49 protein-coding genes (2 of these 49 only partly in view) are annotated in these 56,670 nt (G+C 71.0%); 17 read left to right on the forward strand and 32 right to left on the reverse strand.

The window, feature by feature from the left end; translation table 11 throughout:
• Positions 1-103, forward strand: partial view of an RrF2 family transcriptional regulator gene (locus ACFVVO_RS29740; RefSeq protein WP_390058970.1) — the 3' portion only. The gene continues 353 nt to the left of window position 1, outside the view; 103 of the gene's 456 nt are visible here — the last part of the coding sequence; its start codon lies off the left edge, out of view; the stop codon is at positions 101-103.
• Between the two features lie 110 nt (positions 104-213).
• Here ACFVVO_RS29740 and ACFVVO_RS29745 read toward each other — a convergent pair whose 3' ends face one another.
• Positions 214-1,401 carry a globin domain-containing protein gene (locus tag ACFVVO_RS29745; RefSeq protein WP_390058972.1) on the reverse strand — a complete coding sequence of 396 codons (1,188 nt, stop codon included), beginning with the start codon at positions 1,399-1,401 and terminating at the stop codon, positions 214-216.
• 337 nt (positions 1,402-1,738) lie between these two features.
• Between ACFVVO_RS29745 and glnA (ACFVVO_RS29750) the strand changes: the two genes are divergently transcribed.
• Positions 1,739-3,100 (forward strand): type I glutamate--ammonia ligase, encoded by a 1,362-nt coding sequence (glnA, locus tag ACFVVO_RS29750; protein WP_390058973.1) that lies wholly within the window; start codon positions 1,739-1,741, stop codon positions 3,098-3,100.
• 79 nt (positions 3,101-3,179) lie between these two features.
• Here glnA (ACFVVO_RS29750) and ACFVVO_RS29755 read toward each other — a convergent pair whose 3' ends face one another.
• The gene (locus ACFVVO_RS29755; protein WP_390058974.1) at positions 3,180-3,788 is read right to left on the reverse strand and encodes a hypothetical protein; all 609 of its coding nucleotides are present in this window, start codon (positions 3,786-3,788) and stop codon (positions 3,180-3,182) included.
• Between the two features lie 170 nt (positions 3,789-3,958).
• On the opposite strand from ACFVVO_RS29755, the gene ACFVVO_RS29760 reads away from it, so the two are divergent.
• Positions 3,959-4,762, forward strand: coding sequence for a maleylpyruvate isomerase family mycothiol-dependent enzyme (locus tag ACFVVO_RS29760; RefSeq protein WP_390058976.1), 804 nt, complete (start codon positions 3,959-3,961; stop codon positions 4,760-4,762).
• A 46-nt stretch (positions 4,763-4,808) separates the two neighbouring features.
• On the opposite strand, the gene ACFVVO_RS29765 is transcribed toward ACFVVO_RS29760, so the two are convergent.
• The 4 genes from ACFVVO_RS29765 to ACFVVO_RS29780 form a co-directional block, all read right to left on the reverse strand.
• Positions 4,809-5,237 (reverse strand): hypothetical protein, encoded by a 429-nt coding sequence (locus tag ACFVVO_RS29765; protein WP_390058978.1) that lies wholly within the window; start codon positions 5,235-5,237, stop codon positions 4,809-4,811.
• 118 nt (positions 5,238-5,355) lie between these two features.
• Positions 5,356-6,336: a DUF2637 domain-containing protein gene (locus ACFVVO_RS29770; protein ID WP_390058979.1), complete on the reverse strand. Its 981-nt coding sequence runs from the start codon at positions 6,334-6,336 to the stop codon at positions 5,356-5,358.
• 196 nt (positions 6,337-6,532) lie between these two features.
• On the reverse strand, positions 6,533-7,663 hold the full coding sequence (locus ACFVVO_RS29775; RefSeq protein ID WP_390058981.1) for a TolB family protein: 1,131 nt from the start codon (positions 7,661-7,663) through the stop codon (positions 6,533-6,535).
• A 168-nt stretch (positions 7,664-7,831) separates the two neighbouring features.
• On the reverse strand, positions 7,832-8,719 hold the full coding sequence (locus tag ACFVVO_RS29780; RefSeq protein WP_390058983.1) for an alkaline phosphatase family protein: 888 nt from the start codon (positions 8,717-8,719) through the stop codon (positions 7,832-7,834).
• Between the two features lie 225 nt (positions 8,720-8,944).
• Here ACFVVO_RS29780 and ACFVVO_RS29785 point away from each other — a divergent pair, with 225 nt between their 5' ends.
• A complete protein-coding gene (locus ACFVVO_RS29785; RefSeq protein WP_390058984.1) occupies positions 8,945-11,947 on the forward strand; it encodes a bifunctional [glutamine synthetase] adenylyltransferase/[glutamine synthetase]-adenylyl-L-tyrosine phosphorylase in 3,003 nt (1,000 codons plus the stop codon).
• On the opposite strand, the gene ACFVVO_RS29790 is transcribed toward ACFVVO_RS29785, so the two are convergent.
• Both ACFVVO_RS29790 and ACFVVO_RS29795 read right to left on the reverse strand, forming a co-directional pair.
• Positions 11,929-12,789: a phosphatase PAP2 family protein gene (locus tag ACFVVO_RS29790; RefSeq protein ID WP_390058985.1), complete on the reverse strand. Its 861-nt coding sequence runs from the start codon at positions 12,787-12,789 to the stop codon at positions 11,929-11,931. The genes ACFVVO_RS29785 and ACFVVO_RS29790 overlap by 19 nt on opposite strands.
• A gap of 316 nt (positions 12,790-13,105) precedes the next feature.
• Positions 13,106-14,140, reverse strand: coding sequence for a LacI family DNA-binding transcriptional regulator (locus ACFVVO_RS29795; RefSeq protein ID WP_390058986.1), 1,035 nt, complete (start codon positions 14,138-14,140; stop codon positions 13,106-13,108).
• A gap of 448 nt (positions 14,141-14,588) precedes the next feature.
• Here ACFVVO_RS29795 and ACFVVO_RS29800 point away from each other — a divergent pair, with 448 nt between their 5' ends.
• The 6 genes from ACFVVO_RS29800 to ACFVVO_RS29825 all read left to right on the forward strand — a co-directional run bounded on the left by ACFVVO_RS29800 (position 14,589) and on the right by ACFVVO_RS29825 (position 22,985).
• Positions 14,589-15,860 carry an extracellular solute-binding protein gene (locus ACFVVO_RS29800; protein WP_390058987.1) on the forward strand — a complete coding sequence of 424 codons (1,272 nt, stop codon included), beginning with the start codon at positions 14,589-14,591 and terminating at the stop codon, positions 15,858-15,860.
• Positions 15,861-15,959: 99 nt separating this feature from the next.
• On the forward strand, positions 15,960-16,964 hold the full coding sequence (locus ACFVVO_RS29805; RefSeq protein ID WP_390058988.1) for a carbohydrate ABC transporter permease: 1,005 nt from the start codon (positions 15,960-15,962) through the stop codon (positions 16,962-16,964).
• Positions 16,965-16,977: 13 nt separating this feature from the next.
• A complete protein-coding gene (locus tag ACFVVO_RS29810; protein ID WP_390058990.1) occupies positions 16,978-17,886 on the forward strand; it encodes a sugar ABC transporter permease in 909 nt (302 codons plus the stop codon).
• A gap of 193 nt (positions 17,887-18,079) precedes the next feature.
• The gene (locus tag ACFVVO_RS29815) at positions 18,080-19,816 is read left to right on the forward strand and encodes a glycoside hydrolase family 13 protein (RefSeq protein WP_390058991.1); all 1,737 of its coding nucleotides are present in this window, start codon (positions 18,080-18,082) and stop codon (positions 19,814-19,816) included.
• A 154-nt stretch (positions 19,817-19,970) separates the two neighbouring features.
• Positions 19,971-21,344, forward strand: coding sequence for an alpha-amylase family protein (locus ACFVVO_RS29820; RefSeq protein ID WP_390058993.1), 1,374 nt, complete (start codon positions 19,971-19,973; stop codon positions 21,342-21,344).
• A 186-nt stretch (positions 21,345-21,530) separates the two neighbouring features.
• The gene (locus ACFVVO_RS29825; protein ID WP_390058994.1) at positions 21,531-22,985 is read left to right on the forward strand and encodes a hypothetical protein; all 1,455 of its coding nucleotides are present in this window, start codon (positions 21,531-21,533) and stop codon (positions 22,983-22,985) included.
• Here ACFVVO_RS29825 and ACFVVO_RS29830 read toward each other — a convergent pair.
• Positions 22,960-24,387, reverse strand: a complete 1,428-nt coding sequence (locus tag ACFVVO_RS29830) for a hypothetical protein (RefSeq protein ID WP_390058996.1) — start codon at positions 24,385-24,387, stop codon at positions 22,960-22,962. The genes ACFVVO_RS29825 and ACFVVO_RS29830 overlap by 26 nt on opposite strands.
• Before the next feature lie 489 nt (positions 24,388-24,876).
• On the opposite strand from ACFVVO_RS29830, the gene pulA reads away from it, so the two are divergent.
• Positions 24,877-30,279, forward strand: coding sequence for a pullulanase-type alpha-1,6-glucosidase (gene pulA / locus ACFVVO_RS29835; RefSeq protein ID WP_390058997.1), 5,403 nt, complete (start codon positions 24,877-24,879; stop codon positions 30,277-30,279).
• 32 nt (positions 30,280-30,311) lie between these two features.
• Positions 30,312-30,674: a 5-carboxymethyl-2-hydroxymuconate Delta-isomerase gene (locus ACFVVO_RS29840; RefSeq protein ID WP_390058998.1), complete on the forward strand. Its 363-nt coding sequence runs from the start codon at positions 30,312-30,314 to the stop codon at positions 30,672-30,674.
• Between the two features lie 4 nt (positions 30,675-30,678).
• On the opposite strand, the gene ACFVVO_RS29845 is transcribed toward ACFVVO_RS29840, so the two are convergent.
• The 5 genes from ACFVVO_RS29845 to ACFVVO_RS29865 all read right to left on the reverse strand — a co-directional run bounded on the left by ACFVVO_RS29845 (position 30,679) and on the right by ACFVVO_RS29865 (position 35,962).
• The gene (locus ACFVVO_RS29845; RefSeq protein WP_390058999.1) at positions 30,679-31,395 is read right to left on the reverse strand and encodes a TetR/AcrR family transcriptional regulator; all 717 of its coding nucleotides are present in this window, start codon (positions 31,393-31,395) and stop codon (positions 30,679-30,681) included.
• Positions 31,396-31,431: 36 nt separating this feature from the next.
• Positions 31,432-32,481: a PDR/VanB family oxidoreductase gene (locus tag ACFVVO_RS29850; RefSeq protein WP_390059000.1), complete on the reverse strand. Its 1,050-nt coding sequence runs from the start codon at positions 32,479-32,481 to the stop codon at positions 31,432-31,434.
• Positions 32,481-33,377, reverse strand: coding sequence for a metal-dependent hydrolase (locus tag ACFVVO_RS29855; RefSeq protein ID WP_390059001.1), 897 nt, complete (start codon positions 33,375-33,377; stop codon positions 32,481-32,483). Before ACFVVO_RS29855 ends, ACFVVO_RS29850 begins: the two co-directional genes overlap by 1 nt.
• 91 nt (positions 33,378-33,468) lie before the next feature.
• Positions 33,469-35,382 carry a hypothetical protein gene (locus ACFVVO_RS29860; RefSeq protein WP_390059002.1) on the reverse strand — a complete coding sequence of 638 codons (1,914 nt, stop codon included), beginning with the start codon at positions 35,380-35,382 and terminating at the stop codon, positions 33,469-33,471.
• 61 nt (positions 35,383-35,443) lie between these two features.
• Positions 35,444-35,962, reverse strand: coding sequence for a tetratricopeptide repeat protein (locus tag ACFVVO_RS29865; protein ID WP_390059107.1), 519 nt, complete (start codon positions 35,960-35,962; stop codon positions 35,444-35,446).
• 165 nt (positions 35,963-36,127) lie between these two features.
• On the opposite strand from ACFVVO_RS29865, the gene ACFVVO_RS29870 reads away from it, so the two are divergent.
• On the forward strand, positions 36,128-36,520 hold the full coding sequence (locus tag ACFVVO_RS29870) for a hypothetical protein (protein WP_390059004.1): 393 nt from the start codon (positions 36,128-36,130) through the stop codon (positions 36,518-36,520).
• An 80-nt stretch (positions 36,521-36,600) separates the two neighbouring features.
• Here ACFVVO_RS29870 and ACFVVO_RS29875 read toward each other — a convergent pair whose 3' ends face one another.
• The 8 genes from ACFVVO_RS29875 to ACFVVO_RS29910 form a co-directional block, all read right to left on the reverse strand.
• Complete coding sequence (locus ACFVVO_RS29875; RefSeq protein WP_390059005.1) at positions 36,601-38,175, reverse strand: DUF1996 domain-containing protein; 1,575 nt, start codon at positions 38,173-38,175, stop codon at positions 36,601-36,603.
• A 175-nt stretch (positions 38,176-38,350) separates the two neighbouring features.
• On the reverse strand, positions 38,351-39,004 hold the full coding sequence (locus tag ACFVVO_RS29880) for a response regulator (RefSeq protein ID WP_390059006.1): 654 nt from the start codon (positions 39,002-39,004) through the stop codon (positions 38,351-38,353).
• Positions 38,989-40,260, reverse strand: coding sequence for a sensor histidine kinase (locus tag ACFVVO_RS29885; protein ID WP_390059007.1), 1,272 nt, complete (start codon positions 40,258-40,260; stop codon positions 38,989-38,991). The genes ACFVVO_RS29880 and ACFVVO_RS29885 overlap by 16 nt, the downstream gene beginning before the upstream one ends.
• Before the next feature lie 52 nt (positions 40,261-40,312).
• Positions 40,313-41,338 (reverse strand): NAD-dependent epimerase/dehydratase family protein, encoded by a 1,026-nt coding sequence (locus ACFVVO_RS29890; RefSeq protein ID WP_390059009.1) that lies wholly within the window; start codon positions 41,336-41,338, stop codon positions 40,313-40,315.
• A gap of 67 nt (positions 41,339-41,405) precedes the next feature.
• Positions 41,406-41,990 carry a winged helix-turn-helix domain-containing protein gene (locus tag ACFVVO_RS29895; protein WP_390059011.1) on the reverse strand — a complete coding sequence of 195 codons (585 nt, stop codon included), beginning with the start codon at positions 41,988-41,990 and terminating at the stop codon, positions 41,406-41,408.
• Between the two features lie 395 nt (positions 41,991-42,385).
• Positions 42,386-43,417: a glutamine synthetase gene (gene glnII, locus ACFVVO_RS29900; RefSeq protein WP_390059012.1), complete on the reverse strand. Its 1,032-nt coding sequence runs from the start codon at positions 43,415-43,417 to the stop codon at positions 42,386-42,388.
• A 352-nt stretch (positions 43,418-43,769) separates the two neighbouring features.
• Positions 43,770-44,513 carry a hypothetical protein gene (locus ACFVVO_RS29905; RefSeq protein ID WP_390059014.1) on the reverse strand — a complete coding sequence of 248 codons (744 nt, stop codon included), beginning with the start codon at positions 44,511-44,513 and terminating at the stop codon, positions 43,770-43,772.
• A gap of 120 nt (positions 44,514-44,633) precedes the next feature.
• Entirely contained in the window at positions 44,634-45,002 is a 369-nt protein-coding gene (locus tag ACFVVO_RS29910; protein ID WP_390059016.1) for an arsenate reductase family protein, read from the reverse strand.
• A gap of 259 nt (positions 45,003-45,261) precedes the next feature.
• Between ACFVVO_RS29910 and ACFVVO_RS29915 the strand changes: the two genes are divergently transcribed.
• The gene (locus ACFVVO_RS29915; protein ID WP_390059018.1) at positions 45,262-45,567 is read left to right on the forward strand and encodes a hypothetical protein; all 306 of its coding nucleotides are present in this window, start codon (positions 45,262-45,264) and stop codon (positions 45,565-45,567) included.
• Positions 45,568-45,808: 241 nt separating this feature from the next.
• On the opposite strand, the gene ACFVVO_RS29920 is transcribed toward ACFVVO_RS29915, so the two are convergent.
• A complete protein-coding gene (locus tag ACFVVO_RS29920; protein WP_390059109.1) occupies positions 45,809-46,990 on the reverse strand; it encodes a winged helix DNA-binding domain-containing protein in 1,182 nt (393 codons plus the stop codon).
• An 80-nt stretch (positions 46,991-47,070) separates the two neighbouring features.
• A complete protein-coding gene (locus ACFVVO_RS29925; RefSeq protein ID WP_390059019.1) occupies positions 47,071-48,729 on the reverse strand; it encodes an alpha/beta fold hydrolase in 1,659 nt (552 codons plus the stop codon).
• A gap of 130 nt (positions 48,730-48,859) precedes the next feature.
• On the opposite strand from ACFVVO_RS29925, the gene ACFVVO_RS29930 reads away from it, so the two are divergent.
• Entirely contained in the window at positions 48,860-49,132 is a 273-nt protein-coding gene (locus ACFVVO_RS29930; RefSeq protein WP_390059021.1) for a hypothetical protein, read from the forward strand.
• A gap of 19 nt (positions 49,133-49,151) precedes the next feature.
• Here the strand turns inward: ACFVVO_RS29930 and ACFVVO_RS29935 are convergent, their stop codons facing one another.
• The 3 genes from ACFVVO_RS29935 to ACFVVO_RS29945 form a co-directional block, all read right to left on the reverse strand.
• Complete coding sequence (locus tag ACFVVO_RS29935) at positions 49,152-49,736, reverse strand: hypothetical protein (RefSeq protein ID WP_390059022.1); 585 nt, start codon at positions 49,734-49,736, stop codon at positions 49,152-49,154.
• Between the two features lie 2 nt (positions 49,737-49,738).
• Positions 49,739-50,659 (reverse strand): zinc metalloprotease HtpX, encoded by a 921-nt coding sequence (gene htpX / locus ACFVVO_RS29940; RefSeq protein WP_390059023.1) that lies wholly within the window; start codon positions 50,657-50,659, stop codon positions 49,739-49,741.
• Positions 50,660-50,761: 102 nt separating this feature from the next.
• Complete coding sequence (locus tag ACFVVO_RS29945) at positions 50,762-51,019, reverse strand: hypothetical protein (protein WP_390059025.1); 258 nt, start codon at positions 51,017-51,019, stop codon at positions 50,762-50,764.
• 272 nt (positions 51,020-51,291) lie between these two features.
• On the opposite strand from ACFVVO_RS29945, the gene ACFVVO_RS29950 reads away from it, so the two are divergent.
• Positions 51,292-51,546: a hypothetical protein gene (locus ACFVVO_RS29950; RefSeq protein WP_390059026.1), complete on the forward strand. Its 255-nt coding sequence runs from the start codon at positions 51,292-51,294 to the stop codon at positions 51,544-51,546.
• Between the two features lie 93 nt (positions 51,547-51,639).
• Here the strand turns inward: ACFVVO_RS29950 and glnA (ACFVVO_RS29955) are convergent, their stop codons facing one another.
• Complete coding sequence (glnA, locus tag ACFVVO_RS29955) at positions 51,640-53,049, reverse strand: type I glutamate--ammonia ligase (RefSeq protein ID WP_390059028.1); 1,410 nt, start codon at positions 53,047-53,049, stop codon at positions 51,640-51,642.
• A 209-nt stretch (positions 53,050-53,258) separates the two neighbouring features.
• Here glnA (ACFVVO_RS29955) and ACFVVO_RS29960 point away from each other — a divergent pair, with 209 nt between their 5' ends.
• Positions 53,259-53,726, forward strand: coding sequence for an RDD family protein (locus tag ACFVVO_RS29960; RefSeq protein ID WP_390059029.1), 468 nt, complete (start codon positions 53,259-53,261; stop codon positions 53,724-53,726).
• Between the two features lie 156 nt (positions 53,727-53,882).
• On the opposite strand, the gene ACFVVO_RS29965 is transcribed toward ACFVVO_RS29960, so the two are convergent.
• From ACFVVO_RS29965 to lipB, 4 genes are all read right to left on the reverse strand, one after another.
• Positions 53,883-54,584, reverse strand: a complete 702-nt coding sequence (locus ACFVVO_RS29965) for a DUF4191 domain-containing protein (protein WP_390059031.1) — start codon at positions 54,582-54,584, stop codon at positions 53,883-53,885.
• 61 nt (positions 54,585-54,645) lie between these two features.
• Positions 54,646-54,843 (reverse strand): hypothetical protein, encoded by a 198-nt coding sequence (locus ACFVVO_RS29970; RefSeq protein WP_390059032.1) that lies wholly within the window; start codon positions 54,841-54,843, stop codon positions 54,646-54,648.
• 228 nt (positions 54,844-55,071) lie between these two features.
• Positions 55,072-56,037 carry a lipoyl synthase gene (lipA, locus tag ACFVVO_RS29975; RefSeq protein WP_390059034.1) on the reverse strand — a complete coding sequence of 322 codons (966 nt, stop codon included), beginning with the start codon at positions 56,035-56,037 and terminating at the stop codon, positions 55,072-55,074.
• A 107-nt stretch (positions 56,038-56,144) separates the two neighbouring features.
• A protein-coding gene (lipB, locus tag ACFVVO_RS29980) for a lipoyl(octanoyl) transferase LipB (RefSeq protein ID WP_390059035.1) crosses the window boundary here: on the reverse strand, positions 56,145-56,670 show its 3' portion. Its footprint extends 296 nt past the window's final position; only the last 526 of its 822 coding nucleotides appear in the window; its start codon lies off the right edge, out of view — the gene reads right to left on this strand; its stop codon occupies positions 56,145-56,147.

Raw genomic sequence — 56,670 nt, forward strand, 5'->3', positions numbered from 1 at the left:
GGCGTTCTACGCGGCGCTGGACCCGGTGACGGTGCAGGACATCGTCGTGAGCCCGACGGCTCCGCTGCTGCTGGAGATCGTCCGGGCACCGCAGCCCCGGTAGGGAAGCGCGCCGCGGCCCCGGCAGGGGAGCGGGCGACGTACCCGGTGACACGGAAGGGCGCCCCGCGGGCCCGGTGAGGTCCCGCGGGGCGCCCTTCGCGCTCGTCCGGGTCAGGCGGCCTTGGCGAGCCAGAGGTCCGGGCCGAACACCTCGTAGTGGATGTCGGCGGGGGCCACGCCCTTCTCGATGAGCTGGGCGCGCACCGCGCGCATGAAGGGCAGCGGACCGCAGAGGTAGGCGTGCGTGCCGGCCGGGACGTCGACGTCCGTCAGGTCGACCAGGCCGGACCGCCCGGCACCCTCGGCATCCTGCTCGTAGAAGAAGACCGGCTCGGCGTCGGGCAGCTTCGCCGTGTACGCCTCGTGGTCGGTGCGCAGGGCGTGCGCGGCGGGGGAGCGGTCGGCGTGCACCACGGTCACCGGGGCCTGGTGACCGGTGAGGGCGAGCTGCTCCAGCATGGCGATCATCGGGGTGACGCCGATGCCGGCCGAGGCGAGCAGCAGCGGCGCCTCGGTGTCCTCCAGGACCAGGTCGCCGTAGGGGGCGGAGAGCTGCAGGACGTCACCCTCGCGCACGTGGGCGTGCAGGTGGTTGGAGACCTCGCCGTCGGGCGCGGTGCCGTCGCCGGCCACCCGCTTGACGGCGAACTGCCGCTCCGGCGAGCCGGGGGCCGCGGTCAGGCTGTACTGGCGGATCTGCCGGGCGCCGTCCGCGAGGGTGACGCCGACCGAGACGTACTGGCCGGCGCGGTAGCCGGGCACCGGGCCGTCGTCCACCGGGCGGAGCTTGAAGCCGGCCACGTCGGCGGTCTCGTCGATCCGCTCGACGACCTTCCACTCGCGCCAGCCCTGCTGCTCGCTCTGCTCGTACAGCCGCTTCTCGATGGCGATGAGGGCGTTGGCCATCAGCCAGTAGACGTCGGTCCAGGCGGCGGCGACCTCGGGGGTGACCGCGTCGCCGAGGATCTCGGCGATGGCGGCGAACAGGTGCTCGTGGACGATCGGGTACTGCTCGGGGACGATGCCCAGCGAGGCGTGCTTGTGGGCGATGCGCTCGAGCATCGCGTCGGGCCGCTGCTCGGGGTTGTTCACCAGGTACGTGGCGAAGGCCGCGATGGAGCCGGCCAGGGCCTGCTTCTGGATGCCGGCGGCCTGGTTGCCGCGGTTGAACAGATCCCGCAGCAGTTCGGGGTGGGCCTCGAACAGCCGGGCGTAGAAACGCTCGGTGATCTCGCCGATGGCCGCGCCGACGGCGGGCAGGGTGGCACGGACGGTGGCTGCTGACTGCTCGGACAGCATCAGGACTCCTCGATGGGCTCGATCGCTTCGACTCGCTCGATCGCTCGACTGATCAAAACGGTAGAGAAACTTGCATCTGAGATGCAAATTTAAGAGGGGTGGTATCGGTCACGCCCGAAGCGGACCGGCCATTACGGATGCCGCCCCGGACAGGCAAGATGGGCGGCAGAGCGGTACACCTGCCGTATGTGAGGCGTTCAGGCCGAGGACGCCCGGGTGATCAAGGTCCGCAACGCGCGTGAAACGGTGTTGTGGTGTGATGCTCAGGTGCCCGACCGCCTGCCCCCGCGATGTGGGAACCCGGGCGGCCTGACCAGCAAGGATGGGGAAGCGGAAGATGGACAAGCAGCAGGAGTTCGTGCTCCGGACGTTGGAGGAGCGCGACATCCGGTTCGTACGCCTGTGGTTCACGGACGTGCTGGGCTTCCTCAAGTCCGTGGCCGTGGCTCCGGCCGAGCTGGAGCAGGCCTTCGACGAGGGCATCGGCTTCGACGGCTCCGCCATCGAGGGCTTCGCCCGGGTCTACGAGTCCGACATGATCGCCAAGCCGGACCCGTCCACCTTCCAGGTCCTGCCCTGGCGCGCCGAGGCCCCCGGCACCGCCCGCATGTTCTGCGACATCCTGATGCCCGACGGCTCCCCGTCCTTCGCCGACCCGCGCTACGTCCTCAAGCGCGCCCTGGCCAAGACCTCCGACCTGGGCTTCACCTTCTACACCCACCCCGAGATCGAGTTCTATCTGCTCAAGGACAAGCCCGTCGACGGCTCCCGCCCGACCCCGGCCGACAACTCGGGCTACTTCGACCACACCCCGCAGAACGTGGGCATGGACTTCCGCCGGCAGGCGATCACCATGCTGGAGTCGATGGGCATCTCGGTGGAGTTCTCCCACCACGAGGGCGCCCCCGGCCAGCAGGAGATCGACCTGCGCTACGCCGACGCCCTCTCCACGGCGGACAACATCATGACGTTCCGCCTGGTCATGAAGCAGGTGGCGCTGGAGCAGGGGGTGCAGGCGACCTTCATGCCGAAGCCGTTCTCGGAGTTCCCCGGCTCCGGCATGCACACCCACCTGTCCCTCTTCGAGGGCGACCGCAACGCGTTCTACGAGTCGGGCGCCGAGTACCAGCTCTCCAAGGTCGGCCGCTCCTTCATCGCGGGTCTGCTCAGGCACGCGGCGGAGATCTCCGCGGTAACCAACCAGTGGGTGAACTCCTACAAGCGCATCTGGGGCGGCTCCGAGCGCACGGCGGGCGCCGGCGGCGAGGCCCCCTCCTACATCTGCTGGGGCCACAACAACCGCTCCGCCCTGGTCCGCGTGCCCATGTACAAGCCCGGCAAGACCGGCTCCGCGCGCGTGGAGGTCCGCTCCCTGGACTCCGGCACCAACCCGTACCTGGCGTACGCCGTCCTCCTGGCGGCGGGCCTGAAGGGCATCGAGGAGGGCTACGAGCTTCCCCCCGGCGCCGAGGACGACGTCTGGGCCCTGTCCAACGCCGAACGCCGCGCGATGGGCATCGAACCCCTCCCGCAGAACCTCGGCGAGGCCCTGGCCCTCATGGAGAGCAGCGACCTGGTCGCCGAGACCCTCGGCGAGCACGTCTTCGACTTCTTCCTCCGCAACAAGAAGTCGGAGTGGGAGGAGTACCGCAGCGAGGTCACGGCCTTCGAACTGCGGAAGAACCTGCCGGTGCTGTAGGGGGCGGGTCACCGCCGATTCGTGGGGCCGATGGTTTTCGACCGTCGGCCCCGCGGCTTACGCGCACCCCTCGAACAGGTCACCACTTTGTCCGATGGTGCCGGGCCCATGAATTCATCAGGCTCGTCATCTCGGACCGGGACAGGCCCATGCGGTGTGCGACCTCCATTCGCTCTTCCCATCTGTGTATCGATCGCAGGGCCACATACCGAAAGCCGGTGCAGAATCCGGTGAAGATGATGAGGAGCATGGCGCCCCACAGGTCCAGCCAGGCGATGTCACGGGCGGGGTCGCCGCCCTTTCCGGCCGACCAGCTGATGGTGGCGCACAGCAGGACCGACGAGGCGGTGACGATGAACGCCCACATGACGTAAAGGAAGTTGAGCATCCTGTTGAGGTGAGTGCGATGCATCTTGTAGATCCGCACTCCACTCCGCACCGCAACCCTTCGCGGTGCTGGGATCGCGACCCCTGTCCTGTGCGCCACGGCACTCTCGCGAATCTCGTCCGCGAACATGAGGCGTAACTTCTGCTTCTCCGAGGCCGAGGTTCGTTGTGTCTTTGCGGCCTCGACTGCGCTCACCAGCAGGATGGCGCCGAACAGGGAACACAGGATCGCGGCGTAATCCTGGGTCATGCGGAGCTCGTGCGGGTCACTGGTAATCAAATGAACGATTCGACTGAACATCGACTCACCCTCCCCTGAGCGCGCCGTGGAGAGCGTATCCTTCCAGCCGAGTCCTGGTCCGCTCGTGGGACGAATCCTCCATCGCCGCGGCTGCCCCGGGCGGGGGCGGACGCTCATGCCGGCCGGGAAATCGCTGTCCCGGCCCCGCGGCCCGGTGATAGACAGCCGCAGTGGAAAACAATCTGGAGTTCTCCGGTCTGCTGCGGCTGATCGACGAGCGGTCGGCCGCCTTCCGTGCCGCGGTCGCCTCCGCGCCCAGCCTCGATGTGCGGGTGCCCACCTGCCCTGACTGGACGCTGTTCGATCTGGTCGAGCACCTGGGCGGGGGAGACCGCTTCTGGGCCGCCGTCGTCGGCGCGGGTCCCGCCGACGCTCCCCCGGCCGAGGCCGTCGCCGCGCGCGCCGCCGTCGCCTCCGGCGCCGTCGTGGCCGCGCCCCGCGAGCGCGAGGCCCTGTCGGCCTGGCTGGCCGAGTCGACGGAGCTGCTGCTGAGCGCGCTGCGCGAGGCGGGCCCGGACCGCGGCTGCTGGACGTGGTGGGGTACGTCGCAGTCGCCGCGGAACTCCGGTTGCGTCGCCCGGCACCGGGTCCAGGAGACCGCGGTGCACACCTACGACGTCCAGCTCACCCTGGGCTCCCCGCAGCCGCTGCCGGACGAGGTGGCACTCGACGGTGTCGAGGAGTTCCTGTCCACCTGCTGCGCGACGACCAGCGCCTGGCCGCACAAGCCCACTGCCTTCGACTTCCACGTCACCGAGGGCCCCTCCTGGCGCCTCACGGTCGACGGCGACGGCGCACGGTTCACGCGCCTGCCCGCCACCGGCGCGGGCCCGGAGCCGGCCGGCGTCTCCGTCCGGGGCACGGCCGGCGAGTTGGTCCTCTTCTTCTACGACCGTGTCCCGGCGGACTCCGTGCGGATCGACGGAGACGCCGGACTCATCGACCTGCTCCGCGCCTGGGAACCGGAGGACTAGGGAAACTCCCGTACTCCCGTGGCCGGTCCGGCGGACCCGCCGCCGGTCAGCAGTTGACGGGCGGGTGGCCGGAGGCGACTCGGCAGAAGTCCGCCCCGGGCCCGCCGTCGACCGTGCCGGCGTTCGGGCCCACGAAGAGGGAGTCGCCGCCGTCGCCGCCGAGGATTCTGCCGCTCGCCGTGGTACCGGAGTTGGCCGTGATGGAGTCGGCACCGCCGCCACCGTCGACGGTGCCGGCGACGACGCCGTTGATGGCGATGTAGTCGCTCCCGCCCAAGCCGTTGACGCTGTCGCCCGGGGCGAGGGCGCCGCAGCTGATGTAGTCGGAGCCGGCGGTACCGCTGACGGTCGTGCCGGACACGGGAAGGCCGTTGACCGTGCACGACGTCAGGGCTTGTGCGGGCGTCGCGGTCAGGGCGAGGGGAGCGGCCACGAGGGCGGCGGCGCAGAGCGTGCGCATCACGTGTCTGATCATGTAATGAATGGGTTCACGGTGACCGCATGATCGCAATCCAGCACCGTCGGTGACGCCACCGTCCGGGGTGGTCCACCGCCCGGACGGGCCACCGGGGGTCGGTGGCCCGTCGTGCGGGTCACCTGCCCCGGGCCCCCTGTGCGGGACGCTGCCGGTGGCGGGAGATGCGCTGGCGCGGTGGCCGGGTCAGGGTGACCTGCCGGACCAACTGCTGGAAGCAGGTCAGGGCGGCGAGGGCCGGCAGGACGGCCGCGGCCACCCCGGTGAAGGACCTCTCGGCCTCGGCCACGCAGAGCGTCATCGCGACGGAGGAGAACAGCAGCACCACGCACCAGGAGTGCAGGGCGCGCCGCCGGTGCAGCGCGGTCCGCAGGATGGAGAGCGAGGCCACCATCCAGGGGCCGTAGACGAGCAGCGGCCACCAGTGCAGCGGGCCGCTCCGGGTCTTGGCCGCGATGTGCTGCAGCGGGGTGTAGGCGGCCAGGCCGCCGAAGACGCTCACCATGGCCACGATGACGGCGGCGAGCGCCGCGATCAGGAAGCTGACCGTCTGCAGCCACGTGATGCGCAGTTTCCGCGTCCGTACCTTCCGGTGCCCGGCGGGATGGTGCCGGATGGGTGGCAGTTCGCTGGTGATCCGCGCCAGATTCTCCAGCGGGTCGCCGGTGCCGTGCTCGGCGCCGTACGCCGGGTCGGTGCCGTACGACGGTTCGGCGCCGTGCGACGGCTCAGCCCCGTACGCGGCCCCGTTCCCGTACGACGGCTCGGCACCGGTCCCGTACGACGGCTCGGTCCCGTACGCCGGCTCGCCCACGTACGCGGCCCCGGTCCCGTACGACGGCTCGGTCCCGTACGCGGCCCCGGTGCCGTACGACGGCTCGCCCACGTACGCGGCCCCGGTGCCGTACGACGGCTCGGCGACGCCGTATACCGGCTCGGTGCCGTACGGCTGCCCGCTGCGCGGTGGCGGCACGGCGGCCGTCTGCTGTGTCGCCTGCGCGCTCGCGGCGCCCTGCAGCAGATAGGTGAGTTCCTCGACCGGGTCCCAGCTCTCCTCCAGGGGTGCCGTCGAATAAAAATCCGCGTATTCGTTGTTCACGGAAAAGATTCGCCCCCGTCAGCCGGCCGTGTGGCAGCCGGACCGTCCCTGGTCGTTCCGGCGCCGGCCGAGGTCCCCCTGGGCCGCTTCGAGCACCCTCAAGCGCCTTGCGTTCGTCATATTCCGCTAACGCCACCGAACTCCTCCGGATGCGCGGCATTCGAGTGAGTCTGGACCGGGTAAAGCGCGGTCGACGTCATTTGTGATGAAGAGTCGAATACTCCGTTAAAAAGTCGTTCAACCTGGAAACGCGGGGGACAGGCCCGCCGCCAGCAGGCGCCAGCAGGCGCCAGCAGGCGCCAGCAGGCGCCAGCAGGCGCCAGCAGGCGCCAGCAGGCGCCAGCAGGCGCCGGGAGGTGCCGGTCCCGTCCGCCGGGACCGCGTAGAGGTCGGCCCCGTAGTCGCCCGGCAGCGCGTACACCACCGTGTGGTCGTCCCGCCACAGCGCCTGGTCGTCCACGCTCCGGGTCTCCGCCAGCGGGGTCTCGCGCATCGTGCGCAGGTCCAGGACGTACAGGCGCCAGGGGGCGTCCTCGGGCAGGCCCCTGACCCGCTTCTTGTAGGCGACGCGGGTGCCGTCGGGGGAGAGGGACGGGCACTCCACGTCGGTGTGCAGGGTGGTGACCGTGCGGGCGCGGAGGTCGCCGCGCACCAGGTAGGTGCTGCCCCCGGTCGCCAGCGTCGCGTAGAACGTGCGGTCGTCGGCGGCGAACGTCACGCCCCAGAAGTTCACGTCGGCCGCCCGGTAGGGGCGCCCGTCCTTGACGATCCAGAAGGACTCCAGAGTCGGGATCAGCCTGCCGGTACGGGTGTCGACGATCGCCGCCCGGGTGGAGAAGTCGGTGCCCGCGTACGAGTCGCCGCCCACGAACGCCGTCCAGGCGGCGAAGTGCCCGGTGGGGGAGACCCGGGCCCGGGAGGGGATGCCGGGGACGTCGTAGCGCGCCCGTTCCCTCAGGCGCGTGTCCAGGATCAGCGCGCGGTAGGTGTCCGAGACGGGGCCGTGCACGGCCTGCAGGCAGACCCCGGTGCCGGCGGCGGCGTGGAAGCGCAGGCACTTGACGCCCGAGGCGGTGCGCGGCCCGGACGGGTCGGCGGCCGGGACCGTGGTCAGCTCGTCGCGGTGCGGGCCCCACGCCATGTTGCGGAACACCATCCGGCCGTGCCCGGTCAGCGTCACCGGGCCCGGTGTGACCGCGGGGCCGCCGGCCTGCGGGCGGTCGCGGCGGTCCGCGCGCGCCGACGCGTGCAGCACGGACGCCAGGGCGACCGCCGCCAGCACCGCGACGGCCGTGAGCAGGATCAGGATGCGGGTGCGTGCGGTCATGCGGTCGCGGTGCCTTCCGGTGTGCCCGGGACACCGGGTGGGTGCCCGGGACGCGGGGTGAGGGAGACCGCCGCGCACCCGGCCGGCGCCACCGTCGCCCCGGCCACGGGCCGGACGGCGCCTTGCGCGGACGCCGGCGTACCGGCGCGGCTGTCCGCTCCGTACACGTCAGGACGCCCAGACGCCGGTGATGTCCTTGGCGGAGGCCGCGTTGCCCGCGTGCGTGCTCAGGCCCTGGGTGTCCTCCAGGGTGCGCAGCAGGTCGTAGTGGTTGTAGGTGGTGGAGGACGAGGCCCCCGGGGTGACCGGCTGTCCGTACAGGACCGTCGGGATGCGGTTGCCGCTGAGCCGGTTGTCCTCGTCGAAGGTGACGACGAGCAGGCTGTTGTGGGTCCTGGCCCAAGTCGCGTACGCGCCCAGGTTGTTCTGCAGCCAGGTGTCACCCGTCGACACCGAGCAGTCGTGCATGTCGCTGCACAGGTTCGGGATCACGAAGGAGAGCTGGGGCAGTGCCGAGTAGTCCGCCGGGAACTGCGCGAAGGTCTTGGCGCTCGACGTCGGCACGTTGCCGAAGCCGAACCACGGGTTGTGCTTGCGCGCGTACTTGCCGCTGCTGCACGTGGTCGAACCCTGGCTGGGCAGCGTCTCGTTGAAGCTGGCCCAGCTACGGCCGGCGGCGATCATCTCCGAGGCCAGGTTCGGCGCGGACGAGAACCCCGGGGTGTAGCAGCTGTCGTCCGTGATGCCCTGCGTCGAACCGGAGAACAGGGCGAAGTAGTTGGGCTGGCTCGGGTGGGTCTCGCCGTACGCCTGGCTCAGGTTGGCGCCGCCGGACTTGAGCGAGTTGATGTACGGGGCGCTGGAGGAGCCGATGACCTGGCTGTAGGCGTGGTTCTCGAAGACCACGACGACCACGTGGTCCGGGCTCGGCACGGCGCCCGCGGCATGCGCGGACTCACCGCCGAGCCCGGTCCACAGACCGATCGCGGCCGCGGCGAGAGCGGTCACCGAGGCCACGAGCGTACGAGCACGGCGGTACACGGGACTGCCGGACACATCAACCTCCGGGAGGGGGTGCGGGGCTGGCGGTGCGGACAGAGCATGCGCACGTCAATCTCCCCGTGGCCCACGGGCCCGAACCCCGCGGATGAAGAGCGGGTGAACTGCTGGGTGCCGCCCTCGCTCACGCGGGTGCCCCGCCGCCGGCATCAGGCGGTCCCGGCCCCACTGCGGTTAGGCTCGGCGCAGGACGAGGTGGACGGATCGCAGGGGAGGCCGGGCATGACGCCGGGGCGCAGGAGCAGTACCTTCACGCGGCTGCTGCGGCACGGCTTCACCGATCCGTCCGACGCCGAGCGCCTCCTGGACAGCGTCGAGCTGGCACCGGTGCGCGACGACCCGGTGCTGCTGGAGGCCCTCGGCGCCACCGCCGACCCCGACCTCGCCCTGCACGGACTGGTCCGGCTGCTCGAGGCGCAGCCCGCCCCGACCGCCCGCCGCGAGCTGCTGGACACCCTGACCGCGGCCAAGCCGCTGCGCGACCGCCTGCTCGGCGTGCTCGGCGCCTCCGCCGCCCTCGCCGACCACCTCGCCCGGCACGCCGGCGACTGGCAGGCCCTGGTCACCTACGAGCCCCGGGACCTGCACCCCGGAGTGGAGGAGTTCGAGCGGGGCCTCGCGGAGGCCACCGACGCCGTCTCCCTCCGGGTGGCCTACCGCCGCTGTCTGCTCTCCATCGCCGCCCGGGACGTCTGCGGCACCATCGACGTCGCCGACACCGCCGCCGAACTGGCCGACCTCGCCACCGCCACGTTGCGCGCCGCACTGTCCCAGGCCCGGGAGGCCGCCCCGGAGGACGCCGCCGTCTGCCGCCTCGCGGTGATCGCGATGGGCAAGTGCGGCGGCCACGAGCTGAACTACGTCTCCGACGTGGACGTGATCTTCGTGGCCGAGGCGGCCGACGGCGCGGACGAGGACAAGGCGCTCAGGTCCGCCACCAAGCTCGCCTCGCACATGATGCGGATCTGCTCGGAGACCACCGTCGAGGGCTCCATCTGGCCCGTCGACGCCAACCTCCGTCCCGAGGGCCGCAACGGCCCCCTGGTGCGCACCCTCAGCAGCCACCTCGCCTACTACCAGCGCTGGGCCAAGACCTGGGAGTTCCAGGCCCTGCTCAAGGGCCGCCCGGTCGCCGGTGACGCCGAGCTGGGGAAGGCCTACGCCGACGCCCTCGGCCCCCTGGTCTGGCAGGCCGCCGAGCGGGAGAACTTCGTCGCCGACGTGCAGCGGATGCGCCGCCGGGTCATCGAGAACATCCCCGCCGCCGAGCTCGACCGCCAGCTCAAGCTCGGCCCGGGCGGGCTGCGGGACGTCGAGTTCGCCGTACAGCTCCTGCAGCTCGTGCACGGCCGCACCGACGCCACCCTGCGCAGCGGCACCACCCTGGACGCGCTGCGGGCCCTCGCGGCCGGCGGCTACGTGGGCCGCGAGGACGCCGCCCGCCTCGACGAGGCCTACCGCTTCCTGCGCTCCATGGAGCACCGCATCCAGCTCTACCGGCTGCGCCGCACCCACCTCGTCCCCGAGGCGGAGGCCGACCTGCGCCGCCTCGGCCGCTCACTGGGCCTGCGCACCGACCCGGTGACCGGCCTGCAGCGCGAGTGGAAGCGGCACGCCGGTGTCGTACGGCGGCTGCACGAGAAGCTCTTCTACCGCCCGCTGCTCGACGCGGTCGCCCAGCTCGCGCCCGGCGAGGCACGGCTCAGTGCCGAGGCGGCCCGCGAGCGCCTGGTCGCCCTCGGCTACGCCGACCCGGCCGCCGCCCTGCGCCACCTGGAGGCCCTCGCCTCCGGAGTGACCCGCAAGGCGGCCATCCAGCGCACCCTGCTGCCCGTCCTGCTCGGCTGGTTCGCCGACTCCGCCGACCCGGACGCCGGCCTGCTCAACTTCCGCAAGGTCTCCGACGCGCTCGGCAAGACCCCCTGGTACCTGCGGCTCCTGCGGGACGAGGGCGCGGCCGCCGAGAACCTGGCCCGCGTCCTGTCCGCGGGCCGCCTCGCCCCCGACCTGCTGATGCGCGCCCCCGAGGCGGTGGCGCTGCTCGGCGACGGCGACCGTGGCGGCGGCCTGGAGCCCCGCGAGCGCGGCCAGCTCGAGCAGGAGGTCCTCGCCGCCGTGCGCCGCGCGGAGAACGCCGCCCAGGGCGTCACCGCGGCCCGTGGCGTCCGCCGCCGCGAGCTGTTCCGCACGGCCGCCGCGGACATCGTCGGCTCCTACGGCACCGAGACCAGCGCCGCCGAGGCCGACCAGGGCGCTCTGGTGGACCGGGTCGGCGCCGCGGTCTCCGACCTGACCGCCGCCACCCTGGCCGGCACCCTGCGCGCGGTGGTCCGCGAGGGCTGGGGCGACACCCTGCCCACCCGGTTCGCGATCATCGCCATGGGCCGCTTCGGCGGGAACGAGCTGGGCTACGGCTCCGACGCCGACGTGCTGTTCGTGCACGAACCGCGGGACGGCGTCGCCGAGCAGGAGGCCACGGCGGCCGCCAACAAGGTCGTCGCCGAGATGCGCCGGCTGCTGCAGCTCCCCAGCGCCGACCCGCCGCTGCTCATCGACGCCGGTCTGCGTCCCGAGGGCAAGTCCGGGCCGCTGGTGCGCACCCTGAAGTCGTACGAGGCCTACTACCGCCGCTGGTCCCTGGTCTGGGAGTCGCAGGCGCTGCTGCGGGCCGAGCCGGTCGCCGGGGACGACGATCTGGGCGGCCGCTTCACCGAGCTGATCGACCCGCTGCGCTACCCGCACGCGGGGCTCGGGGAGGACGCGGTCCGGGAGATCCGCCGGCTCAAGGCCCGCATGGAGTCCGAGCGGCTCCCGCGTGGCGCCGACCCCAAGCTGCACACCAAGCTCGGCCCCGGCGGACTGTCCGACGTCGAGTGGACCGTGCAACTGCTCCAGCTCCGGTACGGCGCGCGCGAGCCAGGTCTGCGCACCACCCGCACCCGCGCCGCTCTGGCCGCCGCCCAGGAGGCCGGCCTGCTCTCCGCCGAGGACGCGGCCGTACTGGACGAGGCGTGGGTGCTGGCCACCCGGGTGCGCAACGCGGTCATGCTGGTCCGCGGCCGGGCCGGCGACACCTTCCCCACCGAGCCGCGCGATCTGGCCGCCGTCGGCCGCTACCTCGGCTACGGCTCAGGGCACGCCGGGGACATGCTGGACGCGTACCGCCGAACCGCCCGCAGGGCGCGCACGGTCGTGGAGCAGCAGTTCTACGCGGACGGTGCCTGAGCCCGCGCCGCGGCCCGCGACGGCACCAGCCTCGGCAGCTCGTACGGCAGGCTGCCGTACCAGAGCCGGGCCACCGTGAAGCCGAAGGCCAGGCAGACGGCCCCGCCCACCGCGTCCAGCCAGAAGTGGTTGGCGGTGGCGACGATCACCAGCAGGGTCGCCACCGGGTACACCAGTCCCAGCACCCGCACCCACGGCACCGACGCCAGCGCGAAGACCGTCAGACCGCACCACAGCGACCAGCCGATGTGCATCGACGGCATCGCCGCGTACTGGTTCGACATGTGCTTCAGGTCGCCCGAGGCCATCGAACCCCAGGTGTGGTGCACCATCACCGTGTCGACGAAGCGGCCGCCGTTCATCAGCCGGGGCGGGGCCAGCGGGAACAGGTAGTAGCCGGCCAGGGCCGCACCCGTGGTCGCGAACAGCGACAGCCGGGTCGCCGCGTAGCGCCCGGGATGCCAGCGGTAGAGCCACACCAGCACCCCGATGGTGATCACGAAGTGCAGCGTGGCGTAGTAGTAGTTCATCCCGACGATCAGCCAAGTCACCGTGTTGACGGCGTGGTTGACGGACTGCTCGACGGCGATGCCCGCCTGGTGCTCGGCCCGCCAGACCCAGTCGGCGTTGCGCAGCGCCTTCGCCCGCTGTTCCGGGACCGCGTTGCGGATCATGGAGTACGTCCAGTAACTCACCGCGATCAGCAGGATCTCGAACCACAGCCGGGGCCGGCGCGGGCTGCGCGGACGGTGCCGACGACCCTGTCTGTCCTCGCCCGTGACGGCCCGCGGAACGGCCACCTCCTCGCGACCTTCCGAATCTGTCACGGTCGAGTCACTCATAGTCACAGAGTCTGCCAGAAAAGACTTCTCCGACAGATCATCCCAAGCCCGGTTCCCGGCCGCACGTCCTGGGGTCTTTCATCCGGGTCGGGCCGGGTCGGGGAGCGGGGTCCGGTGTGGGGGCACCTCCCACGCCTTTCGGACAGTGGGGGAGCCTCGCGAGGCGGAGGAGGGCGCCATGGCGACCGACGAGAACGCGGCGAGGCGCGGCACCGGTGCCCGCGAGCCCGGCATGATCCAGACGAAAGACCCCGAGGGTACGCGCGAGGCTCCAGTCCGCGGTCCCGGCCCGGCCGTCACGCGTGCTCGCACCGGCTCAGCCGCGGGCGCGGTCTCCCGGGGCGGAGGCGGTCGAACCGCGCACCACCAGCTCGGGCATGAACACGAACTCGCTGTGCGGCGCGGGCGTGCCGCCGATGTCCTCCAGCAGCGTGCGCACGGCCGCCTGCCCCATCGCCGGGACCGGCTTGCGGACCGTGGTCAGCGGCGGGTCGGTGAACGCGATCAGCGGGGAGTCGTCGAAGCCCACCACCGAGATGTCCCGCGGCACCTCGAGGCCGAGCTGCCGGGCGGCCCGTATCGCGCCGAGCGCCATCATGTCGCTCGCGCAGACCACTGCCGTGCAGTCCCGCCCGATCAGCGCGGCCGCGGCCGCCTGGCCGCCCTCCAGGGTGTACAGCGAGTGCTGGATCAGCTCGGTCTCCACCGTCTGCGCGGCGAGCCCCAGCTGCTCCTGCACCGCCCGCACGAAGCCCTCGATCTTGCGCTGCACCGGTACGAACCGCTTGGGGCCGAGCGCCAGCCCGATCCGGGTGTGGCCCAGCGACGCCAGGTGCGTCACCGCCAGCGACATCGCGGCCCGGTCGTCCGGCGAGATGAACGGCGCCTGCACCTTCGGCGAGAACCCGTCCACCAGCACGAACGGGACGCCCTGCGCCCGCAGCCGCTCGTAGCGCTGCATGTCGGCGGTGGTGTCCGCGTGCAGCCCCGAGACGTAGATGATCCCCGCGACCCCGCGGTCCACCAGCATCTCGGTCAGCTCGTCCTCCGTCGACCCGCCCGGGGTCTGGGTGGCGAGCACCGGGGTGTAGCCCTGCCGGGTCAGCGCCTGGCCGATGACCTGGGCCAGGGCCGGGAATATCGGGTTCTCCAGCTCTGGGGTGATCAGCCCCACGAGCCCCTCGCTGCGCTGCCGCAACCGCACCGGACGCTCGTAGCCGAGCACGTCCAGCGCGGCCAGCACGGACTGGCGGGTGGTGGCCGCGACGCCCGGCTTGCCGTTGAGAACGCGGCTGACGGTCGCTTCGCTCACCCCCGCCTGCGCAGCGATATCCGCAAGCCGTGTGGTCACGGCACCGGACTGTACCGGCCGGACCCCGCCTTGCACACCGACGGGACGCCGTGCGCGGGCGGCTGAACGACCTGCCGTGGGTTGCTGCCTCATCGCGCTCCTCGTCCTTCGCGGTCCCTTGTGAGGTCCTTGTCGAGCCGGTGTCCGCTCGCAAGGGGATGATTCCGGCGACGGAGGCGGATGGCAAGGCCTTGCAGAGTCTTGCACAAGTGTCCGTCAACCCGTGTACCGGCGGCGGATCAGGGTTTCGGTGGGATCTACCGCAGGTCACGGCGAGGTAACCCTCGGGTTCTCTTGCACTTTTTTTCTGCAAGGTCTTTCGCGGCGCTTACAACGCTGTTACGTTCCTGGTCGCCCGGCCGCCGCAACGGCGCAGTCGGCAAGACAGCGGGGCCGGTGGACGGGACCGCCCCTGCATCACACGGGCTTTAACCCTCAAGGAGAACTCATGCGGCGTGGCATAGCGGCCTCCGCGCTGGTGGCGTCCCTCGCCCTGGCGGCGACGGCGTGCGGCGGTGGCGACAGCGACAGCAAGTCGGACGGCCCGGTCACCATCACCTGGTGGGACACCTCCAACGCCACCAACGAGGCACCGACGTACAAGGCCTTGGTCCAGCAGTTCGAGGCCGCCAACAAGGACGTCAAGGTCAAGTACGTCAACGTGCCCTTCGACCAGGCGCAGAACAAGTTCGACACCGCGGCCGGCTCCAAGGGTGCCCCGGACCTGCTGCGCTCCGAGGTCGGCTGGACCCCGGCCTTCGCCAAGAAGAGCTACTTCCTGCCGCTGGACGGCACCGAGGCCCTCGCCGACCAGGCCAAGTTCGAGCCGAACCTGATCAAGCAGGCCCAGTTCGAGGGCAAGACCTACGGCGTGCCGCTGGTCACCGACACCCTCGCCCTGGTCTACAACAAGGCCCTGTTCAAGAAGGCCGGCATCACCGAGGCTCCCAAGACCTGGGACGAGCTGAAGTCCGACGCCGCGAAGGTCCAGGCCAAGGCGGGCGTGCCCGGCTACTGGGGCTCCACCCAGGCCTACTACGCCCAGTCCTTCCTGTACGGCGAGGGCACCGACACCGTCGACGCCGCCGCCAAGAAGATCACCGTGAACTCGGCCACCGCCAAGAAGGCCTACGGCACCTGGCTGAGCCTGTTCTCCGGCAAGGGTCTGCACAAGGCCGACACCACCGCCGACGCCTACGCCCACATCCAGGACGCGTTCGTCAACGGCAAGGTCGCCGCGATCATCCAGGGCCCCTGGGAGATCACGAACTTCTACAAGGGCAGCGCTTTCAAGGACAAGTCCAACCTCGGCATCGCCACCGTCCCGGCCGGCTCGGCCGGCAAGGCGGGCGCCCCGACCGGCGGCCACAACCTCTCGGTCTACGCCGGCTCCGACAAGGCCCACCAGGCCGCGGCGCTGAAGTTCGTGAAGTTCATGACCTCGGCGAAGTCCCAGGAGACCATCGCCCTGAAGAACTCCACCCTGCCGACCCGCGGCGACGCCTACACCGCCCAGGTCAAGGCCGACCCCGGCATCGCCGGCTACCAGGGCGTCCTCTCCGCCGCCCAGCCCCGCCCGGCGCTGCCCGAGTACAGCTCCCTGTGGGGTCCGCTGGACACCGAGCTGCCCAAGATCGCGGGTGGCAAGGAGTCGCTGGACAAGGGCCTGAGCAACGCCGAGCTGGCCGTCGCCAAGCTGGTGCCCGACTTCAGCAAGTGAGCCCGGGTGGCCGCCGGATCCTCTCCCGGAAGGGGGAAGGATCCGGTGGCCACCGCCCTGTGCCCGGCCCAACCCTGATCCTCCAGAAGGTGTCGAACCATGACAGTCGCCATCGACCGCGCGACCGGCAAGCGCCGCGGTGACCGCGCGCCTCGGCCCGGGCTGGGCCGGCGCTTCAAGGACAGCTACCAGAAACACTGGTACGCCTACGTGATGATCGCCCCGGTGGCGGTCGTACTGGGCGCGCTGGTGATCTACCCGCTGGTGTACGGCCTGTACCTGACGCTCACCGACGCCAACAGCCTCAACACCGCCCGCACCATCGGCGTCAACCACATCGACGCCACCTACAAGTTCATCGGGCTCGACAACTACAAGGACATCCTGTTCGGCCCGACGGCGTACGACCGCTTCTGGTCGCACTTCATCTGGACGATCGCCTGGACCGCCCTCTGCGTCGCACTGCACTACTGCATCGGCCTCGGCCTCGCCCTGCTGCTCAACCAGAAGCTGCGCGGCCGCACCTTCTACCGGCTGATCCTGATCCTGCCGTGGGCCGTGCCCACCTTCGTCACCGTCTTCGGCTGGCGCTTCATGCTCGCCGACGGAGGGATCATCAACTCGGCGCTGAACGCGCTGCACCTGCCGGCGCCGCTGTGGCTGGAGGACACCTTCTGGCAGCGGTTCGCCGCCGTCATGGTCAACACCTGGTGCGGTGTGCCCTTCATGATGGTCTCCCTGCTCGGCGGCCTGCAGTCCATCGACGCCTCGCTCTACGAGGCGGCCGAGATGGACGGCGCGAACGCCTGGCAGCGCTTCCGGTTCGTCACCCTGCCCGGGCTGAGGTCCGTCAGCTCCACCGTCGTCCTGCTGGGCATCATCTGGACGTTCAACCAGTTCGCGGTCATCTTCCTGCTGTTCGGGAACACCGCGCCGGACGCGCAGATCCTCGTCACCTGGTCCTACTACCTGGGCTTCGGACAGCAGCCGCGTGACTTCGCGCAGTCGGCCGCCTACGGCATCCTGCTGCTGGCCATCCTGATCGTCTTCACCTCGTTCTACCGCCGCTGGCTGAACCGCAACGAGCAGCAGCTCGCGATCTGAGGCAGGAGTCCCCATGACCACGACCACCGTCGAGACCTCCGCCCCGGTCACCGAGCAGCGCCCGGCGCAGGGTGCCCGCAAGGACCGCCGCCGCGGCGCGAACGGCCGTCTCGCCAAGTTCGCCTCCCACGGCGTCCTCATCGTCGCGAGCCTGATCGCGCTCTTCCCGATCGCCTGGCTGATCTTCCTCTCCCTCGGCCCGGACAAGGACGACTACCTGCACCCGGGCGGCATCTGGCACAAGATGGCGTTCAGCAACTACTCGTTCGTCCTGCTGCACACCGGCTTCTTCGACTGGATGAAGAGCTCGCTGATCGTCTCGCTGGGCACCACCGTCATCGGTGTCTTCGTCGCCGCCACCACCGGCTACGCCGTGTCCCGGATGCGCTTCCCCGGCTACAAGAAGTTCATGTGGGTGCTGCTGGTCACCCAGATGTTCCCGATCGCCGTGCTCATCGTGCCGATGTACCAGATCCTGTCGGACCTGCAGCTCATCGACAGCTACCTGGGCCTGATCCTGGTCTACTGCTCGACCGCGGTGCCCTACAGCGCCTGGCTGCTCAAGGGCTACTTCGACACGATCCCGTTCGAGATCGACGAGGCGGGACGGGTCGACGGCCTCACCCCGTTCGGCACCTTCTTCCGGCTGATCCTGCCGCTCGCCAAGCCGGGCCTCGCGGTCGCCGCCTTCTACAACTTCATCACCGCGTTCGGTGAGGTGGCCTTCGCCTCGACGTTCATGCTCGACGACAGCAAGTACACCTTCGCCGTCGGTCTGCAGAGCTTCGTCAGCGAGCACGACGCGCAGCGCAACCTGATGGCGGCCACCGCCGTGCTGGTCGCGATACCCGTGTCCGCGTTCTTCTACCTCGTGCAGAAGAACCTCGTCACCGGCCTCACCGCCGGCGGCACCAAGGGCTGACGCCCGCCGGAAGGAAGCTCCCGCGCGCCGCAGTGCGCGCGGGTAGGCGGCCGCGGTGTCCATCCGACCCCGCCGGCACCGCGGCCGCCTCGCAAGCACCGGTCCCCGCCGCCGCACACACGCCCATCACTGACCCCTGGCCCCCCACCCGGCCCCGCCCGGGCGGGGGGACCCCCACCGCATCAAGGACGCCATGAGCCAGCAGAATTCTGCAGCCCCGGCCACCGACTCCGCCGTCGCCACTGTCGCCGCCAGCCGTGACTGGTGGCGGGACGCGGTCATCTACCAGGTCTACCCGCGCAGCTTCGCCGACAGCAACGGCGACGGCATGGGCGACCTGGAGGGCGTGCGCTCCCGCCTCCCGTACCTGCGCGACCTCGGTGTCGACGCCGTGTGGCTCAGCCCCTTCTACGCCTCCCCGCAGGCGGACGCCGGCTACGACGTCGCGGACTACCGTGCCGTCGATCCCATGTTCGGCAACCTGCTCGACGCCGACGCCCTGATCCGCGACGCCCACGGGCTGGGTCTGCGGGTCATCGTCGACCTGGTCCCCAACCACTCCTCCGACCAGCACGAGTGGTTCAAGCGCGCCCTCGCCGAGGGCCCCGGCTCCCCGCTGCGCGAGCGTTACCACTTCCGCGCCGGCAAGGGGACGGACGGCGAACTGCCGCCCAACGACTGGGAGTCCATCTTCGGCGGCCCGGCGTGGACCCGGGTGACCGAGCCGGACGGCACCCCCGGCGAGTGGTACCTCCACCTGTTCGCCCCCGAGCAGCCCGACTTCAACTGGGAGCACCCGGCCGTCGGCGACGAGTTCCGCTCCATCCTGCGCTTCTGGCTGGACGTGGGCGTGGACGGCTTCCGCATCGACGTGGCCCACGGCCTGGTGAAGGCCGACGGCCTGCCCGACCTCGGCTCGCACGAGCAGCTCAAGCTGCTGGGCAACGATGTCATGCCGTTCTTCGACCAGGACGGCGTGCACGAGATCTACCGCCAGTGGCGCACGGTCCTCGACGAGTACGCCGATGCAATGGGGCCCGAAGGGCCTTCCGCAGAAGGGCGGGGGCGGGAGACGGGTGGGCGTATCTTCGTCGCCGAGGCGTGGACCCCGACCGTCGAGCGCACCGCCAACTACGTCCGCCCGGACGAGCTGCACCAGGCCTTCAACTTCCAGTACCTGGGCACCGAGTGGGACGCGGCGGAGCTGCGCACGGTCATCGACCGCACCCTGGAGTCGATGCGCCCGGTCGGCGCCCCGGCCACCTGGGTCCTGTCCAACCACGACGTCACCCGGCACGCCACCCGCTTCGCCAACCCGCCCGGCCTCGGCACCCAGCTCCGCACCGCCGGCGACCGCGACCTCGGCCTGCGCCGGGCCCGCGCGGCCTCCCTGCTGATGCTCGCCCTGCCCGGCTCGGCGTACATCTACCAGGGCGAGGAACTGGGCCTGCCGGACGTGGTGGACCTGCCCGACGAGGTGCGCCAGGACCCCGCGTACTTCCGGGGCGCCGGCCAGGACGGCTTCCGCGACGGCTGCCGGGTGCCGATCCCGTGGACCCGCGAGGGCTCCTCGTACGGCTTCGGCGACGGCGGTAGCTGGCTGCCGCAGCCGGCGAGCTGGGCCGAGCTGAGCGTGGAGGCGCAGACCGGCGTGCCCGGTTCGACGCTGGAGCTGTACCGCTCCGCGCTCGGGCTGCGCCGCTCCCAGCCCGGTCTGGGCGCGGGCGAGGCGGTGGAGTGGCTGCGGGCGCCGGAGGGCGTGGTGGCCTTCCGGCGCGGCGAGTTCGTGTGCGTCGCCAACACCACCGGCGAGTCGGTGACCATGCCGGCGTACGGCCGCGTCCTGCTCGCCAGCGGTGAGGTGACCGAGGCCGGCGGCGAGGCGAAGGTGCCGGCGGACACCACCGTCTGGTGGACCGCGGCGGACTGACGCCCCCTCTGAAATTTCTTGCATCAACTTCACACCGGCCCGCTGCCTTTCAGGCAGCGGGCCTTTAACATCTGCGTCACCGCAAGTTTGCTGAAACATTTCAGCAAGCGCCTTCGGCGGTACCCCACACCCTTCGATGAAGAAGGAACCCCACATGGCACGCAGAACCCTCTCCGGAGCGGTCGCCCTCACGGCCGCTGCTCTTGTCATGGCCCCGACGATCGTGCAGGCCTCCCCGCCCGGCACGAAGGACGTCACCGCGGTGCTCTTCGAGTGGAACTACGCCTCGGTGGCCCGCGAGTGCACCAGCACCCTCGGCCCCGCCGGCTACGGCTACGTCCAGGTCTCCCCGCCCGCCGAGCACATACAGGGCTCGCAGTGGTGGACCTCGTACCAGCCCGTCAGCTACAAGATCGCCGGCCGCCTCGGCGACCGCACGGCCTTCCAGAACATGGTGAACACCTGCCATTCGGCCGGCGTGAAGGTCGTCGCCGACACGGTGATCAACCACATGTCGGCGGGCAGCGGCACCGGCACCGGCGGCTCGTCGTACACGAAGTACAACTACCCGGGCCTGTACTCGTCCTACGACTTCGACGACTGCACCTCCCAGGTCAGCAACTACCAGGACCGCTGGAACGTCCAGCACTGCGAACTGGTCGGCCTGGCCGACCTCGACACCGGCGAGGAGTACGTCCGCAAGACCATCGCCGGCTACCTGAACGACCTGCTCTCCCTGGGCGTCGACGGCTTCCGCATCGACGCGGCCAAGCACATCGACAGCGCCGACCTCGCCAACATCAAGTCGCGGCTGACGAACCCCGGCGCCTACTGGAAGCAGGAGGTCATCTACGGCGCGGGCGAGGCCGTCCAGCCCACCGAGTACACCGGCAACGGGGACGTCCAGGAGTTCCGCTACGCCTACGACCTCAAGCGGGTCTTCAACAACGAGAAGCTGGCCTACCTCACCAACTACGGCGAGGGCTGGGGCTACATGAGCAGCTCCAAGGCCGGTGTCTTCGTCGACAACCACGACACCGAGCGCAACGGCGCCACCCTCAACTACAAGAGCGGCGCCAACTACACCCTGGCCAACGTCTTCATGCTGGCCTGGCCCTACGGCGCCCCCGACATCAACTCCGGCTACGAGTGGTCCGACGCGGACGCCGGCCCGCCCAACGGCGGCCAGGTCAACGCCTGCTGGCAGGACGGCTGGAAGTGCCAGCACAAGTGGCCGGAGATCATCAACATGGTCGCCTTCCGCAACGCCACCCGGGGCGAGTCGGTCACCAACTGGTGGGACAACGGCAACAACGCGATCGCGTTCGCCCGGGGGACCAAGGGCTACGTGGCCATCAACCACGAGTCCTCCTCGCTGACCCGCACCTACCAGACCTCGCTGCCCGCGGGCACCTACTGCAACGTCCAGAACAACACCACGGTGACGGTGAACTCCAGCGGCCAGTTCTCGGTCACCCTCGGCTCGAACACGGCCCTGGCCATCTACGCCGGCAAGTCGAGCTGCTGACGCGCCCCTGACCGCGCCCACCTCGTCCCGCCCCGGGGTCACCCGTACCCGAGGCGGGTGCCTATCTCCCCGGCGACCTCAGGGCGGGGGAGGTACTCCACGACGCTGTGGGACCGGTCGCGGCCGTCGGGGCCGACCGGAGCAATCGCGCGTGCGCGGCTCCGGCACCGGTTCGAGGCTGGTCTCATGAGTATCCGTCCCTGGGTCGTCGTCGAGGCACCGGACGGCCGTGGCCTGCGCCGGGTCACCATCGGCAACGACACCGTAGGCAGCTCCTGGTCGCTGCGTGAGCTGCGAAGGATGCTGGACCGCCTCGGGTACCCGGACCTGGATCTGGCGGACCCGGCGTCGGTGTGCTGGCGCGGAGGGGACAGCGGTACCTGGCCCGACCGGGCCCTCCGGCGCCGGGTGACCGGTGCGCTCATGACAGCGGGACTGCTCGCTTCCGCGGTCCTCAACGGGCTGATCGGATGGCCGGACGCCGCCGGTGCCCTGACGTTCGCGCAACGGCTCACCGGGGCCTTGTTCGTCCTGTCCGGTCTGGTGCAGCTCGCGGCGGCGGTCGCGGTGCTCGACTACTGGGGGAGACGGCAGTCCCGGGTGTCCGGTGCCGTCGTCCTGCTCGGCGTCCTCATATCGCTGGCCACCGACAGCCTTCTCATCCTGATGTGGCGGGAGGAGGCGGAGTACACGCCCTACATGCTGGCGTTCATGCCTCTGTGGTGCTGGTCCGCGTGGGCCCTCTGGCTGCTGGTCCGGCAGAAGTCGTGGCAGGGGGTGCCGCAGCCCAGGAAATTCGCGGCCGGCGTGATTGTGCCGGCTCTCCTCACCGCTACCAGCCTGGCGTACTCGACCATGTTCCAACCCGCGGTGGCCCCCATACGTCTGACCCTGAAGACGGAATTCGGAACAGTGCGGGCGGACCGCACGCTCCCATTCGTCCAGGTCCCGCTGAAACTCTCCGTCAAGAATACTGGCGCTTTCTCCGTGTACGTCGTCATCGATGACTTCACCGTCTACGGCAGGACCGCCAAGTATTCCGAGCGCGGCACATCGACGACGGACACGTGGCGAAAGAGCGTCGATGAGGACGACGAGGAGGCGGAACTCCACGTCGATCAGCCAGTCTTTACCGTCATAAGCAGCGGACGATTCTATGCGCCCGGCCAAGTGATCGAAGGCGGGCGGGAAGACGTTCGGGAGCATGTGTTCCAGATCCCCAGAAGCGCCAGATATGATCTGCTCTACGTCGAAGCGCAAATAACATACATAAAGACGGACCAGGGGCATATCGACGCCACTGAGTTCCGTACCCCACATCCGTCATGGAAGAAGAGCGAGGGTCGGTTCTACTGTTCTGCGGAGAATCCGTGCCCGCCGCAGCTCATATATCTCGCCAGGGTGCGCAACGGCAACAACCTGGTGGACGTGACCCGTGGTGCGCGCTACGTCCTGGCGATCTGGTCTCCGACGGAAAGGCCTGTGTATTCCATTTCCTCTTATCACTTCCAGGGTAAGGGTGTAAACTTCTCGCAAGAGAAGCGAGAGCTGGACAGGTACGGTGTTGCGACGATCGACGCGCAGGCGGAGGCCTCCATGGCAGAGTTGCTGAAGTCTATTCCTTCTCCTCAGCCATCTTGACCCAGGTGCCCGACTCGACACCCGAGTCCTGGTCGAGCTGCAGGGCAGCCCGCAGGCAATGTAGCGCCGGGGTTCCCAGGGCCCCGAACAGCTCGTTCGCCGGTACCGAATCGGCGAGCTTGGGAATGAGTCGCTTGATTTCGAGCTCGGCGTCGGCGAACTTGTCGTTACGCAACTGGGTGAGGACGTGGAGGAAGTCGTCGCCCGTCTCCTTGGACTTCCAGAAATCCTTGACGCCCTCCGTGTTCCACTTCTCGGGAAGCAAGTCCTTCAGATCCCTGCCGAGGCTCTTCTCCGGGGCGTACTCGAAGATGGAGTTGGTGCAGACTTCGGCCGCCTTGCCGAGCCGCACGTCCGGCAGGCCCTGCGCGGAGATCGCTTCCTCCTGCTTCTTCTTCATCCGATCGACCTGCTTGTCCAGCTCCTTGCGCGCCTTTTCGCGTTCCTCGTCCGACGCCCTGGGGTCGCCGACCTTGTCCAGCGACGAACTGGCCTCGTACGCGCTCTGCGCCAGTTCCTTGCGCCCCTCGTCGGGCGTATTGGGGTCGCTGCTCGTGAGCGTTGCCAGCACGATTGCCCGTGCGCGCCGCAGATTCCCGGAATCGGTATGACCCGCCTGCGCTTCCCTTTGCGTGAAGAGGAGCGTCTGGCTCGCGGTCCGGACGTGGTGCTTGCGCACCTCGTCCGGCGTACCGCGGTCGCTGATCCTGGGGAGATCGGAGGCCAGGCCGTCGACGACGAAGTAGGCCGTTTGCCGATCCGCGGGCGGCATTTTGGAGTTGCCGGCCGCGTCCAGAGTGGAGGCCACCTGTTTCACGAGCCCGGTCAGATCCTTCCGCACCGCTGCAGGTGTTCGGGGGTCACCGATCACCTCCAGGGCGGAGCTCACCGCCTGGGCGCTGCGGATGACCGCGTCCCGTTCCTGCGGCGAGGTCCGCGGATCCCGCACCGTGTGCAGGGCGGTGGTCAATTGCTCGACGCTCGGGACCAGTTCCCCGGGCACTTCGTCCTTCTTCCGGTCCAGGTCCGCCGTCGCCTTGTCGATCTCCTGCTTCGGCTGCTCAGGGGGAGTGGACCGCGCTGTGTCGCTGTCAGTGGGCTCAGGGGTCCCTGTCCCGCTCGTGGTGGACGGGGAAGGCGATGTCGCCGAGGGCGTGGTGGGCGGCGTCGTCGGACCGGAAGGCGTCGAGGGTGACGCGGTGGTCGGTGCCGGTGGAGGAGATGTCGGCGACGGGGGCTCCGGGGAGGGAGGCGTGGACTGAACGGGCGGGTCCGCCGCGGTCCGGTTGCCGACCTGAGGCGCCGGCGTGGCAGCCGCGTGGCCCAGGGGCAACGCGAGCGCCGCGGCCAGGACGGACGCACCGGCCAGATACGTGACGTGTCTTCGGGTGGTGCTGGCCATCATGAATCCTCTTCACCCGTTCGCCGTGTCCCGCGACGGCGGGCGCGCCGGTCGGGAAGCCGGGTGGGTCCGGTCTTCGGCGAGGGTTCCGGGCAGTGCGCCGAGCACGGCCCGGCGCACCGCGCCTTCGCCGTCGCGGCCACCCCTCCATCCACGCTCACTCCGGGGGCAGTGCGCCGCAACCGGGGGTGCCCGGGGCGGCGGCCGTCCCATCCCGCCTCGCGCGTGAAGCCCGATTGAAGCATCAACGGTTGTGTCGTCAATCGATCGGCGGGACAGTCCCCTTCGCCCTGCTCGCGCGTGCCTTCCGAGCCTCCCTCGCGATGCGCCCGGCCGCGGAGAGGCGGGTGCAAGTATTTGCTATGGGTTTCAACCCTCTTGCTGTAAACCTTTCGTGAGCGATACGGTCGCGCGGGCGCCCGGCATCGGAGCCGAGCCGCGGCGTGGGGTCGGACCCAGAAGAGCCGTAATCGCTAGGAGTTCCCGCCTGTGATACCGAGATGGCCGACGCCCTCGAGGCGCCGTACCCCGTACCGGCGGAGGGCCGCGGTCGTGACCGCCGCCGCTCTCGCCGCCGCCCTCGTGCAGCCGATGTCCGCCCACGCGGACCCGCCGCCCGCGCCCCCCTCGGACGCCGCGCTCGCCGCCCAGGCCGCCCGGCACGACGACACGCGCGAGCAGTTCTACTTCGTCATGCCGGACCGTTTCGCCAACGGGGACACCTCCAACGACAAGGGCGGGCTCACCGGTTCGCGCCTGAGCACCGGCTACGACCCCACCGACAAGGGGTTCTACCAGGGCGGTGACCTCAAGGGCCTGACCAAGCGGCTCGACTACATCAAGGGGCTCGGCACCACCTCCATCTGGATGGCGCCCATCTTCAAGAACCGCCCCGTCCAGGGCACCGGCGACAACGCCTCGGCCGGCTACCACGGTTACTGGATCACCGACTTCACCCAGGTCGACCCGCACTTCGGGACGAACAAGGACCTGTCGACCCTCATCTCCAAGGCACACGCCAAGGGCATGAAGGTCTTCTTCGACGTCATCACCAACCACACCGCCGACGTCGTGGACTACCAGGAGAAGTCCTACGGCTACCTGTCCAAGGGCGCCTTCCCGTACCTGACGAAGGACGGCAGGCCCTTCGACGACAGCGACTACGCCGACGGCACGAAGAAGTTCCCGGCCACCGACGCCGGCTCCTTCCCCTACACCCCGAAGGTCACCAGCAGGAGCAAGGTCCCGGCCTGGCTCGACGACCCGACGATGTACCACAACCGGGGCGACTCGACGTACGCCGGCGAGTCCACCACCTACGGCGACTTCTCCGGCCTCGACGACCTGTGGACCGAACGTCCCGAGGTAGTACGGGGCATGGAGAAGATCTACCAGCGGTGGGTCAAGGACTACGCCATCGACGGTTTCCGCATCGACACCGTCAAACACGTCGACATGGACTTCTGGACCCAGTGGGCGACCGCGCTGGACGCCTACGCGGCCGCGCACGGGCGGAAGAACTTCTTCATGTTCGGCGAGGTCTACTCCGCCGACACCTCCGTCACCTCCCCGTACGTCACCCAGGGCCGGCTGGACGCCACCCTCGACTTCCCCTTCCAGGACGCGGCCCGCGCCTACGCCTCCCAGGGCGGCAGCGCGCGGAAGCTGGCGGGCGTCTACGGTGACGACTACAAGTACACGACCGACAAGGCCAACGCGTACGAGCAGGTCACCTTCCTCGGCAACCACGACATGGGCCGCATCGGGTACTTCCTGAAGCAGGACAACCCCAAGGCCACCGACGCCGAGATCCTCAAGAAGGACAAGCTCGCCAACGAGCTGATGTTCCTCAGCCGCGGCAACCCGGTCGTCTACTACGGCGACGAGCAGGGCTTCACCGGCGCCGGCGGCGACAAGGACGCCCGCCAGACGATGTTCGCCTCCAAGGTCGCCGACTACCTCGACGACGACGAGATCGGCACCGGCCGCACCCACGCGAGCGACGCCTACGACACCGGCGCCCCGCTGTACCGGCAGATCGCCGGACTCGCGAAACTCCGCAAGGCCAACCCGGCGCTCACCGACGGGGTCCAGACCGAGCGCTACGCAGCCGACGGCGCCGGGATCTACGCGTTCACCCGCACGGACGCCAGGACCGGCCAGGAATACGTCGTCGCCCTCAACAACGCCGACGAGGCGAAGACGGCCACCTTCGCGACCGGTTCGGCCGGCATGTCCTACCGGGGCCTCTACGGCGCCGACGGCACCCGCGCCTCCGACGCCGACCGCGAGCTCACCGTCACCGTCCCGGCCGGCACCACCGTCGTCTACAAGGCCGCGGGCACCCTCGCCAAGCCGGCCACCGAGCCGACGATCACCCTGAAGGCACCGGCCGCCGGCGCCACCGGGACCGTCGAGCCGAGCGCGGACGTCGAGGGCGGTCGGCTCAACCGCGTCGTCTTCGCCGCCCAGGTCGGCAACGGCAAGTGGCGCACGCTCGGCTCCGCCGACCACGCCCCGTACAAGGTCACCCAGGCCATCGGCAAGGACGTACCGGCCGGCACCGCCCTGCGCTACAAGGCGGTCGTGATCGACTCGGCCGGGCGCACCGCGAGCGCCACGGCGAGCAGCACCACCGGCACCCCGGCCGCCCCCGAGGTCCCCACGGCCTCCTCCCGCGACTACGCGGTCGTCCACTACAAGCGCACGGACGGCGACTACGCCGACTGGGGCCTGTACGCCTGGGGCGACCTCGCCGACGGCGAGGCGACGAACTGGCCCGCCAGCCACCCCTTCGTGGGCCGCGACGCCTACGGCGCCTTCGCCTACGTCAAGCTCAAGCCCGGCGCCTCCGACGTCGGCTTCCTGGTGATCGACAAGGACGGCAACAAGGACGTCTCCGCCGACCGGTCCATCGACGTCACCAGGACGGGTGAGGTGTGGATCGAGCAGGGCAAGGACGACGTACTCACCAAGAAGCCCGACTACCCGGCCCAGGACACCGCCAAGGCGGTCCTCCACTACCACCGCGCCGACGGCGACTACGACGGCTGGGGCCTGCACGTCTGGACGGGCGCCGCGAACCCCACCGACTGGTCGAACCCCCTGAAGCCGGTGAAGACTGATGCCTATGGCGCGGTCTTCGAGGTACCGCTCACCGAGGGTGCCACCAGCCTCAGCTACATCATCCACAAGGGCGACGACAAGGATCTCCCGACCGACCGGTCCCTGGACCTCAAGGCCGACGGGCACGAGGTGTGGCTGTTGAACGGCCAGGAGCAGTACCTCCTGCCGCAGCCCGCGGGCAGCGCGGCCGCCCTCGACCTGACCACCTCCAAGGCGGTCTGGATCGACCGGAACACCGTCGCCTGGAACGGCGCCGACGGCGCCGCCTCCACCCAGCTGCTCTACTCCCCGGACGGCTCCATCGCCGTCAAGGACGGGACGCTGACCAGCGACGACGAGCACTGGCTGCGACTGACCAAGACGGCGCTCACCGACGCCCAGAAGGCGAAGTTCCCGCACCTGAAGGACTACACCGCCTGGTCCGTGGACCCGCGTGACCGGGACCGGGTGCGCGCCGCCCTGAACGGGCAGATCGTGGCCTCGCAGCGGGCAGCCAACGGCGCCGTGCTGGCCGCGACCGGCGTGCAGATCGCCGGGGTGCTGGACGACGTCTACGACGCCACCGGCGCCGAGCTCGGGCCGGTGTTCCACGACGGCAGGCCCACGCTCGCCGTCTGGGCGCCCACCGCCCAGTCCGTGAAGCTCGAACTGGACGGCCGCACGGTGCCCATGCACCGCAGCGCCACCACCGGCGTCTGGTCCGTCACCGGACCGGCGTCCTGGAAGGGCAAGCCCTACCGGTACGTCGTGAAGGTGTGGGCGCCCAGCGTCCGCAAGATGGTCACCAACAAGGTCACCGACCCCTACTCGGTCGCCCTCACCGCCGACTCCGAGCGCAGCCTCGTCGTCGACCTGAACGACCGGACCCTGGCGCCGGGCGGCTGGTCGGCGCTGCGCAAGCCCAAGGCCGTGCCGCTGAAGGACGCGCAGATCCAGGAGCTGCACATCCGGGACTACTCGGTCGCCGACAAGACCGTCCCGGCCAAGGACCAGGGCACCTACCTGGCCTTCACCGACAAGAACAGCGACGGCTCCAGGCACCTGCGCGCGCTGGCGAAGTCCGGCACCTCGTACGTGCACCTGCTGCCGGCCTTCGACATCGCCACCATCCCCGAGAAGAAGGCCGACCGGGCGAGCACCGACTGCGACCTGGCCTCCTACCCGGCCGACTCCGACAAGCAGCAGGAGTGCGTGGCGAAGACCGCCGCCAAGGACGCCTACAACTGGGGCTACGACCCGTACCACTACACGGTCCCCGAGGGCTCGTACGCCACCGACCCCGACGGCACCGCCCGTACGGTCCAGTTCCGGAAGATGGTGCAGGCGCTCAACCAGGACGGCCTCCGGGTGGTCATGGACGTCGTCTACAACCACACGGCCGCCAGCGGCCAGGCCGACACCAGCGTGCTGGACCGGATCGTGCCCGGCTACTACCAGCGGCTCCTCGCCGACGGTTCGGTCGCCAACAGCACCTGCTGCGCCAACACCGCGACCGAGAACGCGATGATGGGCAAGCTGGTCGTGGACTCGATCGTCACCTGGGCCAAGGAGTACAAGGTCGACGGCTTCCGCTTCGACCTCATGGGCCACCACCCGAAGGCCAACATCCTCGCGGTCCGCAAGGCCCTCGACGCGCTCACCCTCAAGAAGGACGGCGTCGACGGCAAGAAGATCATCCTGTACGGGGAGGGCTGGAACTTCGGCGAGGTCGCGGACGACGCCCGCTTCGTGCAGGCCACGCAGAAGAACATGGCCGGCACCGGCATCGCCACCTTCTCCGACCGGGCCCGTGACGCGGTGCGCGGCGGCAGCCCCTTCGACTCCGACCCCGGCGTCCAGGGCTTCGCGTCCGGGCTGTACACCGACCCCAACTCCTCCACCGCCAACGGCACCGAGGAGGAGCAGAAGGCCCGGCTGCTGCACTACCAGGACCTGATCAAGGTCGGGCTGAGCGGCAACCTCGCCAAGTACCGGTTCACCGACTCGGCCGGCAAGGAGGTCACCGGCGCCGAGATCGACTACAACGGCGCCCCGGCCGGCTACGCGGACGCGCCCGGCGACGCCCTCGCCTACGTGGACGCGCATGACAACGAGTCGCTGTTCGACGCCCTGACCTACAAGCTCCCCAAGGACACCTCCGCGTCCGACCGGGCCCGCATGCAGGTCCTGGCGATGGCCACGGCCGCCCTCTCGCAGGGCCCGGCGCTCTCCCAGGCGGGCACCGACCTGCTGCGCTCGAAGTCGCTGGACCGCAACTCCTTCGACAGCGGCGACTGGTTCAACGCCATCCACTGGAACTGCGCGGACGGCAACGGCTTTGGACGCGGGCTGCCCATGGCGGCCGACAACGAGTCCAAGTGGCCGTACGCCAAGCCGCTGCTGAGCACGGTGAAGGTGGGCTGCCCGCAGATCACCGGCGCCTCGGCCGCGTACCAGGACCTGCTGCGCATCCGTACCTCGGAGAAGGCCTTCTCCCTCGGCACGGCCGCGCTGGTGCAGGACCGGCTGTCCTTCCCGCTGTCGGGGAAGGACGAGACGCCCGGCGTGATCACCATGCGCCTCGGTGATCTGGTCGTCGTCCTCAACGCCACCCCGCAGCGGCAGGAGCAGCGGATCGGCGCCCTCGCCGGCAGCCGCTTCCGGCTGCACCCGGTGCAGGCGACGGGCACCGACCCGGTGGTGAAGTCCGCCTCCTACGCGGCCGGTTCGGGCACGTTCAGCGTCCCGGCACGGACCGTGGCGGTGTTCAGCGCATCGAACAAGTAGGGTCGGGCCGACGCCTTAGGACAGGAGTGCTCATGCCGCAGATCACCGTCGACTACTCCCACACCATGGAGGCCGCCTTCGACCGCGCCGGCTTCGCGCGGGAGCTGCACGAGGCGACCGCCGGGATCGCGGCGGCGAAGCTGGAGGCCTGCAAGACGCAGTTCCGGCCGAGCGCCTACACGGTGTTCGGCACCGAGGACCCGGCGGCACAGCGGGACGCCGTCGTGCACGTGACCATCGGGCTCCTCGCCGGCCGCAGCGACGAGACGAAGGCACGGCTCACCGAGGCCGTGCTGGAGCTGCTCCAGAAGTACGTCGGCGAGGCGGGCCTGAGCGTGCACGGGTCCGCCGAGATCCGCGACCTGGACGCGTCATACCGGAAGTTCGACCGGTAAGACCCTAGGAAGCCAGGGCGATGAGCCGGCCGACGAGCTCCGCGAAGGGGCCGTCGGCCGGCTCGTTCTCCACCATCGTGCGCAGCAGCAGCGCCATGTCCGTGTCGTGGGCGGCGCTGACGGCGGCCAGGGCGGCGAAGTCGTGCACGAGCTGGACCTCCAGTTCGGCACGCGGGACGCGCCGGCCGTCCAGCCAGATCAGCGCCGTCGACTCGGCCAGCGAGATCCAGCTGCGGACGACCAGTTCCAGGCGCGGGGGAGCGTCGGTGACGCCCAGGTGCGCGAGCATCTGCTCGTAGGCGGCCTGGCGCACCGAGTCGATGAGCGCGTTGGTGGTGGAGACGTGTTCCCTCGAGCGGACTTCGTCCGCGGGGACCGCCGGGCCACCGCGCATCAGCGCCGAGAAGCCGGGGCCGTGCTCGTCCACGAAGTCGAAGAAGCGGCGCATCACCCGCAGCAGCCGGGCCCCGAGCGGGCCTTCGTGCGGCTCGGCGAAGCGGCTCGCCAGATCCTCGGAGGCGCGCTTCAACGCGGCCTCGTACAGGCTGAGTTTGCCCGGAAAGTAGTGGTAGACCAGCGGGCGCGAGATGCCCGCGGCGGCCGCTATCTCATCGATGGAGACCTCGTCCGGCGAGCGCCTGCTGAACAGGTCCAGGGCGACACCGATCAGCTGCTGCCGCCGCTCCTCCACGCCCATCCTGCGGCGAACCCCGGTAGTCATACGAACACCTTACCGATTGAATTCGGCCGTCGGCGTTCACATGTCGAGCACCAACCGGTCGCTGCTGGCCCGCGACACACAGATCAGCATCGAGTCGGCACGCTCCGCGTCCGTCAGCAGCTCGTCCCGGTGGTCGACCTCGCCCTCCACGACCCGCTGTTGGCAGGTTCCGCAGAAGCCCTGCTCGCAGGAGTAGGCGGTGTCCGGCAGTTCGCTCCGCACGGCGGCCAGCACGGAGGAGCCGGCCGGGACGGTCAACGTCCGCCCGCTGCGCCGCAGCTCCAGCTCGAACCCGGCGTCCCCCGCGGCGGACGCACGGGCGGTGAACCGCTCCAGATGCAGCGTGGCGCCCTCCGGCACCCGCGCCTCCACCGCCGCCATCAGGCCCTCGGGCCCGCAGCAGTACACGGCCGTGCCCTCGGGCAGACCGGCGAACAGCGCGTCCAGGTCCGGGCGCCCGTCCTCGTCCTCGGCGACGAGCGTCAGCCGGTCCCCGGCGAGTTCCCGCACCTGCTCCAGATACGGCATCGAGGCCCGCGTCCGCCCGCCGTAGAGCAGCCGCCACTCGGTCCCGTCCGGCAGGGCGCGCAGCATCGGCAGGATCGGGGTGATGCCGATACCGCCGGCGACGAACACGTACGAGGGCGCGGCGAGGAGCGGGAAACGGTTCCGGGGCCCGCGCACCTCCAGCTCCATCCCCTCGGCGAGCCGCTCGTGCACCTCCCGCGAGCCGCCCCGTCCGTCCGCCACCAGCCGGGTGGCCAGCGTGTACGAGGAGGTGTCCGCCGGGTCGCCGCACAGCGAGTACTGCCGCACCAGCCCCGACGGCAGCACCAGGTCCAGATGCGCGCCCGGCTCCCAGCGCGGCAGGGCAGGGCCCTCAAGACGCAGTTGCACGACCCCCTCGGCGATCGTCTCGAGCCCGGTGAGCAGCGGCCGTGGGGCCCGGACGCGGGGGCGGCCGGAGACCGGCGGGTCCAGGGCGGGCAGGGGCCACAGCGGCGAGGCCCGCACACGGCGGCGCAGCGCCCGCCGGGTCAGCAGGGCGGCGCCCGCGACCAGCGCGACGGTCAGCGGCTTCGGCATCACGACCCGTCCTTCCGCGCGGCCGACGCGGCGGGGGAGGCGGCCAGATAGGCGACGGCCTGGGCCGTCGAGCCGTCCTGCGAGGGATGGTAGGAGCGGCTGAGATAGCGGGGGACGGAACGCAGCATGGCGCCGGTGGTGGGCAGCGTGCCGCGGCGGCCGCTGCGGTGGAACTCCCCGAGGGAGGCCCTGCCGTCCACGAGGGTGGGGTCGTTCTCCATGAAGAAGCGCGCCCCGCGCTGCCAGAGGAACACCAGCGCGCCGAAGGCGGCCGCCCAGGTGCGCACCCGGCGCCGGTAGCCGCCGTCCAGGTGCTGGAAGAGGTCGAAGGCGACGGAGCGGTGCTCGACCTCCTCGGCGCCGTGCCAGCGCAGCAGGTCCAGCATGGTCGGATCGGCGCCCCGCCGGTCCAGCTCACCGGCGTTGAGCACCCAGTCGCCGAGGAAGGCGGTGTAGTGCTCGATGGCCGCGATGAGCGCGACCCGCTCCAGCAGCCACCAACGGCGCGCCCGGCCCGGCGGCAGGGTGCGGTCGCCGAGCAGCTTCTCGAAGAACCAGTCGACCTGCGCGGTGTACGGCGTCGGGTCGAGCCCCTGCTCCTTGAGGTGCGGCAGGACCGCGTCGTGGGCCTGGGAGTGCATGGCTTCCTGCCCGACGAAGCCGATGACGTCCTCGCGGAGCCGGTCGTCCCGGATCAGCGGCAGCACCTGCTTGTACACGTGCACGAACCACCGCTCACCGGCGGGCAGCAGCAGGTGCAGCACGTTGATGGTGTGCGTGGTGAACGGGTCGCCGGGCACCCAGTGCAGCGGTGTGTCCTCCCAGGAGAAGGACACGTCGCGGGCCTTGAGCGGTATCCGCTCGGACTCCACCGGCCGGGCCTGCTTATTGGACATGGCGTCAATGTACTGACGGGTAGACCGCCTGAGAACCCCTTCGCGCCGCCTTGTTGACGCCGGTGTCAACTAGGGCCTGTCCGGAACGGCCCTAGCGCAGCCCGCTGATCGTCCTGCCGTCCTTCAGGGTCCCCTTCAGATCGGCCCGCGTCCCCTGACCGGCCTTGACCGCCAGCAGCGGCCCCTGACCGGCCGCGGTGATCCCGCCGCTCGCCCGGACCCCGGTGACGTCCGGGCCGCCCGCGGCCAGCAGGTACCAGTCCCCGGTCCTCGCCTTCCACAACACCCCGGCCAGCACCTGCGGATCACGGGGACCGCAGGCCGCCACATCGGCGCCCTTGGCGACGACCGCCCCGGCGGTCCGGCCCGGCGTCCGGAACTGGGCCAGCGCGGCCGTACCGCCGCCGCGCCAGGTCTCGGCCCTGGTGCACGCCCACTGGCCCGCACCGCTCCCGTCGGGCAGCGGCTGCTCGGCGAACGCCCAGGCATTGACGCCACGCACCCCCAGCGAGCGCTCCGTGGCCAGCGAGCAGGCGAACGGCGCCCAGGCGCGCAGCCCCTCGACCCCGGCCGCCTCGACGGGGGCGCCCGGACGCCCGGCGGTGAGATGGGCGGGCGCCAGCTCGCCCAGATCGGTGTGGAGCTGATCGCCCGAGGGGCCGGTGAGCTGGAGCACGTTCCAGGAGGTGCAACTGCCGGTCCGCAGGGCGGGGCTGGCCAGCGGGGCGGTGACGCCGTCGGTGACGGGGAGCGGCAGCGGGGCGGCGTCCGGTTTCATCAGGTCCCGCTGGGCGGCCTTGCGCACCCAGGGCGCGGTCAGATAGCGCACGTTGCCGTCGGAGCGGCCCAGGACCAGCGCGCTCGCCTCGGTGCCGGTCGCGCCGTCGACCCGGGCGAAGTCAAGGGCCGCGCCCGCCGTGCCGTCCCTGGGCTCGGCGTAGCGGGTGATGCGCAGGCCGTCGTAGAGGATCACCACGCGCGCGCTGTCCACCTCGCCCGCGTACAGCAGCTGGGGCGGGCCCGCCGGACCGCCGGTCTGGGTGCCCGGGGTCGCCGAGACGCGGACCGTCTCGCCGGGCCGGGCCCACACGGCGAGGGCGCGGCGCAGCAGTGCCCGGTCACCGGTGAGCGTGCCGCGCGCCGGCCACACGGAGAAGTCGGTGCGGGCGGAGGACCGCCAGGCGGCCGGGGCGATCCGGACCAGCTTGCCGGGAACGAGGGCGGCTTCGGCGGCCGGGTTCTCCGCGTAGAGCGGGGCGGCGGCGCCGTCGGGTCCCCAGCCGCCGCCCGGCAGGGTCACCAGCGCCCCGCACACCGCGAGCGCGGCCACCCCGGCGAGCGCCGCCTTGCTGTGCTGGCGGCGGCGCACCAGATCGGTGGGCCTGGCCTGCAGCGAGCAGGGGTCGAATTCCGGGGAGCAGAGCAGGGCGTCCTGCGCGGGCACCCCGTTGGCCTCGGACAGCGCGGCCTCGGGGTGGTCGACCCCGGCGGACGTGAGGATCCCGCGGATGCCGGAGTCCGGCAGCCGCTCCAGGCCGCGCAGCACATAGACGGCCCGGGCCGGGCCGGACAGGACGGACAGCCGCTGGTCCAAGGCGAGTTCGTCGGCCCCGCCGGAGCGCGGGAACAGCCGGAGACCCCACACCCGGGGGAGCAGCGGCGGCAGCTGGGACAGTCGCGGCCGGCCCCTGCGGGTGCGGGCCGCCGCCAGCGCCGTACGCATGACCTCCTGCCGGACGAACGCGTACCCGGGGTCGCCGTTCCGGCCCGCGGACTGGGCCGGGATCACGGACTTCCGCCGGCGGCCCCGGGGCAGGGCGCGCTGGGTGAGGGCGTGTGCCGTCAGTACCCGGCGGCCACGGCCGAGGTCGGGTGGCAGGACCAGGTAGGCGAGCCGGACCAGCCGCGGGTAGTGCTCGACGAGCGCGGCCTCGGCCTGGTCGACGCCGACCTCCGGACCGGCGGCGGTTTTCGTGTGACGCTGGGCTACATCCTGTGACTGCACATCCCGGTGAACGAGCGAGCCGTCGGCAGGTCACCGCGGCGGCCGGCTCACTCCGGGTGGCTCACTCCTCCGGTTCGACCAGCAGGCGCGCGTAGTTGGCCATCGACCGCTGGTAGCGGGGCAGATGCGGGGCGAGGGCGCCGAGCACCAGGGACAGTCCCTCGCGGTCGCGGCCCAGGCTGGACAGGCACAGGGCGAGACAGGCCCGCACCGCGTCGTCCAACTCGTCCGAAGGGGCGTCGAGTTCGGGGGTGAGCAGGGCGACGCCCTCCTCGGCCCGCCCGGTGTTCCGCAGCGAGCTGGAGAGCTGGATCCTCGCCCGGCGGCCCTTGTAGCCGTTGAGGCCCCGCGCCAGCGCCTCCCGGTACAGCGGCACCGCCCGGTCCGAGTGGCCGGTGGAGTCCCAGGCGCAGGCCTGCTCGAACGGGCCCAGCGGGCTGCCCTCCGGCAGCTCGGCGACGAGCTTGTCGATCAGGTCGCGGAACTCCTGCGCGCGCTCCTCCGGATAGTCGTCGAAGGAGGCCCAGGCGGCGGTCACACGGTCTTCCCAGTCTTGGTTCACCGGGTCACCCTCGCACACCTGTGCGCTCACCGTGCCGGATTGAGCGCCCCGCGCCCCGCGGCCGTATCCGTTGGGCGGGGCCCCGTGCCGGGGCTCCACGCGGCATGCTGGGGCCCTGTCCGACCATTCCCGCCTGCCCCGCGACGTCAGACAGGCCCCAGGCCTACCAGGACCGGAGGAACGATGAGGTTGACACGTGCGGTGCTCGGCGCCGCGGCCGTACTGGCGCTGGCGGGCTGCGGGGCGGGCGGGGAGGGCGAGAAGGTGCCGCCCACAGCGACCGGCAGCCTGGAGAGCCTGGCCGCGGAGGTGCGGTGCAAGCCGAACATGCAGACCGACGCCGACGAGATCCGCCAGGCCATCTGCCGCAACGGCGACGGCAAGTTCATCCTCGCCACCTTCGCCACCGACCGCGGCCAGCGCGAGTGGATCAACGACGCCAAGGACTACGGCGGTTACTACCTCGTCGGCCGCAAGTGGGTCGCCGTCGGCGACGACGGTGTCGTCGAGGCGCTGCGCGGCACACTCGGCGGCGATGTGGAGATCGGCACGAACCACCACGCGCACAGCGGCTGAGCCGGCCGCGCGGACACGGCGAAGGCCGGTGGCGGGAGGGACCCGCCACCGGCCTTCCTCGGTCCGCGCGCCTCAGGGGATCACGCGCAGTTCTGACCGCGGTTGACGCAGTTCGCGATCTTGCCGGCCAGTCCACCGGTCGTGACGCTGATGAAGTCGTCGTGGTCGGTGGACGGCTTGTGCAACTGCTCGGGGAAGCCGTCCACCGCGTAGGCGTTCTTCACCTGGCCGTTCTGGACGGTCGGCGGGGTGATGTTGTACACAAGGCGCATCGTCAGCTGCGGAATGGCCTTGAAGCCGTTCTGGCAGTTTCCGTTCGCGTCGGCGAAGGCCACGTGCGTGCGGTGGTTGGCACTGTCGACGTTCTGCCCGTCCCAGCAGCTCTGGAAGGCGAACGTGCGCACCACCTTGCTGCCCTGCGGACAGATCGGGTACTGCGTGGTCAGCTGCACCTTGTTCTCGAAGCCGGTGCAGCTCCAGTGCGCGTTGGCGTTGGCCAGACCGTTGGTGGTGGTCTTGGCGTCACCGGTGATGATCCGCAGGAACTGCGGCATCGCGACGACCTTGCTGGTCGGGCTGCCGACGTACTTGATCTGGGCCTGCGCCGGTACCAGGATCTTGCCGACGTTGCCCTCCTTGCCACCGCCGTCCGCGTTCTGGTCGAAGTCCTGCGAGCCGTCCTGGACGCGGACCACCGGCCAGTAGTACGACGACAGGTCGTTCTTGTTCTGGCAACTCGTGCCGCCCTGCAGGAACGTGTTGTTGCTGGAGAACGCGTTGACCTTCTGGTTGCCGACGTAGTCGTGCAGGTGGTGGGCACCGTTGGTCACGCCGGGTGCCACGATCACGTTGTCGGTGTTGTGGTTCTTGTTCGCGTTCACCCCGCAGCGCGTGGTGAACGTGCCGGTCGACGCGTTGCCGGACTTGCTGGGCTTGGCCTGCACATTCGCCTGGACCTTGGTGATGTCGACGAAGTCGGCCGCGGCGGGGCCGTTGCCGGCCTGCCCGCCGTTGTTCTGCTGCTGGCCGCCCTGCTGCTGGCCGCCTTGCTGCTGGCCGCCTTGCTGCTGGTCGCCCTGCTGCTGGCCGCCTTGCTGCTGGTCGCCCTGCTGTTGACCGCCTTGCTGCTGGTCGCCCTGCTGCTGACCGTCTTGCTGCTGCCCGCCGGTGGTCTGGTTGGCGTTCTGCGCCGTGCAGGTGGCCAGGGTGTCCAGGTCGCCGGGCGCGGTGCCGCCGACGCGGGTGATCTCCAGCCTGATCCGGTCCAGGATCGCCTTCCGGCGGTCCTGGAGCGGCTGCAGGATGGAGTTCTGGACGAAGCTCGTGTCTCTGGTCTGCGCGTCCCGCGTGGTCGCCAGACGCTGGTAGGCGTCGGTGATCTGGCGGTCGAGGTTGGACAGTTCTCCGGCGACCTCGCCCCGGGCCTGGTTCGGCACGTTGGTCAGCTTCTGGCCCACGTCCGGACACGAGATCGTCGCGACCTGCGCCGTCGCGGCCTTGGTCTGGTTGCCTCCCCACGACTGGTGGTTCGACTCGTGCGCCGAGGCGTAGAAGTTCGCCCAGATCAGCCCGCCCCCACCGAGCGCTAGGGCCGCCGATGCGGCTATGGCCTTGGTGGCCAGCGGCGTACGGCGTTTTCGTGTGTTGCGTCCCATGGAACTCCTCTGACTTCCTTGCGGGGCAGCATCGAGGCGCCCGACAGGAGTGAAGCGGCGTCCTTCCATACGGACGCCGCCCCGGAGGTGTTCAGCCGTCTCCCGAATCAGTCGGGGGAACGCCGTGCGTCATGGGCCTCAAATGGCGCATGACCAGCGGTAGTTGAGTTTCGCATCAGCGGCCTCGGTCGAGGTACGCCAGCACCGCCAGTACGCGCCGATTGTCATCGTCCGACACCTCCAGCCCCAGTTTGGTGAAGATGTTGGAGGTGTGTTTGGCGATGGCCCGTTCCGTCACCACCAGCTGCCCGGCGATCGCCGCGTTCGAGCGCCCCTGTGCCATCAGCTCCAGCACCTCCAGCTCGCGCGGGGTGAGACGGCCGAGCGGGCGGTCGTCGGCCGCCCGCCGCGACAGCAGCTGCTGGATCACCTGCGGGTCCATCGCCGTACCGCCGGCGGCCACCCGCCGTACCGCGTCCACGAACTGGTCGGCGTCGAACACCCGGTCCTTCAGCAGATAGCCCACCGCGCCGCTGCCGTCGGCCAGCAGCTCACGCGCGTACAGCTGCTCGACGTGCTGGGACAGGACCAGCACCGGCAGCCCGGGCCGCTCCTGCCGGGCCCGCAGCGCGCACTGCAGGCCCTCGTCGGTGTGCGTGGGCGGCAGCCGTACGTCGACGACGGCGACGTCCGGCTTCAGCTCCGCGAGGGCGCGGTCGAGTTCGGGGCCGGACTCGACGGCCGCCACGATCTCGCAGTCGTAGGCCTCCAGCAGCCGGACCAGTCCGTCGCGCAGCAGGAAGAGGTCTTCGGCTAGGACAACGCGCACGGGAGCTCCATGGTGACCAGGGTGGGACCGCCGACGGGGCTGCTGACGGCCAGGACGCCGTCGAATGTACCCAGCCGCCGCTCCACCCCGGCCAGCCCGGACCCCGCTCCCGTCACCGCACCGCCCCTGCCGTTGTCGGTGACCGTGATCCGCAGCATCCCGTCGGCGTGGTGCAGGTCCACCCAGAGCCGGTCGGCACCGGAGTGCTTGACGGCGTTGGTGAGCACCTCGCTGACCGCGAAGTAGGCGGCGGACTCCACCGGCGCGTCCGGCCGGCCGGGCAGCTCCACGGCCACCTCGCTGGGCAGCGGCAGGCGCAGCGCCAGCGCCCGTACCGCGTCCCCCAGTCCGCGCTCGGCCAGCACCGGCGGATGGATGCCCCGGACCAGGTCGCGCAGTTCCTCCAGGGCCTCCACGGAGTTGCGGCGGGCCTGAGTGAGGAGCCGCTTGGCCTGCGCCGGGTCCTTGTCGAGCAGCATCTCGACGGTCCCGAGGTCCATGCCCATCGCGACCAGCCGGGCCTGGGCGCCGTCGTGCAGGTCCCGTTCGATGCGGCGCAGTTCGGCGGCCGAGGTGTCCACGGCGTCGCGCCGGGTCTCGGTCAGCACCCTTACCCGCTCGGCGAGTGCGCCCCGGTCCGCGCCGAGGACGGCCCGGGTGAGGCGGAAGTGGGCGGTCAGCAGGCGCGGGGCGAGGTGGTAGGCGGCGACCAGCAGGACCGCGGCGGTGGCTGCGGCGCCGAGCGCGGTCGGCTGGTCGGTGACCGGCACGAAGCCGTACCAGTAGGTGCCGCCGTCCGCGAGCACCCGCCACAGCCCCGCGGCGACCGCGAAGCCCTCGAACGGATAGAGGCACAGCACCGCGGGCAGCAGCGCCGTGACGAAGCCCGCCGTCATGTCCACCGGCAGCCACAGCAGGTCCCGCCGCACCTGCCGGTCCCGGAGCATCGTGAAGGTGCGCGTCCAGGGGTTGGCGCCGGCGGGCACGGGCCGGTACGCCGACGGGATCGGCACCCCGCCCCACTCGGCCGCGAGCCTGCGCCGGGTGTCCGCGACGCCCCGCACCCCGCCGAGGATCCAGGGGGTCGTGACGATGCCGATGCCGATCGGTATGAGCGCGATGGAGACGAGGGTCAGCGTGAGACACAGCACCGTGACGGGCAGCATCGCAACGGCCAGTACGAGCCCCCGTACGGCGGCGAGTGCGGCGTCCCGTGCCCGCGCGCGCACCGCGCCGCCCTTCGTGTCGGTAGTCATGCGGCCAGTCTGGCCGACCCTCGCGCGGCGGTCACGCGCCCGAAGCCCCCGGTCAGGGGGTGGTGCCAGGTACACCCCGGGCCGCGGCGAGCACCTCCGCCTCCACCTGCGGATCGACACCCACCGAGGTCCGGTCGGACCGCTGCGGTGCCGTGCCCCCGATGCCGGTCAGCCACCGCCAGGTGTCCGCGACCGTCTCGCCCGCGGGCCGGCACTCCAGTCCCGTGGCCAGGGCCCGGGAGACGTCCGAGCGGTGCACGGCGTCGTACATCTCGCCGTCCGGCGGCACCCACACCGGCAGCCCGGTCCACGGCTCGATCCCGGCGTCCAGGATCAACCTCGGCTCGGTCCAGCGCAGTTCGGCGTCCGCGCCGGTCGCCCGGACGCATGCCTCGAGCAGCTCACCCATGGTGGTCAGACCCGGCGGGCCGACCAGGTCGTACGGGCCGCTCAGCGCCCGCTCCACCGCGCCGAGCACCCAGCCGGCGAGGTCGCGTGCGTCGATGTACTGCACGGCCAGGTCGCGCGGCCCCGGCGCCAGGACCGGGCCGCCGCGGGCGATCCGGTCCAGCCACCAGGGCAGCCGGCCCACGTTCTCGTACGGGCCGAGGATCAGCCCGGCCCGGACCAGCAGCGAATCCCCGGCGCCGAAGGCCTCCACGGCCGCGAGTTCGCCGCCCCGCTTGTCCCGCGGGTAGTCGGTCGCCCCGGCGCCGGCGGCGGCGCCCTCGACCAGCGGGGCGTCCTCGCGGGCGCCCCTGGGCCAGGGCCAGGCGTACACGGACCGGCTGGAGACGTACACGTACCGGCCGGCGCGGCCGCGCAGCAGCCGCGCCGCGTCCCGGACCGCCCGGGGCGCGGCCGACCAGGTGTCGACCACCGCGTCCCAGGTGCCGTCGTCGCCGGCGAGGGCGGCGAGCCCGTCGGGCGCGGTGCGGTCGCCGTGCAGCGACCGCACCCCCGCGGGAGGCGCGTGCCGCCCCCGGTGGAAGACGGTCACCTCCCAGCCGCGTGCGAGCGCGGCCTCCACGACGGTCCTTCCCACGAACTCCGTACCGCCCAGCACCAGAAGTCTCATACCGGTGAGCGTGCCCGGTACCGGCCCGGGGAGGGAAGGGCTGTCTGCCGAGGGCAGACGGCCCGGCTCAGTCCCCGGTCGGCGGGGTGTACTTGTAGCCGACCCGGCGCACCGTCTGGATCGACCGGCGGTGCCGCTCGCCGAGCTTCCGGCGCAGCCGGGCGATGTGGACGTCGACGGTGCGGCCGTCGCCGACGTGGCCGTAACCCCACACCGTGGTCACGAGCCGGTCGCGGGTGTGCACCCGGTTCGGGTGCGCCACGAGGTGGGCCAGCAGCTCGAACTCCAGGTAGGTGAGGTCGAGTTCGCGGCCGTCGACGCTGGCGGTGCGCTGCACGGCGTCGATCCGCACCAGCGGGTCGCCGTCCGTCCCGGCCGCGTCGGCCGGCGCCCCGGGCCCGTCCGGCACCGCGGCCGGCAGGAACGGCGGCCGCTGGTCGGCCGGGACCAGCACCAGATAGCCGACCATCGGCGGCTGTCCGGGGAGGGTGGGCAGGGTGTGCTGCGGCGCGGGCAGCCAGGTGGCGCCCGGCGGCAGGAAGTCCGCGACGTCCACGACCTCGTCCCGGTCGACGGCCCGCAGCCGGTGCCGGGGACCGCTCTGGGAAGGGTCGGGAAGGGGGGCGGTGGAGAGGGAACGAGTGGTCGCCATGAGAGGTCAGCTCTTTCGCGCGAGGAGTCCGTCGGAAGGTGCGGCGGCCGCGATTCGTGGTCGGGCGCGCCGGGAGACGTACGTCGTTCCGCGCTGGCCGAAGGCCGGAGTGTACGGCTTTAGAGGGCCCGCGCGTTCGCCGCGCGGCAACACACCCGGTCGAAGTCGTGGTGCTGACGGGAGGGCCAGAACGGCTCGAGGTCGTGACGACCCGTCGCGGTGCGGTTCTGGAAGCCGGCCATGGGCCCATTCAAGCAGACGCGGGCCCCGGGCAGGACCCCTCTCTCACAGCTTGGACGCCCGCCCGGCTGGAAGTGAACCCCGCGCGCGTGACCGGGGACGCCGAGGGGCGCCCGCCGTCCTGGCGGGCGCCCCCTCGGGGAAGCGGTGCGGAATCAGACCTGGCCGGCCTTCTCCAGCGCGGAGCAGCAGGTGTCCACCAGCAGGCGGGTCACCACGTACGGGTCGACGTTGGCGTTCGGACGGCGGTCCTCGATGTAGCCCTTGCCGTCCTTCTCGACCTGCCACGGGATGCGGACCGAGGCACCGCGGTCGGAGACGCCGTAGGAGTACTCGTTCCACGGGGCGGTCTCGTGCAGGCCGGTGAGGCGGTCGTCGATGCCGGCGCCGTAGTTCTTGACGTGGTCCAGCGGCTTGGAGCCCTCACCGAGCGACTCGCACGCGGTGATGATCGCGTCGTAGCCCTCGCGCATCGCCTTGGTGGAGAAGTTGGTGTGCGCGCCGGCGCCGTTCCAGTCGCCCTTGACCGGCTTGGGGTCCAGGGTCGCGGAGACACCGAAGTCCTCGGCGGTGCGGTACAGCAGCCAGCGGGCCACCCAGAGCTGGTCGGAGACCTCCAGCGGGGCGAGCGGGCCGACCTGGAACTCCCACTGGCCGGGCATGACCTCGGCGTTGATGCCGGAGAGGCCCAGGCCCGCCTTCAGGCAGTTCTCCAGGTGCGCCTCGACCACGTCACGGCCGAAGATCTCGTCGGCGCCGACACCGCAGTAGTAGCCGCCCTGCGGGGCCGGGAAGCCGCCCTCGGGGAAGCCCAGCGGGCGGGCGCCGTCGAAGAAGGTGTACTCCTGCTCGATGCCGAAGATCGGCTCCTGTGCGGCGAACCTCCCGGCGACCTCGGCCAGCGCGGCACGCGTGTTGGTCGGGTGCGGGGCCATGTCGGTGTCCAGGACCTCGCACAGCACGAGGATGTCGTCGCCGCCGCGGATCGGGTCCGGGCAGGTGAAGACCGGCTTGAGCACGCAGTCCGAGGAGTGCCCCTCGGCCTGGTTGGTGGAGGAGCCGTCGAAGCCCCAGATCGACAGCGACTCGAGGCCGGCGGAGGTACCCGTGATGATCTTCGTCTTGGAACGCAGCTTGGCCGTCGGCTCGGTGCCGTCGATCCAGATGTACTCAGCCTTGAAGGCCACGGGGCCACATCCTTCGGGGGTGGGTCGGTCGCACTCGCGGGTGCTTGCGGCGCTGCGGCACTGGGGCGCCGCGTCGATCTGCCCGGCAGCCTGTCAACAGGCGATTTCCCGGCCATTGCTCGAATGTGAACCCCGTGTTACCTGGTCGTTCTGTGTCCGGACTCACGTGGTGAGGCGGCGCGTGGTCGCGTACGACGGGAGGCCGGCGAAACGGCAGCGGACCGCGACCCACCGGCCGGGCCGGGTACGCCGCCTGTTCCTCCTGCACCCGGCCTCCTGCTCCGCCGGGTGCAAGGCGGCGTACCTGTCGCCCTGCCGGTGCCGTCGCGGCCCGCGTCTCACCGGCCGAGCCTCACCCCACCTTCTCGATGAGCGCGCGGCGGATGAGGAACTTGCCCGGCTCCCGGACCTGTTCGAAGGCGGCGTTGTTCAGCAGCGCGCAACTGCCGGAGACCGAGGTGACCTTCACCGTCGTGGACTTGTTGTTGTCCAGGTTGGTGACCTTCAGGGTCGTGCCGGCCGGGAACTGGTTGCTGGACGCGGCCGGGGCGCCGCCCTCACCGGAGAGCGTGACGGTCGAGCCCTTGCACACCTGCTGGCCCGAGGCCGCGGCGCCGCCGGCGGCGTTCCCGCCGGCCGCCGGGTCCGACGGCTGCGCGGACTGCTGCGCCCCGCCGGCCTGCGCCCCGCCGGCCTGTGCGCCGCCCGCCTGTGCGCCTGCACCCTGCTGTGCGTTGCCCTGCTGGCCGCCCTGCGCCGCCTGGGAGCCCTGAGCCGACTCCCCAACGGTGCATCCGGCGGCCTTCTGCTGGACCTCGATCTGCTTGACGACCGCCCCGCGGTTGGCGATCCGGGCCGCCGACTGCGCGTCCGGGTTCGCCTTCTGGTCCGCGATGAACCGGTCGTTGTTGCCGTGGGCCGTTGCCAGCCCCTGGCACACCGTCGAGTCCCCGGCGGACAGTGTCCGGGCGTTCTGCGGGCTCTGTGCGGCGTTCGAGGTGGACGCCAGCGCGAAGGCTCCGCCGCCCGCCACCGCCGCGGCACTGACGAGCAGCGCGAGCTTCTTCTTCGTGCTGAGAGTTCTCCTGCGCGACATGCGCGCCTCCTGAAGAGGTAGGGGAGCGTACGCCGCTATGTACGAGATCCCGAACAGGGTTACTCAGCGGTCACCGGGGTTCTTCCAAGTAACCTGCGTCACAGTGCAGTTGCGCCCCGCTCAGCCCTTGCTCCGGGACACCGCCTCCTGCACGGCCTCCTCGGAGCGGCCCACCAGGGCGGTCCCGTCGTCCGCCGTGATGATCGGCCGCTGGATCAGCTTCGGGTGCTCGGCGAGGGCCGTGATCCACCGGTCCCTCGCACTCTCGTCCCGCGCCCAGTCCTTGAGCCCCAGCTCCTTGGCGGCGGCCTCCTGGGTGCGGGTGATGTCCCACGGCTCGAGCCCGAGCCGGCCGAGCACGGCCCTGATCTCGTCCTCGCTCGGCACGTCCTCCAGATAGCGGCGGACGGTGTAGTCGGCCCCCTCGGCGTCGAGCAGGCTGATGGCGCTGCGGCACTTGGAACAGGCCGGGTTGATCCAGATCTCCATGCGGCACACCGTACGCGAGAACCGGGCCGGCACCCGCTGCGCCGCGGCCTCGGGGCGGCGGGTTTGTTCGAATTTCCGCCACCCCACCCGCATCTCCCGAAGCTGCCGTGACGCGCCAACAACTTCCATCCTCACCAGGGCATTTGAGGCCCGCGCCGACTGCCTGAATGTCAGTGCCCGGCAGTAGAATGGGAGCAGTGTTCGAGGGAATCGCCGGAGACCTTCCGGTGGGTGCCCTGACCGCGACAGGAGGATGCCCGTGCCCGCTGCCGCCCTGAAGTCCAAGCCGTTGCCGACCCAGTCCACCGCCAAGCGCGCCGTCCGGCTCGACTCGCCCTACGCCCCGATGGAGAAGCGTCCGCTGCCGGCCGGGCGGCCCCGCGAGTGGTACGTCACCCACAACCGGCGCCTGAAGGCCATGCGTCTCGCCATAGCCCTGCTCGACACCGGCGTCCACCTGCCGAACCAGGCCCACGACGAGACGATCCGCAGCACCGCCGAGCGGATCGGCGTGCACCCGCCGTCGGCCACGACGTGCCACATGGTGCGGGCGCTGATGCGTTAGGGCCTGTCCGGCGGATCAGGCCGGCTGTAGGCAACGGTGTCCTGTCAGCGCGGGTGAGCGGGGCGTGGTGCGTCCAGCTGCAAGGCGGAGGAGGGCGCCGACGCGGAGCGTCGGCAACCGACGACAACGCCGCCGATGGGCGTGCCACGCCCCGCGATTCCGGCATGATCCGCCGGACAGGCCCTACACCCGGTGAGAACCGGTGCCGGGTGCCCCGGGCCGGCGCGGGGCACCCGGACCGTCAGGCCGACAACTCCCGCTCCAGCGGGGTACGGAACCGCGGGGTGACCCTCGTCGTGCCCAGCCACCCCCGCAGCCGCTCCGCCTCCGCCGCCACCGCCGGCTCCGCCTCCCGGCGGACGCCGGCGTCCGGAATCCGCCAGACGATCCCGCCGTCCGCGCGCTGAGCCCAGCCGCCCACCACCCGGCCGTTCCACCACACGGTCGGGCCCACGTTGCCGCTGCGGTCGAAGAGCTCCGGGCGCAGCCCGTCGGACAGGTACCAGTCGCGCTGCTGCCAGGCCATGGCCGTCGGGTCCAGCGCCGGCAGCAGGGCCGCCCAGGGCCGGTCGGGAGCCGTCACCGGGTCCACGTCACCGGCCGCCACGAACCCCGTGCCCTCCTCCAGGACCACCTCGTGCGCGCCGATCGCGGCCAGGGCGCGGCGCACCTCCGTCACCCGCCAGCCGGTCCACCACTTCAGGTCCGCCTCCGTCGCGGGCCCGCAGACCCGCAGCCAGCGCTCCAGCAGACCGGCCTGCGCCCGCGCCGGGTCCAGCTCCGGGTGCGGCGGTGCCGGCGCCCAGCGGAACTGACTGGACGTCCAGGAGCCGAGCGGGCGGCCCCGTACCACCTTGCCCTCCACGCCGAGCACCCGCAGCAGACGCGAGGAGACCGTGTGGACCCCCTCGTAGCTCTTGCCCGCCGCGTACACGAACCGCTCGCGCAGCCGCGGCTCGTCCGCCGTCAGCTCCGCCGCCGTCGCCTGACCACGCCGGGCCAGCGCCGCCAGCGCGGACGCCTCGACCTCCGCCAGCCAGGCCGCGTCCGGGGCACCCGCCTTGGCCATGTCCTTGACCAGCGAGGCACGTTCCCGCGCGGCCACCGTGAGCCCCGTCGACGCGTGCACCACGGCGGTCAGCTCCGTGGGGAACACGAACACCGTGTGCCGCATGCCGTGCATACGAACGAGCGAACGGTCCTCGTACAGCGCCCGTTCCGTCTCCGGCACCGCCTTCGCCGCGTCGGCGAGCCGCGCCGCCACCGCCAGGTACACCGTCGCCGGGTCCGAGCCGTGCAGGGCCACCAGGGCGGCGGCCACCTCCTCGGGGGCCGCCGCCCGCGCCGTGTCCGCGAGACGGTGGCGCAGCGCCAGCCGCGCCCGCCGCTCCGCCGTACCGATGTGCCGTCGTCCGTCGCCCATGCCGACCTCCCCGTCGCTCACCGTGCCACCCCCAGCATGCTCGCCGACACCACTGACAGCCGGTGTCCGGTGCCCGCGGTTCAGCCGTACCGCTCCATCAGCGCGCCCACGTACGCCGCCAGCCGCTCGCCCAGCACCCCGGGCGTCAGATCCGTGCGGCCCAGCTCACGCCAGGGCCCGGCCAGCTTCGCGGCGTCGGGGGAGTAGGCCAGCGCGTCGAGCAGCCGCCAGTACAGGTGGTCCGGCCCGTCCGCCAGACCGTGGCCCCCGTGCCGCTCGTACCGGTCCCGGAAGGCCAGCCCGTGCCCGGGGCCGTGCAGCAGGGCCAGCGCCGTGGAGCAGTGGGCGACGTCCAGGTCGGCCGGACCCCATGAGGTCTCCACCCAGTCGACGACCCCGCTCACCCGGAGCCCGTCCCCGGCCCCCGTGAACAGCACGTTGCCGGGGTGGTAGTCCCGGTGCAGGAACCGGCCGCGGTACGGCGGCGGGTCGCGCCGGATCACGTCCACCGCCCGCTCCCACAGCGCACCCTCCGGCGTAACCACTCTCTCTGGCGAGGTCCACGCCTGGTACGGACGCGGACGCTCCTGCGGCTCGACCGCGTGGACGCGGACGAGCTGGGCGGCGAGCAGGTCCAGCCGCCGGTCCAGGAACTCCCCGTCCTCGTCGTCCACCCGCACCAGACCCGGCATCCGGGTCATCAGCAGGCTGGGGTGGTCGCAGTGCTCGGCGGTGGCGTCGACGGCGACCAGGGCCGGGGCCGGAACGCCCTCCTGCCCGGCGAGCAGTCCGAGCACCGCCGCCTCCCGGGACAGCAGCCCCGGGGCGTGCCGCCGGAAGAAGGGCCGCACGAAGGTGCGCAGCACCAGCTCCTCCCCGTCGTCCAGCGTGAGCCCCCGCATCTGCGCGGACCAGCCCCCGGACAGCGGACGGGAGTCCACGACCCCGCGGCCCTGCGGCAACCGCTTGGCCACCCAGCCCCAGGTCGCCGCCCAGCCCCGGTCCTCGAGCCCGCCCAGCAGCGCGGCCGCCAGGTCGCGCCGGTCCTCGGCGTGGTCCTGGAACCACAGGCCCAACCGGTGCTCGGCGTCCGGGAGTTCGAGCCGGGTGTACTGGGCGCGTGCCGACAGCGCGTCCTGCACGGCCTCCGTCACCTCCGGCGGGATCACCGCGTCCGTGCCCGGCACCGCCAGCACCGCCCGCCCCTCGAACGTGCGCAGCACCTCCAGCGCCGGGGAGGTCCGCCAGCTCCCGGGCGTGCGGATGATCGTGCTGAACCGCCGGCTGCCGTCGCCGAAGGGCTCGTCCCAGGCCTCCGGCGCGTACACGGCGGGCGCGCACAGGCCCACCGCCACCACCCGGCGCCCGTAGTGCCGGACCAGATCCGCGACCGTCTGCCCGCTCATGCTGAACCCGACCAGCACCAGCGGATCGTCCGCCGGGGCGTGCGCGTCGATCACCGCGACCGCCTGCGCGAACCGCCGCCGCAGACTCAACTCCGCGAGGGCCCCGCTGCTTTCACCGTGCCCGGAGAAGTCGAAGGCCAGGGTGTGCGCGCCGTGGGCGGCGAACTCGGCGAGCAGCGGCAGCAGCCGTTCCTTGCTGCCGTTCCCCGCGCCGTGCAGGAGCACGGCCGTCGCCCGTCCGGGCCGACCGGCGCTCACCCCGCTGATCCGCTCACCGTCGTACGCGTACACGAAGTCGTCGTACTCACCTGGGGATGGGGGGAGTTCGCTCATACGGGCCATTCACTCACAGCGGCCGGACCGCACGGAAAACGGGATGCGCGCCGGGAGCCGCCCTCCCTATCCTGAACAAACGTCGCGAAGCCGACACCCAACCCCGCTCACCTCACGGAGGAGGTCCGTCATGCGTGGCATCGTCAGCACCGGGACCGTCGTCCTGGTGATCCTCGGATTCGGGAACCACACCTGGTGGCTCGCCGCCGGCGCGCTGCTCTACCTGTACGCGAAGTACGGCCGGGGCTCGCCCGCCACACCCCCGGCGGGCGGCGCGGGCCCGGTGCCCGACTCCTACCGGGCGTACCGCGAGCGCCGTGACCGCCAGGCCAAGTGGGAGCGCCGCTACCGCCGCGAGCGCCCCTTCGAGAGCCGGCGCCAGGCGCGCGGGAAGAGCAGGTGAGCCGAGGCGCCCCCGGTCGTCACAGACCGGGCGCGCCCCACACCGGGAACCACCGGCCGAGATCCGGCTCGATCCGCAGATCACTCGCGAGCGCCGCCTTCACCTGCAGCTCCAGCGCGCTGTCCCGGCGCTCGGAGACGCCGGGCAGCGGAGCGAAGGGGAAAAAGGCACCCCGCTTGTACAGATAGACGAGGGCCAGCCGACGGCCGGTGTCGTCGGTGAAGGTGGCCAGTGAGCACAGGAGCTGGGGGCCGAAGCCATTGGCCTCCAGGGAGGTGTTCACCGCGTGCAGGTCGTTCACCAGCTGGGGGAGCTGGTCGGGGGGCCGGCGGGAGATCAGCCAGGAGTAGCCGTAGCCGTCCTGGGTGAGTTCCACCGGGCTACCCGCCCGGTCGGCGTCCGCGTCGAGCAGTGCCTGGATCTCGCGGTGCGTCTGCTCGAAGGCAGCGCCCTCGACCGTGGCGAAGCACACCGCGCCGACGCCGGCCGGGGTGAACCCGGCCGCCGCCTCGAGCGTGATCGCGGCCGAGGGCAGCGCGAACAACTGGTCCAGATCGGGCGCGACCGGTTTCGTGCGGCCGAGCAGGATGTCCAGCAGCCCCATGCTCAGCCCGCCTTACCCGGAGTGGCCGCCTCGCCCAGCTCCGCGGAGATCCGCCCCAGCTGGTCGAGCCGCTGCTGCAGGGTCGGGTGGGTGGAGAAGAACCGCTCGATTCCGGGCTCCCTGCCGGTCGCCGGGGTGAAGTAGAAGGCGTTGAAGGCCTGGGCCGTACGCAGGTCCTCGGTCGGGATCCGGGCGATGTCCCCGGAGACCTTGGTGAGCGCCGACGCCAGCGCCGAGGGCCGGCCGGTCAGGTGCGCGGCGGCCCGGTCGGCCGCCAGTTCCCGGTACCGGGACAGCGCCCGGATCAGCAGGAAACTGATCGCGTACACGGCCGCGGAGACGGCCATCACGGCGGCGAAGACGGCGGCCGTGTTCTGGTCCCTGCGGCCGCCGCCGAGGACCTGCGAGTAGAAGGCGAAGCGCACGATCAGTCCCGCGATCACCCCGAGGAACGACGCGATGGTGATCACGGCGACGTCCTTGTGCGCCACGTGCGACAGCTCGTGCGCGAGCACGCCCTCCAGCTCGGCGGGCTCCAGACGGCGCAGCAGCCCGGTGGTCACGCAGACCACTGCGTGATCGGGGCTGCGCCCGGTCGCGAACGCGTTCGGCATGCCCATCTCGGAGACGGCGATCACCGGTTTCGGCATGTCCGCGATCGCGCACAGCCGGTCGACCACGGCGTGCAGTTCGGGATACTCCTCCCGCTCCACGACCCGCCCGCGCATGGCGAACATCGCGATCCGGTCGGAGAACCAGAACTGCGCGACGAACATCGCCCCGACCACCACGACGACCAGCAGCCAGGACTTGAGCAACACGACCAACGCGGCGACGAAGGCCACGTACAGCAGTCCGAGCAGGAACAGCGTGACCGTCATCCGAACGGTCAGCCGCCGATCGCTCCGGAAGCGGCTCTGCATCTTGCACCACCCCACGGTCAGGCACTCGTCCCGCTGTCCAGTGTGCACCTGCGGATACCCCTGCGGGGGACCCGGGACGGGCCGTTCACGTGGAGTGACGGGCTAGTACGGCGAGTGCATCTGGGCGTAGCCGAGCAGGACTATCACCGCGGCTACGCAGCCGAGGACCACGACCGTCGATATCCACGAGGACCGGCGCGGCGCCGAGCGCTCCGGGTCGGCACGGAAGGGCGCCGGGTCCGGCGGGTTCTCCTTCCAGCGGGCGGCGAGCATGCGGGCGCGGGCCGAAGGCTCCTTGTGCTCGGCCGAGTTCGCCCACCTGTGATCGAACTCTTTCTCCCAGTCGTCCTGTTCAGACATCCCCGTTCAACCTCTCTCGTCGGACAGAGCCAGGATGATGATCTCCCGAGAGTAAGAGACATGGGAAGCGGCAAAGGTTGCCCAGGATGCTGGGTGACCAGCGGACGGCTAGCATCGAGATGAGAAGCCGCACTGCGGGGTGCGTCATGGTGACGCCCTGCTACGAGACTCGTGCGGCACCCCCTACGACCGCGCCGGACTCTCGCTCCGAGACCGCGGCCATCCGACTCGTGCCCGGAAAGCCGCACGAGGGGTGGAAGGAAGGTGGATCCATGAAAGCACATCGCGCGAGGCGTCTCGCCGCAGTGTCCGCCGTCGGCGTCCTGATGGCCGGCGGAGCCGTCGTCACCTCGGCGGCCGGCGCATCGGCGGCCACCCCGAACCACGTCACGCAGGTCAGCACCAACCGGGGCTGCGACTGGTGGGGCAACTGCTTCAACCGCTTCAACCGCTTCGACCGGGGCGACTTCTTCGGCAACAACTTCAACAACGGCGGAGTACCGGTCGTCATCGTCGTGGTGAGCTGACGGACACACGGCGGAGGGCCGTCACCCGGACACGTTCCGGGTGGCGGCCCTCCGCACGGGACCCCTCAGGACCCGCCGGTCCCGGGGCACCTGTCACACGTCGAAGTACAGCTCGAACTCGTGCGGGTGCGGACGCAGCTGCAGCGGCGCGATCTCGTTGGTCCGCTTGTAGTCGATCCACGTCTCGATCAGGTCCGGCGTGAAGACGTCGCCCTGGAGGAGGAACTCGTGGTCGGCTTCGAGGCGGTCGAGGACGGCGCCGAGCGAGGTCGGCACCTGGGCCACGTTGGCGTGCTCCTCGGGAGCCAGCTCGTAGAGGTCCTTGTCGATCGGCTCGGCCGGCTCGATCTTGTTCTTGATGCCGTCCAGGCCCGCGAGCAGCAGCGCGGAGAACGCCAGGTACGGGTTGCCGGAGGAGTCCGGGGCGCGGAACTCGACGCGCTTGGCCTTCGGGTTGGAGCCGGTGATCGGGATGCGCATCGCGGCGGAGCGGTTGCGCTGCGAGTACACCAGGTTGATCGGCGCCTCGAAGCCCGGCACCAGGCGGTGGTAGGAGTTCACCGTCGGGTTGGTGAAGGCCAGCAGCGACGGGGCGTGCTTGAGGATGCCGCCGATGTAGTAGCGGGCGGTGTCCGACAGGCCCGCGTAACCGGCCTCGTCGTAGAACAGCGGGTCGCCGTTGGTCCACAGCGACTGGTGCACGTGCATGCCCGAGCCGTTGTCACCGAAGATCGGCTTCGGCATGAAGGTCGCGGTCTTGCCGTTCTTCCAGGCCACGTTCTTCACGATGTACTTGAAGAGCTGGAGGTCGTCGGCGGCGGCGAGCAGCGTGTTGAACTTGTAGTTGATCTCGGCCTGGCCGGCGGTGCCCACCTCGTGGTGCTGGCGCTCGACCTTCAGGCCGGACCGCTCCAGCTCCAGGGAGATCTCGGCGCGCAGGTCGGCGAAGTGGTCGACCGGCGGGACCGGGAAGTAGCCGCCCTTGTAGCGGACCTTGTAACCACGGTTGTTCTCCAGGGCGCCGGTGTTCCAGGCGCCCGCCTCGGAGTCGATGTGGTAGAAGGACTCGTTCGCACCCGTCGCGAAGCGGACGGAGTCGAAGACGTAGAACTCGGCCTCGGGACCAAAGTACGCGGTGTCCGCGATACCGGTCGAGGCGAGGTAGGCCTCCGCCTTCTTCGCCACGTTGCGCGGGTCACGGGAGTACTGCTCGCCCGTGATCGGGTCGTGGATGAAGAAGTTGATGTTGAGCGTCTTGTCCCGGCGGAACGGGTCGATGCGCGCGGTGGACAGGTCGGGACGCAGGGACATGTCCGACTCGTGGATGGCCTGGAAACCGCGGATCGACGACCCGTCGAAGGCCTGCTCGTCGTCGGGGTCGAACGCCTCGGCGGGCAACGTGAAGTGCTGCATGACGCCCGGCAGGTCGCAGAAACGGACGTCAACGAACTTGACGTCCTCGTCCGCGATGAACTTCTTGGCCTCGTCGGCGTTCTGGAACATCCAGCTCCTCCTACTCCCGACCATCCCGCCGGGGTGGTAGATCGTTCGTGCGGCCAGTGCGGTGGCACACGCTGCCCTCGACCCTAGGGACGGGTGATTTCTCGGGCGTGACCCATTTGTTTCGCAGAAGTTAACCGGCCGCGTCTCCACCCTAGCCCCGACACACCCCAGTGCGTCCTGCCCGAATCCGGCCGCAGTACCGTGGACGGGTGGACAACAGGCAAGCAATGGGATCGTGGCTCTCCGGGCCGCGCGCGGCGCTGGAAGACGCCGGCGCCGACTTCGGATACCGGGGCGAGCAGCTCGGTCTGCCCGAGGAGGGGCCGAACTCGATCGCCCGGCCCGGCAGGCGCCTGGGCGCGCTGGCCGTGGACTGGGGCCTGTGTGTCCTGATCGCATACGGTCTGATCACGCATGGCAACAGCCCCGCCACCAGCAACTGGGCCCTGCTCGTCTTCTTCGCGATGAGCGTCCTGACCGTCGGCACGATCGGCTTCACGCCCGGCAAGCGCCTCTTCGGTATCCGGGTCGTGGCCCTGGAGACCGGCACCGTGAACCCGGGGCGCGCGCTGCTGCGCTCGGTTCTGCTCTGCCTCGCGATCCCCGCGCTGATCTGGGACCGGGACGGCCGCGGCCTGCACGACCGGCTCGCGAAGACCGTCGAGGTCCGCCTGTAGGGCGCGCACCCGTCCGTGGCACCGCGCCACGAGGCGCCGGAGCACCGCCACGACGCGAGGCGCGGAGCACCGCCACGACGCGAGGCGCGGAGCACCGCCACGACGAAGGGGGCGCCCGGACCTGGTCCGGGCGCCCCCTTTCTCGTACGAGGAGTTCTAGCGGGTCTTCGGGCCGCCCTTCGGCATCCGCATGCCCCTCGGCATCGGGCCCTTGGGCAGCGGCATGTTGCTCATCAGGTCGCCGAGGGCGCGCAGCCGGTCGGTGGTGGCGGTGACCTGCGGGCCGGTCAGCACCCGCGGGTACTTCAGCAGGGTCGTGCGCAGCTTCTTCAGCTCGACCTGGCCCTCGCCGGTGCCAACGATCACGTCGTGCACCGGGACGTCCGCGACGATGCGGTTCATCTTCTTCTTCTCGGCGGCCAGCAGGCTCTTCACCCGGTTCGGGTTGCCCTCCGCGACCAGCACGATGCCCGCCTTGCCGACCGCCCGGTGCACCACGTCCTGGCTGCGGTTCATCGCCACCGCCGGAGTCGTCGTCCAGCCCCGGCCGATGTTGTCCAGCACGGCCGCGGCGGCGCCCGGCTGGCCCTCCATCTGCCCGAAGGCGGCCCGCTCGGCCCGGCGGCCGAACACGATCGCCGTGGCCAGGAATCCGAGCAGCAGGCCCAGGACGCCCAGGTAGTACGGGTGGTCGATCAAGAAACCGATCGCGAGGAAGACACCGAAGGTGCCGATACCGACAGCCGCGAGTACAAGACCGAGCTTCTTGTCGGCCTTGCGGGTCATCTTGTACGTGAGGACGATCTGCTTCAGTCGCCCTGCGTTCGCGGCGTCCGCCGCGTTTTCCTTCCTCGCCATGCCACGAAGTCTACGTGGCCCCGGGAGCGCTCACGACGGCAGTGCCCGTGGGGGAGGAGGTTCAGGGACGGCCGGCGGCCTGCTCGAGCACGCGCTGCGCCTCGACCCGGTCCTTGGCGCGGCGGCGGTCCTCCAGAACGGAGTTCCAGGCGTTGCGGCGGGCGGTGCGCTGCCCACCGCTCATGAGCAGGGACTCGACGGCGCGGAGCGCGTCGGTGAAGGACGGAATGGGTGTGGCGCGAACGGGCGCGGCCTGCATGATCGTGGTCCCCTTCGTCACTGGTGGGATACGGGGCGTGATACCAGAGTCACTGAATGGTGTTACCAGGGCATGACCGGCCGGTCAAACGCCCATGAAGCCTTTATGTGGAGCCCGTCAACGCCGACGCGGTCCCGGCGACGCCCTCATCAGCGAGGACGGCCGGGACCGCGTCGACTCGGCCATTACTGGCCAGTAGTAACTTGTGCGTGAATTCACACGCTCGGCTCACATGGCCTGGACGGCGATGTAGGAGCCCCGCTTCTCGATGGCCATCTGGTAGAGGCGCCCCGCGCGGTACGACGACCGCACCAGCGGGCCGGACATCACACCGGAGAAGCCGATCTGCTCGGCCTCCTCCTTCAGCTCCACGAACTCCTGCGGCTTCACCCAGCGCTCCACCGGGTGGTGGCGCACGGAGGGGCGCAGGTACTGGGTGATGGTGACCAGCTCACAGCCGGCGTCGTGGAGCTGCTTCAGCGCCTCGCCGACCTCCTCGCGGGTCTCGCCCATGCCGAGGATCAGGTTGGACTTGGTGACCAGGCCGAAGTCGCGGGCCTCGGTGATGACCTTCAGGGAGCGCTCGTAGCGGAAGCCGGGGCGGATGCGCTTGAAGATCCGCGGCACCGTCTCGACGTTGTGCGCGAACACCTCGGGCCGGGACTCGAAGACCTCGGCGAGCTGCTCCGGGACCGCGTTGAAGTCGGGGGCGAGCAGCTCGACCTTGGTCCGGCCGGCCTCGCGCTCCGCCGTCTGCGCGTGGATCTGGCGCACGGTCTCCGCGTACAGCCAGGCGCCGCCGTCCTCCAGGTCGTCGCGGGCGACGCCGGTGATGGTGGCGTAGTTCAGGTCCATGGTGACCACGGACTCACCCACGCGGCGCGGCTCGTCGCGGTCGAGCGCCTCGGGCTTGCCGGTGTCGATCTGGCAGAAGTCGCAGCGCCGGGTGCACTGGTCGCCGCCGATGAGGAAGGTCGCCTCGCGGTCCTCCCAGCACTCGTAGATGTTCGGACAGCCGGCTTCCTGGCAGACCGTGTGCAGACCCTCGCTCTTCACGAGGTTCTGCATCTTCGTGTACTCGGGACCCATTTTCGCCCGGGTCTTGATCCACTCGGGCTTGCGCTCGATGGGGGTCTGGCTGTTGCGGACCTCCAGGCGCAGCATCTTGCGTCCGTCGGGTGCGACTGCGGACACGACCGGCTCCCTGTGACTTCGATTCCTCGGCGTACACCAGGGTACGCCCGTATTTACTGAGCCCTACCGCCGAGGCCAACCCCGGGGCCGCAGGGCGCATTCCTTGATCAGGCGGAGGCCTTCTCCACGACGCGCGGCTTGAGGTCCGCGTTCTGCAGCACGTCCCGCAGGTGCCGCTCGACCACCGGCAGGACGTCCTCGACGGTGATGTCCCGGCCCAGTTCGGCGGCCAGCGAGGCCACGCCGGCGTCCCGGATGCCGCACGGGATGATCCGGTCGAACCACTTGTTGTCGGGGTTCACGTTCAGGGCGAACCCGTGCATCGTGACGCCCTTGGCCACGCGGATGCCGATGGCGGCGATCTTGCGGTCCTCGCGGCGCTGACCGGCGTTGGAGGGAGCGTACTCGGGGCCGTTCAGCCGGGGGTCGAACTCCTCGTCCGTCAGTCGCGGGTCGAAGTCGAGGGAGAGCCCTCCCCCAGCCTCCGGCCGGGGGGACCCCCAGGCCGGCCGCTGTTCGACCGGGTCGCCGAGCACCCACACCCCGCTGCGGCCCTCGACCCGGGTGGTCTCCACGCCGAACGCGGCGCAGGTGCGGATCAGGGCCTCCTCGAGGCGGCGCACGTGGGCGACG

The sequence above is a fragment of the Streptomyces sp. NPDC058145 genome (genome assembly GCF_042884245.1).
Taxonomy (GTDB): domain Bacteria; phylum Actinomycetota; class Actinomycetes; order Streptomycetales; family Streptomycetaceae; genus Streptomyces.

Bases quoted from the DNA above. Each gene is read 5' to 3' on its own strand.
- ACFVVO_RS29745 (WP_390058972.1), bottom strand. From the start codon at position 1,401: ATGCTGTCCGAGCAGTCAGCAGCCACCGTCCGTGCCACCCTGCCCGCC.
- glnA (WP_390058973.1), top strand. From the start codon at position 1,739: ATGGACAAGCAGCAGGAGTTCGTGCTCCGGACGTTGGAGGAGCGCGAC.
- ACFVVO_RS29755 (WP_390058974.1), bottom strand. From the start codon at position 3,788: ATGTTCAGTCGAATCGTTCATTTGATTACCAGTGACCCGCACGAGCTC.
- ACFVVO_RS29765 (WP_390058978.1), bottom strand. From the start codon at position 5,237: ATGATCAGACACGTGATGCGCACGCTCTGCGCCGCCGCCCTCGTGGCC.
- ACFVVO_RS29775 (WP_390058981.1), bottom strand. From the start codon at position 7,663: ATGACCGCACGCACCCGCATCCTGATCCTGCTCACGGCCGTCGCGGTG.
- ACFVVO_RS29785 (WP_390058984.1), top strand. From the start codon at position 8,945: ATGACGCCGGGGCGCAGGAGCAGTACCTTCACGCGGCTGCTGCGGCAC.
- ACFVVO_RS29790 (WP_390058985.1), bottom strand. From the start codon at position 12,789: ATGAGTGACTCGACCGTGACAGATTCGGAAGGTCGCGAGGAGGTGGCC.
- ACFVVO_RS29800 (WP_390058987.1), top strand. From the start codon at position 14,589: ATGCGGCGTGGCATAGCGGCCTCCGCGCTGGTGGCGTCCCTCGCCCTG.
- ACFVVO_RS29805 (WP_390058988.1), top strand. From the start codon at position 15,960: ATGACAGTCGCCATCGACCGCGCGACCGGCAAGCGCCGCGGTGACCGC.
- ACFVVO_RS29810 (WP_390058990.1), top strand. From the start codon at position 16,978: ATGACCACGACCACCGTCGAGACCTCCGCCCCGGTCACCGAGCAGCGC.
- ACFVVO_RS29815 (WP_390058991.1), top strand. From the start codon at position 18,080: ATGAGCCAGCAGAATTCTGCAGCCCCGGCCACCGACTCCGCCGTCGCC.
- ACFVVO_RS29820 (WP_390058993.1), top strand. From the start codon at position 19,971: ATGGCACGCAGAACCCTCTCCGGAGCGGTCGCCCTCACGGCCGCTGCT.
- ACFVVO_RS29825 (WP_390058994.1), top strand. From the start codon at position 21,531: ATGAGTATCCGTCCCTGGGTCGTCGTCGAGGCACCGGACGGCCGTGGC.
- ACFVVO_RS29830 (WP_390058996.1), bottom strand. From the start codon at position 24,387: ATGGCCAGCACCACCCGAAGACACGTCACGTATCTGGCCGGTGCGTCC.
- ACFVVO_RS29840 (WP_390058998.1), top strand. From the start codon at position 30,312: ATGCCGCAGATCACCGTCGACTACTCCCACACCATGGAGGCCGCCTTC.
- ACFVVO_RS29845 (WP_390058999.1), bottom strand. From the start codon at position 31,395: ATGACTACCGGGGTTCGCCGCAGGATGGGCGTGGAGGAGCGGCGGCAG.
- ACFVVO_RS29850 (WP_390059000.1), bottom strand. From the start codon at position 32,481: ATGCCGAAGCCGCTGACCGTCGCGCTGGTCGCGGGCGCCGCCCTGCTG.
- ACFVVO_RS29855 (WP_390059001.1), bottom strand. From the start codon at position 33,377: ATGTCCAATAAGCAGGCCCGGCCGGTGGAGTCCGAGCGGATACCGCTC.
- ACFVVO_RS29870 (WP_390059004.1), top strand. From the start codon at position 36,128: ATGAGGTTGACACGTGCGGTGCTCGGCGCCGCGGCCGTACTGGCGCTG.
- ACFVVO_RS29875 (WP_390059005.1), bottom strand. From the start codon at position 38,175: ATGGGACGCAACACACGAAAACGCCGTACGCCGCTGGCCACCAAGGCC.
- ACFVVO_RS29885 (WP_390059007.1), bottom strand. From the start codon at position 40,260: ATGACTACCGACACGAAGGGCGGCGCGGTGCGCGCGCGGGCACGGGAC.
- ACFVVO_RS29890 (WP_390059009.1), bottom strand. From the start codon at position 41,338: ATGAGACTTCTGGTGCTGGGCGGTACGGAGTTCGTGGGAAGGACCGTC.
- ACFVVO_RS29895 (WP_390059011.1), bottom strand. From the start codon at position 41,990: ATGGCGACCACTCGTTCCCTCTCCACCGCCCCCCTTCCCGACCCTTCC.
- ACFVVO_RS29905 (WP_390059014.1), bottom strand. From the start codon at position 44,513: ATGTCGCGCAGGAGAACTCTCAGCACGAAGAAGAAGCTCGCGCTGCTC.
- ACFVVO_RS29910 (WP_390059016.1), bottom strand. From the start codon at position 45,002: ATGGAGATCTGGATCAACCCGGCCTGTTCCAAGTGCCGCAGCGCCATC.
- ACFVVO_RS29920 (WP_390059109.1), bottom strand. From the start codon at position 46,990: ATGGGCGACGGACGACGGCACATCGGTACGGCGGAGCGGCGGGCGCGG.
- ACFVVO_RS29925 (WP_390059019.1), bottom strand. From the start codon at position 48,729: ATGAGCGAACTCCCCCCATCCCCAGGTGAGTACGACGACTTCGTGTAC.
- ACFVVO_RS29930 (WP_390059021.1), top strand. From the start codon at position 48,860: ATGCGTGGCATCGTCAGCACCGGGACCGTCGTCCTGGTGATCCTCGGA.
- ACFVVO_RS29935 (WP_390059022.1), bottom strand. From the start codon at position 49,736: ATGGGGCTGCTGGACATCCTGCTCGGCCGCACGAAACCGGTCGCGCCC.
- htpX (WP_390059023.1), bottom strand. From the start codon at position 50,659: ATGCAGAGCCGCTTCCGGAGCGATCGGCGGCTGACCGTTCGGATGACG.
- ACFVVO_RS29945 (WP_390059025.1), bottom strand. From the start codon at position 51,019: ATGTCTGAACAGGACGACTGGGAGAAAGAGTTCGATCACAGGTGGGCG.
- ACFVVO_RS29950 (WP_390059026.1), top strand. From the start codon at position 51,292: ATGAAAGCACATCGCGCGAGGCGTCTCGCCGCAGTGTCCGCCGTCGGC.
- glnA (WP_390059028.1), bottom strand. From the start codon at position 53,049: ATGTTCCAGAACGCCGACGAGGCCAAGAAGTTCATCGCGGACGAGGAC.
- ACFVVO_RS29965 (WP_390059031.1), bottom strand. From the start codon at position 54,584: ATGGCGAGGAAGGAAAACGCGGCGGACGCCGCGAACGCAGGGCGACTG.
- ACFVVO_RS29970 (WP_390059032.1), bottom strand. From the start codon at position 54,843: ATGCAGGCCGCGCCCGTTCGCGCCACACCCATTCCGTCCTTCACCGAC.